Origin of the sequence: Burkholderia sp. SRS-W-2-2016, from assembly GCF_001931485.1 — a bacterium.
In the GTDB taxonomy this organism is placed as follows: Bacteria; Pseudomonadota; Gammaproteobacteria; order Burkholderiales; family Burkholderiaceae; genus Paraburkholderia.
The window spans coordinates 1-46,755 of the sequence record NZ_MSDV01000010.1; the positions used below are offsets into that span (position 1 = coordinate 1).

The following is a 46,755-nucleotide window of genomic DNA, read 5'->3' on the forward strand; positions in this document are numbered from 1 at the left end:
CGCCTGGGGGCTGGCCGCGGTGGTGGTGCTCGCCGCGCCGGCGGTGCTGGTGTTGCTGGTGGCGCTGGTGTTGCTGGTGGCGCCACCGCTGCCGGCACCGCCCGCACCGCCCGCACCGCTCGCTCCGCCGGCGCCAGCAGCGCCAGTCGCAGCGACGCCCCCGCCGCGCAACTGCGCGGCGAGCAAACGCCACGCATCGGCGTCGAATTCCTTCACGTCGACCGCGGCGACCACGCCTTCGGACGGCAGATCGGCCGGGCGGTTCACGCCGATCGCGCCGCGCACGACCGTCGGCGGCTGGCCCGGCTGCACCCGCGGCTGATAGCGCAGCAGATACGCGGCGGCGACCGGCCCTAACGTCAGATCGGCGCGCTCGAGTCCGCTCTCGCCGGCCTCGCTCGACGGCTTCACCGCGAAATGCAGCGGCATCGGCGTGCCGGCCGGCTTGTTGAACGGCGCCGGAAAGTCGAGCGCGAGGCCGCTCAGATCGGAGTTCGCGCTGACCTGCGGCAGGCTCCCCTTCGCGCCGCTGACGTTCAGCTCATAAGGCGCGCTGCCGCTCATATGCGTGAGCACCTGCGCGGCCGGGCCATGCAGACCGAGGCCGCGCGCGGCGTCGACGGCGATGTGGCCGTCGAGCGCGAGCGCATAGGTGCCGTCCTGGCGCAGACCGCCGTTCGCGTGCACGTCGCCGCCCATGAACTGCCCTGACAGCCGCTCGGCCTCGGCCGTGCGCTCGGTGAAGCGCACCCGTCCGGTCAGCTGCGACAGCGGCGGCACGTGGTTCGCGCTCAGCCGGTTGTTCTGGAAGCCGAGCGTGCCTTCCACGCCGATATGCGGCTTCGGCGTGCGCGGAATGGTCAGCCTGAGCGCGAGCGACGCCGGGCCTTCGGCGCGAATCTTCTCGGTCTGGCGGCGCGCCATGATGCCGAGCGAGCTGCCGTTCACGTAGTCGAGCATGTCGGCGAGCGGGCCGCGGCCGTTGCCGCGAATGACGAGATTCGACGCCTTGGTGCCGAGATCGTCGATCCGCCCGTTCACGCTGGTCACCGCGAAGCGCTTGTAGCGGCCGCGCTCGATATCGAAGCGCAGCACGTTCTGTTTCAGTTCGAACACGCCGTCGATGCCGTCGAACGCCGGCCATACGTTCGGCGTGCCGTTGCGCATATTGCGCGGCGGGTAGGGCGTCGGGTCGAACCTGCCGCCGGTGAACGGCGCGACGATCTGGAAGATGCCGGCGCCCGGGTCGCGCGAGTACGGGAACTTGGTCAGGTCGCCGTGCACCTCGATCGTGCCGCCGCGCGAGACGCCCGCCTGCAACCCGTGCCCCAGATAGATGCGCAGTTTTTCGCTGACCGCGGTCGGCAGATAGCGGGCGATGCGGGTGACCTGGGCGCGCTGGAAGTCCGCCTTCAGATCCAGCGAGCCGCGCCCGTGGCCGGGGTTGCTGTAGTTCGCGGTGGCGGTCGCGTCGACGTCCGGGTTCGACACCTTGACGTCGGTCAGCTTCAGCGCGAACGCCGGCCGGGTCGAGTCCGTATCCTTCGGCAGCATGGTCCACTCGGCGCGGGCGTACAGCCGGTCGATCAGCAGCCGCGGGTCGTCGAACACGCCCGGCAGCGTCAGGGCCACCTTCGACGTGTCGAGCAGCGCGCGACCGCCTTTTTCGTCGGCATCGACGTTGCCCCACAGATTTTCGATGCCGGGAATGCCCGCGCGCGGATGGCCGCGCGGCGTGAGGCCCGGCCCCGGCTCCTGCGCGGCGAAGCTGATGCCCTGCAGATCGCCCTTGAAGCGATAACGCTCGATCGGCTCCGCGCCGGTCGGCCGGCGGTCGCTGCCGACCTCGCCGGACTCCGGCTTGCCGCGTTCGACCTCGATGACATAGTTGGAGACCAGTCCGCGCGGATTGATCCGCACCAGCTGGTTCAGGAACCGCCGCGGCAGCGGCAGCGCGCGGCTGAATTCGGCGAGGATGCCCAGGTCGACGCGGTCGCCGGTGACGCCGAGCAGTTGCCCATGCTGCTGCGTCGCGGTCCGGTAGCGGCCGTCCAGCGTCTGGAACTGCAGCGTGCGGGTGAGCGGTGTGCCGTCTTCGAGCGGCGGCTGGCCGAGTTCGGCGCGCAAGTCCGACAGTTGCAGCCGGAAGTCGCCCTGATTTGCTTCGACCCGCCACAGGAAATGGGCGACCGGCAACAGCAGCTTCGGCTGGGTCGGTCGCACCCGCAGCGCGACGTCGTTGCCGTTCAGCCGGCCGTTCGCGCTGGTCATCCGGCCTTCGCTGAAGTCGATCCAGATCGCGTTGTCGATGCTGCCGGCGAAGGTCTCGATCGGGAAGCTGATGTAGCGCGCGAGCGCCGGCAGATCGACCGGGCCGGTCGACACGTACGCCTGGCCCGTCCAGTTGATCGGTTTGCCGATCGCCGACAGCGGCGCGTGGCGGAACTGCGTGCGGAAATCGAGCGGCCCGTGCAGCACCTTGCCGTCGGGCGGCGCCTGCAGCGCCATCCGGTGATCGTGGCCGTCGTTGAGAATCGCGATGCGGATGTCGCGCAACGCGATCTCGGGCACATCGCGGGTCGCGTCGCGCCAGCGCAGCACGCCGCCGCGCACGACGATCGCCTGCTGGCGCAGCAGCCAGGTGGACAACGTGTCGTTGCCGCTGTGACGGGTCGGCACCGGCACGCCGGCCACCGCCAGCACGCCGTCCTCGCCGCGCGACACCAGCACGTCCGGCTGATCGACGATCAGACTCGACAACGCCGGCTGGAACTGCCAGAGCGAGCGCCACGACACGGTCGCGGTCGCGTGCGGGATGGTCAGGGCGGGGTGGCCGTCGTGATCGCGGATCACGAGGTTGGTGATGTCGAGGCCCGGCTGGAAGCCGCTCCAGTGCGGCGCCAGCCGGCCGATCGTGAACTGGGTGCGCAGTTTTTCGGAGACCGCCGCTTCGATGCGCGGGCGGAATGTGTCGACGCGCGGCAGCACGCCGTAGCGCAAGCCGAGGAACATTGCCGTCGCGAGGAAATACAGGACGAGCGCGAGCGTCAGGACCACGCGCAGGATGCGGCGCAGCACGACGTGGTCAGTTCCGCTCACAGGCCGGACCTGCTCGTGTTCGGGCGGGTCGGCGGATTCGTTTCGCTCGGACATGCGGCGGCGGCAGGGCGTATGGTAGTTTTCCGAAATTAACGACGAAATGTAACACACGGCAAAGCGTCGGCGGACCTCCTGCAAACCCTGTCCGCACGCGGCCTCGCGGCCTCCCGCCGGGGTTCCGGCCGGGCTGCCCGGCGCGTTCGCCGGCGTGTTGCCGGACCCGTGCCGGTCGGGATACAGGGCGGCGTGAGAAAAGCTGCGCCAATGAGTAGGCGCATCACGCAACAAAACGACACACTCACGACATCCGCCGCCGCCCGGGACCTCCCCGGACGACACTAACAAGCAACGAGCGAGCCAGATTCTTGATGACTGACGCCATTCTCCTGAGTTCCAGCTATTCCCACTACGCCGCGCGCGCCGCCGCGGCCCGCCCGCAACTGGCGGAGAACGTCAGCGCGCTCGCCGCGGAATCGCTTACCCGCGAACGCATCGATGCGCGTCTGGACGCGCTGTGCGCGGCGGCCGCCGGCGCGTCCGGCGCGCCGTTGAACGAGGACGCGCTCAAGCGCGCGCTGCGCCAGTTGCGCACCGAGGTGTTCTGCGCGGTGATGGAGCGCGATCTCGCCGGCCAGGCGGACATCGCCGAAGTCACCGGCGCGATGACCGATCTGGCGGAAACCACGATCCAGCGCGCGCTCGCGGTGCTGAGCGCCGACCTCGAAGCGCTCTACGGCGAGCCGCGCGGGCCGCAGGGCGAACGGCTGACGCTGGGCGTGGTCGGGATGGGCAAGCTCGGCGGGCGCGAGCTGAACGTGTCGTCGGATATCGATCTGATCTTCGTCTACGAGGACGACGGCGAGACCGCCGGCGGCCAGCGTTCGCCGCTCGCGACTCAGGAGTACTTCACGCGGCTCGGCAAACGGCTGATCGGCGCGCTCGCCGAAGTGACTGCCGACGGCTACGTGTTTCGCGTCGATATGCGCCTGCGGCCGAACGGCGATTCCGGGCCGCTGGTGTGCAGCCTCGGCATGCTCGAAGAGTATTTCTACGTGCAGGGCCGCGAGTGGGAACGCTATGCGTGGATCAAGGGGCGGCTCGTGTCGGAGGGCGAGAGCGCGTCGGCGCAGCGGCTGCAGAAGCAGCTCGACGCGATCGTCACGCCGTTCGTCTACCGGCGCTATCTGGACTTCGGCGTGATCAGCGCGATTCGCGCGCTGCATCTGCAGATTCGCCAGGAGGCGCAGCGCCGCGCGTCGATGCGGCCCGACAAGGCCGACGACATCAAGCTCGGGCGCGGCGGCATCCGCGAAATCGAATTCAGCGCGCAGGTGTTTCAGCTGATCCGCGGCGGCCAGGACGCCGGCTTCCGGGTGCGCCCGACGCTCGCGGTGCTGCGCCACGCGGCCGCGCATGGGCTGCTGGACCCGGAGGTGTGCGAGCGGCTGTCGCACGCGTACCGGTTTTTGCGCGAGCTCGAACATCGTTTGCAGTACCGCAACGACGCGCAGACGCACGCGATGCCGGTCGACCCCGAAGACCGCGCGGCGCTCGCGCGCACGATGGGCTGCGACGGCTACGCGGCGCTGATGACGAAGCTCGACGCGCATCGCGAGTTCGTCGAACAGCAGTTCGACCAGATCTTCGCCGACAAGGTGGGCGGCCGCGACGGCTGCGCGGCGCCCGAGGACGGCGCGGCCGCGTGGGTGTGGAGCAGCGCGCTGGCCGACGACAGCGCCGACGACGCGCTGCGCGCGCGCCTCGTCGAACTGGGCGTGGCCGAGCCGGGCGAATTGCTCGCGCGATTGCAGGCGATCTGGCGCTCGTCGCGCTATACGGGGCTCAATGAGCGCAGCCGGCAACGCTTCGACATCGTCGCGCAGCGCGCGCTCGAAGCCGCGCGCACGCTGGAGCCGGCCGCGCGGCGCGGCAATACTGTCGCGCGCTTTTTCGATCTGCTCGAAGCGGTGAGCCGGCGCGGCGCGTATCTGGCGCTGCTGACCGAGTATCCGCAGGCGTTGCATCAGGTGCTGTCGGTGCTGGGCGGCTCGCGCTGGGCGGCCGGCTATCTGATCCGCCATCCGCAACTGCTCGACGAACTGCTTGACGGCGAGGCGATCAACAGCCCGTTCGACTGGCCCGAGTTCAAGCGCACGCTGCGCCTGCGGCTCGCGGCCGCCGACGGCGTCGAGCAGCAGATGGACCTGCTGCGCCACGCGCACCAGGCCGAGGTGTTCCGCATCCTGTTGATCGATCTGGCCGGCAAGCTGTCGGTCGAACACGTGAGCGACCGGCTCTCGGAGCTGGCCGACGCGGTGCTCGACGTCGCGCTCGAAGCGGTCTGGAAGCAACTCGCGAAGCGCCATCGCGACACCCCGCGGTTCGCGGTGATCGCGTACGGCAAGCTCGGCGGCAAGGAGCTCGGTTACGCGTCCGACCTCGACCTGATCTTCCTGTACGACGACCCGGACGATGCCGCCGCCGACGTCTACGCGACCTACACGCGCCGTCTGATCACGTGGCTGACCACCGCGACCGGCGCCGGCACGCTGTTCGACATCGATCTGCGGCTGCGGCCGAACGGCGAGTCGGGGCTGCTCGTCACCGATCTCGACGCGTTCCGCCGCTACCAGCTGCGCGAGGGCGACGCCGCGAACACCGCGTGGGTCTGGGAGCATCAGGCGCTGACCCGCGCGCGTTACTGCGCGGGCGACGCCGAGATCGGCGCGAAATTCGAGGCGATCCGCGAGCAGGTGCTGACCACGCCGCGCGAAGCGGCGCCGCTCGCGAAGGAGATCGTCGAGATGCGTGAGCGGGTCGAGGCCGGGCATCCGAACCATACGTCCGAGCTGTTCGACCTGAAGCACGATCGCGGCGGGATGGTCGATATCGAATTCACCGTGCAGTACTGGGTGCTGCTGCATGCGGCGCGCGACCCGGAGCTGATCCGCAATACCGGCAATATCGCGTTGCTGCGCGAGGTGTCGCGTTTCGGGCTGATGAGCGAGGCGGAGGCGGAGACGGTCGGCGCCGCGTATCGGCGTTATCGCAAGCTGCAGCACACGCTGCGGCTCGACGGGATGGAGAAGGCGCGGGTCGATCCGGCACTGGTGAGTACCGAGCGCGACGCGGTGTTGGGGTTGTGGAAGCGGGTGTTTGGTTAGTTGCCCAACGCGCCGCGCTGGCTGAGATGGCCGGGATCGATGCACGATCCCGGCCATTTTGCTTTCAGGCGACGCTCGTTGCCGGGTTCGCGGAAACGGTGCGAGCGTCGCGCGGCAGCGCTTACGCCGCCAGCATTTCCTTCGCGTGCTTGCGCGTGGTCGCGGTGATTTCCAGACCGCCGAGCATCCGCGCGACTTCTTCGATGCGGCTCGCCTTGTCGAGCGAGGTCACGTTGCTGATCGTGCCGCCCTTGCCGTTGCTCGCCTTGGCGACCTGGAAGTGATGATCGCCGCGCGCGGCGACCTGCGGCAGGTGCGTCACGCATAGCACCTGACGCGCTTCGCCGAGCTGATGCAGCAATCGCCCGACCACTTCGGCGACGCCGCCGCCGATGCCGGTGTCCACTTCGTCGAAAATCAAAGTCGGGGTCGGGCTCGCGGCGCTCGCGATCACCGCGAGCGCGAGACTGATCCGCGCGAGTTCGCCGCCCGACGCGACCTTCGCGAGCGGCCGCAGCGGCACGCCGGCGTGACCGGCGACGCGGAACTCGATCTGTTCGAGCCCGTGCGCGCCGCCTTCGGGCAGCGGCACCAGCGCGACTTCGAAGCTGCCGCCTTTCATCGACAGTTCCTGCATGCCGGTCGTCACCGCGTCGCCGAGCGCCTTGCCCGCTTTCGCGCGCGCCTTCGAGAGCTTTTTCGCCTCGGCGATGAACGCTTCCTTCGCTTGCGCTTCGGCGGCGCGCAGCGCGTCGAGGTCGGCGGCGGCGTCGAGCGCGGCCAGTTGCTCACGCCGCGCCTGGTGTTCTTCGGGCAGCGTTGCGGGTTGCAGGCGGAATTTGCGGGCGGCCGAATGCAGCGCGTCGACGCGCTTTTCGACCTGCGCGAGCCGCTGCGGATCGAGTTCGAGTTTCTGCGCGTAATGGCTCAGCGAGTACGCGGCTTCCTGCAACTGGATTTCGGCGGGTTCGAGCGCGGCGAGCACGTCGTTCAGCGCCGGGTCGATCTCGGCGAGATCGCGCACCTTCGAGACGATCGAGCCGAGATGCGTGATCATCGCTTCGTCGGATTCGGACAGCGCGGCGAGCGCGCCCTGCACGCCGTCGATCAGATTCGCCGAATGCGACAGCCGATGATGCTCCGCGTTGACCTCTTCCCATTCGCCCGGCTGCGGCGCGAGCTTGTCGAGTTCGGTGAGCTGCCACGCGAGACGCTCGCGTTCGAGTTGCAGTTCGCGGTCGCGGGTCTGCGCGTGCTCGACCGCCTGGACCTTGTCGCGCCACGCACGCCATCCGCGCGTCACCAGGGCGGACAGATCGGACAGACCCGCGTGGGTGTCGAACAGTTCGCGCTGCGCGTCCGGGCGCATCAGCAACTGGTGCGCGTGCTGGCCGTGAATATCCACCAGCATTTCGCCGACCTCGCGCAGTTGCGCGAGCGTCGCCGCGGTGCCGTTGATGAACGCGCGCGAGCGGCCATTGCCGTCCACAACCCGGCGCAGCATCACGGTGCCGCCGTGCTGGTCGTCGGCGGCGGCGCTGAGCGCCTGCGCGTCGAGCCACGCGTCGACCTGCTCGTGCGTTTCGAACTCGGCGGTGATGTCGGCGCGGCTCTCGCCGGTGCGCACTACGCTCGCATCGGCGCGGGCGCCGAGCGCGAGTGCCAGCGCGTCGATCAGGATCGACTTGCCGGCGCCGGTTTCGCCCGAGAAAACGGAAAAGCCGCTGTCGAATTCGAGATCGAGCGCGGCGACGATGACGAAGTCGCGTATCGAGAGGTGGCGAAGCATGGAAGTCGTCGGATGAACTGGGATTCGGGAGGCGGCCGCGGCGCCGCGCCAGGGGGGACGCCGCTTACGGCCGCGGGTCTTCTTCGTGCGACGGGTACTCGTGCCAGTGCAGCTTCTTGCGCAGCGTCGCGTAATAGCTGTAGCCGACCGGATGCAGCATCTGCACCGTGTGACGCGAGCGGCGCACCTCGATCGTGTCGCCGAGTTCCAGCGACGTGAACGACTGCATGTCGAAATTCACGTTCACTTCGCGCCCGGACACGATCTGGATGCTGACCTTGGATTCGTCCGGCAGCACGATCGGCCGGTTGGACAGCGCATGCGGCGCGATCGGCACGAGCACGATGCCCTGCAATTGCGGATGCAGGATCGGCCCCTGCGACGACAGCGCGTACGCGGTCGAGCCGGTCGGCGTCGCGACGATCAGGCCGTCGGAGCGCTGGTTGTACATGAAGCGCCCGTCCACCGATACGCGCAGCTCCGCCATGCCCGAGAAGCCGCTGCGGTTGACCACCACGTCGTTGAAAGCGAGCGCGTGATAGATCGGCGAGCCGCCGCGCATGATGCGCGCTTCGAGCAGCATGCGCTCTTCGCGTTCGAAATTGCCGGACAGCATTTGCGGCACGATCTCGCGCATGTCGGAGATCGGGATGTCCGTGATGAAGCCGAGCCGACCGTGGTTGATGCCGATCAGCGGCGTGCGGTATGGCGCCAGCTGGCGGCCGATACCTAGCATCGTGCCGTCGCCGCCGAGTACGACCGCGACGTCGGCGCGCGCGCCGATCTCGGCGGGACGCAGCGCCGGGTAGTCGGTCACGCCGATCTCAGCGGCGGTGTCCGCTTCGAACACGACTTCGAGGCCGAGCTTCGCGATGCACGCGGCGAGCGCGGTCAGCGGCTCGCCGATGCCTGGCGTATTGGCGCGTCCGACGAGCGCGACGGTCTTGAACTGGCTGGTCACTTGCATGCCGGCATTACACCATAGGTAGGGCCTGAAAAGAACCGCAGACCAACCCGGTAGGGGCCGGTACGCATGGGGCATCTGCGCATGCCGTGATTATCGTTAGAATGGTGAACACCTGATGACATGCGTGCGACTCGACGCGCGGCCTGGCAGAGGGCGGTAGGTGGGCTGGGTCGCCGCCGCGCCGTCCCGCCACGCACCGGCCAGGCGCCGCGCATCGGTCGGGGATGAGCGCCGCCAGCGCTCGCGGCAGCCGCGACCTTGAGCTAAAATTTTTCGTCATGCTAGATCCTCGCGCACAAACCCTCCTCAAAACGCTGATTGAGCGTTACATCGCCGAAGGTCAGCCGGTCGGCTCGCGCACGCTGTCACGTTATTCGGGCCTCGAACTGAGCCCGGCCACGATTCGCAACGTGATGTCCGACCTCGAGGATCTGGGGCTCGTGATCAGTCCGCATACGTCGGCCGGACGTATTCCGACGCCGCGCGGCTACCGGCTGTTCGTCGACACGATGCTGACGGTCGAGTCCGCCGCCGACGAAGAAGCGGTGATGCGCGCCGTCAAGACCACCTTGCAGGCGGGCGAGCCGCAGAAGATCGTCGCCGCCGCGGCGAGCGTGCTGTCCAACCTGTCGCAATTCGCCGGCGTCGTGCTGACGCCGCGCCGCAGCCACGTGTTCAAGCAGATCGAGTTCATGCGCCTGTCCGACAAGCGCATCCTGCTGATCATCGTGACGCCCGAGGGCGACGTGCAGAACCGCATCCTCGCGACGCAGCGCGACTTCTCGCCGTCGCAACTGGTCGAAGCCTCCAATTACATCAATGCGCATTTCGCGGGCCTCTCGTTCGACGAAGTGCGCCGCCGCCTGCGCGAGGAAATCGACGAGCTGCGCGGCGACATGACCTCGCTGATGCACGCGGCGGTCACCGCCAGTACCGACGAATCCGACACCGGCGAGACCGTGCTGATCTCCGGCGAGCGCAACCTGCTCGAAGTCGCCGATCTGTCGTCGGACATGGCGCGCCTGCGCAAGCTGTTCGACGTGTTCGACCAGAAGACCAGCCTGCTGCAATTGCTCGACGTGTCGAGTCACGCGGCCGGCGTGCAGATCTTCATCGGCGGCGAATCGAACCTGGTGCCGATCGAGGAAATGAGCGTGGTCACCGCGCCGTACGAGGTGAACGGCCAGATCGTCGGCACGCTCGGCGTGATCGGGCCGACCCGGATGGCCTACAACCGCGTGATTCCGATCGTCGATATCACCGCGCGGCTGCTGTCCATGACGCTCAGCCAGCAATAGTCCAGTCATCTCCACCCCCGGTCCGCGCTGCCCATGCCGGTCATCATGCGTGAGCGCGCGCGGGCTGCCAATCGGCCGAACGGCCAGGGCCCGGTGGCGGCGTCGGGCACAACTCGCGCCGCTATAATGAATCTCCATTGAATCGACTTGCCGCGTGAAGCGGCGAACCCTGCTGCCTATGCGCTTCGACCTCGAGCGGCCCTCCCAGAACGCTGCGTCGCATCGCGTCGCCGTGTTGCTGATCAACCTCGGCACGCCCGACGCGCCGACGCCGCGCGCGGTGCGCCGCTATCTCGCGCAGTTTCTGTCCGATCCGCGCGTGGTCGAAATTCCGGCGCTGCTGTGGCAACTGATTCTGCGTCTGCTGATCCTGCCGTTTCGCGGCCGCAGTTCGGCGAAGAAGTACGCGGCGGTGTGGATGCCCGAGGGCTCGCCGCTGCGTGTGCATACGGAAAAGCAGGTGGAGGGCTTGCGCCATCTGCTGCAACTGAACGACTACACGGTGCTGGTCGACTACGCGATGCGCTACGGCACGCCCGGCATTCCGGCGATGCTGAACCAGCTGAAGCTCGCGGGCGCCGAGCGTGTGCTGCTGGTGCCGATGTATCCGCAATATTCCGCGTCGACCACCGCGACCGCATTCGACGACGCGTTCGCCGCGCTGCGGCGCATGCGCAACCAGCCGGAAATCCGCACGGTGCGCCAGTACGCGGACCACCCGGCGTATATCGCGGCGCTGGCCGCGCAGGTCCGTCACTACTGGCATCAGCATGGCCAGCCCGACTTCGCGGCCGGCGACAAACTGGTGCTCAGTTTTCACGGCGTGCCCAAGCGCACGCTCGATCTCGGCGATCCCTACCACGAGCAGTGCCAGCAGACCGGCGCGTTGCTGATGCAGGCGCTCGGGCTGACGCCGGTCGAGTGCCGCATCACATTCCAGTCGCGCTTCGGCAAGGCCGAATGGCTGCAGCCGTACACCGCGCCGACGTTGAAAGAACTCGGCGCGGCCGGCGTGCGGCGCGCCGACGTGTTCTGCCCGGGCTTTACCGCCGACTGCCTCGAAACGATCGAGGAAATCGGCATGGAGGTGCGCGACGAGTTTCTGCACGCGGGCGGCAAGGAGTTTCACCGGATTGCCTGCCTGAACGCGTCGCAGGCATGGATCGCCGCGCTGGGCGAGATCGTTGCTCAGCATCTGCAGGGCTGGCCCGCGCAGGCGGTGCCGGTGCCGCATACCGCAGGAGCTTGATACGCAGATGAATTACCGCATATCAACCGAGCCAGGCGCGAAGCTGCGCATCGATAAATGGCTGTGGGCCGCGCGCTTCTTCAAGACCCGTTCGCTTGCCGCGGACGCGGTCGAGAAGGGGCGGGTTCGGATCGGCGGCGCGGCCGTGAAGCCCGCGAAGGACGTGCGGGTCGGCGATCTGGTCGAGATCGAGATCGAGCGCTACGTGTGGCAGGTGCAAGTGCTCGGCGTGTGCGACGTGCGCGGGCCCGCGAGCGTCGCGCAAACGCTTTATGTAGAGAGCGAAGAGAGCAGGCTGAAGCGGCAGGCCGAGCAGGAGCGCCGCAAGACCTATCACGAGCCGGCCGCCGGATTGCACGGGCGGCCGACCAAGCGCGACCGGCGCACTATCGACAGATTTTCAGGTGGGGATTGAAAAACTGTTCCATCGTGGCGCGAGCGCTACCGTATTCGGTAGTGCGGTCGTTGACCGCGCCGGACATGCAGATGGTCGTGGTGCCGCCGACGAGTACCAGGGCGACCACCCCGATTGCAAAGGTCAGTTTCACGGTACTCCCCTTGGGACGATTGATGGCTGAAACGGGCTGAATCGGTACAACTGACAGCTATCGGAAAGGTGTACGTCAGATTAGGGTTAACGTGGCTTTTCCGCTGCATGAATGGAGCATAGGCCACTTACCGCCGGCACTCAATGTCTATCTGATCGCACTACGTTAATCAGTGTTACGGCGCGTTTCGCCTGCACGCCGGTGGTGCGAAAAGAACCCCCTGAGCCGCTTGAAACGGTTCTTCCCGGCCCCATCTGCGGGCCTGATATGCGGTTGTGCGGTGACCCGGCGCGTCGCGATTTTGTAACGCACGAATCGCGCGCGTGTCATCGATCTACGCCACCGTTGGCTTTCACCCTTTAACGACTTTCAGCGACATGGAAAACACGCAAGAGAACCCGACGAGCCAGAATCCCACGCCCGCCGACGAAGCCGCGCGCCAGGCCGCCGAGGCCGCTGCTGCCCAGCAGGACGCGTCCGCCGGCAACGCGGAACCGGTCGAAGCCAGCGCCGAACAGGCGCTCGCCGAAGCTCAGGCGAAGATCGCCGAGTTGCAGGAAAGCTTCCTGCGTGCAAAGGCCGAAACTGAAAACGTGCGCCGTCGCGCGCAGGAAGACGTCGCCAAGGCGCACAAGTTCGCAATCGAAAGCTTTGCCGAGCATCTGCTGCCGGTGGTCGACAGCCTCGAAGCGGCGGTCGCCCATTCGTCCGACGACCTTCAGAAGGTCCGCGAAGGCGTCGAGCTCACGCTGCGCCAGCTGAGCGGCGCGCTCGAAAAGGGCCGCGTCGTCGCACTGAACCCGGTCGGCGAAAAGTTCGACCCGCATCGCCACCAGGCGATTTCGATGGTGCCGGCCGAGCAGGAGCCGAACACGGTCGTCGCCGTGCTGCAAAAGGGCTTCGTGATCGCGGACCGCGTGCTGCGTCCGGCGCTCGTGACCGTCGCGGCGCCGAAGTAAGCGCCGCGGGATCTTCGCCAGCTTTCGTTTTCATTGCGGTATCGCGCGTGGTCGCGCCCAGTCGGTGCGCCGCGCGCGCCTTCGTTGCGCGGCAAAAAATCCAGCTGATTCAGTCACTTCCGGTGATGTGAAGCGCAGGGCCGCGCAGCCCAATGGAACGAACGCCAACGGCTGGTCCCACGATTGAAAAAAATTAAAGACCGCATCGCAAAAGAGGTCTTGAAAACGATGTGGCCGCACTTATTTTGAGTGCAGGTATGAATTGAGAGCGGATCGCCCCGCCGCCAGATGGGCCAACCGGGCGCTTTCCGCAGCGATCAAAGTCAGGAGATTCGTAAAAATGGGCAAAATCATCGGTATCGACCTCGGCACGACCAACTCGTGCGTGGCGATCATGGAAGGCAATTCGGTCAAGGTGATCGAGAACTCGGAAGGCGCGCGCACCACGCCGTCGATCATCGCTTACATGGAAGACAACGAGATTCTCGTTGGCGCCCCGGCCAAGCGTCAGTCGGTCACGAACCCGCGTAACACGCTGTTCGCGGTCAAGCGCCTGATCGGCCGCCGCTTCGAAGAGAAGGAAGTGCAGAAGGACATCGGCCTGATGCCCTACAAGATCATGAAGGCCGACAACGGCGACGCATGGATCGACGTGCGCGACCAGAAGCTCGCGCCGCCGCAGATCTCCGCGGAAGTGCTGCGCAAGATGAAGAAGACCGCTGAGGACTACCTCGGCGAGCCCGTCACGGAAGCCGTGATCACGGTGCCGGCTTACTTCAACGACAGCCAGCGTCAGGCTACCAAGGACGCGGGCCGCATCGCCGGTCTGGAAGTCAAGCGGATCATCAACGAACCGACCGCGGCAGCGCTCGCGTTCGGTCTGGACAAGGCCGAAAAGGGCGACCGCAAGATCGCCGTGTATGACCTCGGCGGCGGTACGTTCGACGTGTCGATCATCGAAATCGCGGACGTCGACGGCGAAATGCAGTTCGAAGTGCTGTCCACCAACGGCGATACGTTCCTCGGCGGCGAAGACTTCGACCAGCGCATCATCGATTACATCATCGGCGAGTTCAAGAAAGAGCAGGGCGTCGATCTGTCGAAGGACGTGCTCGCGCTGCAGCGCCTGAAGGAATCGGCTGAAAAGGCGAAGATCGAACTGTCGTCGAGCCAGCAGACCGAAATCAACCTGCCGTACATCACGGCGGACGCATCGGGTCCGAAGCACCTGAACCTGAAGATCACGCGCGCCAAGCTGGAAGCGCTGGTCGAAGACCTGATCGAACGCACGATCGAGCCGTGCCGCGTCGCGATCAAGGATGCGGGCGTGAAGGTCGGCGAAGTCGACGACGTGATCCTGGTCGGCGGTATGACCCGGATGCCGAAGGTGCAGGAAAAGGTCAAGGAATTCTTCGGCAAGGATCCGCGCCGTGACGTGAACCCGGACGAAGCCGTGGCCGTCGGTGCCGCGATTCAAGGTCAGGTTCTGTCGGGCGACCGCAAGGACGTGCTGCTGCTCGACGTGACCCCGCTGTCGCTCGGCATCGAAACGCTCGGCGGCGTGATGACGAAGATGATCAACAAGAACACCACGATCCCGACCAAGCACGCACAGGTCTACTCGACGGCTGACGACAATCAGAGCGCCGTGACGATCAAGGTGTTCCAGGGCGAACGCGAAATGGCAGCGGGCAACAAGCTGCTCGGCGAGTTCAACCTCGAAGGCATTCCGCCGGCACCGCGCGGCGTGCCGCAGATCGAAGTGAGCTTCGACATCGACGCGAACGGCATTCTGCACGTCGGCGCGAAGGACAAGGCGACCGGCAAGGAAAACCGCATCACGATCAAGGCGAACTCGGGTCTGTCCGAAGCCGAAATCGAGAAGATGGTGAAGGACGCCGAAGCGAACGCGGAAGAAGATCACAAGCTGCGTGAGCTGGCCGACGCCCGCAACCAGGGTGACGCGCTCGTGCACAGCACCAGGAAGGCGCTGACCGAGTACGGCGACAAGCTCGAAGCCGGCGAGAAGGACAAGATCGAAGCCGCGCTGAAGGAGCTCGAAGACACGCTGAAGAACGCGTCGAGCGACAAGGCCGCGATCGAAGCGAAGATCGAAGTCGTGGCAACCGCCTCGCAGAAGATGGGCGAGAAGATGTACGCCGACATGCAGGCTGCGCAAGGTGCCGAAGCGGCAGCGGGCGCGGCGGCGGGTGCCGGTGCATCGGCGGGCGCGAGCCAGCAGGCCGACGACGTGGTCGACGCTGACTTCAAGGAAGTGAAGAAGGACTAAAGCCAGGTCGTCATTCGACCGTAAAGCCGCGCACAGCGATGTGCGCGGCCCGGCTGCACAAAATGGCGCCCCCGGGCGCCTGCGTGCAAGAGCGGTTATCGCGCCTGGCGAGCCTTTTGGGGCTCTCCGGGCACATTTGTTTTATGGAGGGCGTTGTTTTGCACCGCGTCGAAACGAGACGCGAGGCGAAAACAGCGGCCGGACGAGTCGCAAGACTCCACAGCATTCAAGAGGAGCTACCGCGTCGTATTGCGCGGCGGCGTTGAACCGATATGGCGAAACGGGATTACTACGAGGTTCTGGGCGTCGCAAAGAACGCGAGCGACGACGAAATCAAGAAGGCTTATCGCAAGCTCGCGATGAAGCACCACCCCGACCGCAATCCGGGCAACAAGGATGCGGAAGAGCATTTCAAGGAGGTGAAGGAAGCCTACGAAATGCTGTCGGATTCGCAAAAGCGCGCCGCCTACGATCAGTACGGTCACGCGGGCGTCGATCCGAACATGGGTGGGGCCGGCGCGCAAGGCTTCGGCGGTTTCGCCGATGCGTTCGGCGATATCTTCGGCGACATCTTCGGCCAGGCGGCCGGCGGCGGTGCGCGCGGAGGCGGCCGGGCCGGCCCGCAGGTGTACCGCGGCGCCGATCTGCGCTACAGCATGGAGATCACGCTGGAGCAGGCCGCGCACGGCTACGACACGCAGATTCGCGTGCCGAGCTGGAGCTCGTGCGAAGTCTGTCATGGCTCGGGCGCCAAGCCCGGTACCAAGCCGGAAACCTGCCCGACCTGTAGCGGCTCGGGTTCGGTGCGCATGTCGCAAGGCTTCTTCAGCATCCAGCAAACCTGCCCGAAGTGCCACGGCACCGGTAGTTACATTCCCGAGCCGTGCAACCACTGCCACGGCGCGGGCAAGGTGAAGGAAACCAAGACGCTCGAAGTGAAGATTCCGGCCGGTATCGACGACGGCATGCGGATCCGCTCGGCCGGCAACGGCGAGCCGGGCATCAACGGCGGTCCGTCGGGCGATCTGTACGTCGAGATTCACATCAAGCAGCACTCGGTGTTCGAGCGCGACGGTGACGATCTGCATTGTCAGATGCCGATTCCGTTCACCACCGCGGCGCTCGGCGGCGAGATCGAAGTGCCGACGCTCGCGGGCCGCGCGAGCTTCACGGTGCCCGAGGGCACCCAGTCGGGCAAGACGTTCCGTCTGCGCGGCAAGGGGATCAAGGGGCTGCGTTCGAGCATCGCCGGCGATCTGTACGTGCACGTGCAGGTCGAGACGCCGGTCAAGCTCACCGACACGCAGCGCGATCTGCTCAAGCAGTTCGAAAAGGCGCTGGTGGAAGGCGGGGCACGGCATAGCCCGCAAAGCAAGAGCTGGTTCGATCGCGTGAAGAGCTTCTTCGACTGATCTGGCAGGCGGTTAGCATGACGGTGGACAGGCGCGGCGCGGTGTTCGCGCTGCTCGACGATAGCGGTGCAACGGCGGCGCGCCGGTCGAGCCGCCTGTACACCGGTTTTGTGCGCGAGCGGGTCTGTACCGACGCCGCGCAGCTCGAAGCCGTGTGCGACAGCGTCGCCGCGGATACCCGCAACGGTTTGCACGCGGTCGTGCTCGCCGACTATGAATTTGGCCATGCGCTCGTCGGTCTCGACGTCGATATGCATCGGTCTTCCGGAACGCAGCGTGGCGATGCCCCGCTGCGTTTTTTATTGTTCGAGCGTTGCGAAAAGCTCGCGCGCGACGAGGTCGATGCATGGCTGAGCGCGCGCGATAACGGCGCGGCCGAGCCATCGGTCGCGGGCACTGCGAACGTGCGCGCGAGCGTCGACCGTGCGCAGTTCGATGCGGCGATCGACGCGATCCACGCGGCGCTGCGCGTGGGCGATTCCTATCAGGTCAACTACACGTACCGGCTCGGCTTCGACGTGTTCGGCGAGCCGCTCGCATTCTATCGACGTCTGCGCGCGCGCCAGCCGGTACCGTTCGGCGCGCTGATCGCGTTGCCGGACGACGGCTGGGTGCTGTCGTGCTCGCCGGAGCTGTTCGTCGAGAAGCATGGCGAGACCTTGCGCGCGCGGCCGATGAAGGGCACCGCGTCGCGCTCGTCGGATCCGGTCGCGGACCAGCGCAACGCGGACTTCCTCGCCAACGATCCGAAGAACCGCGCCGAAAACGTGATGATCGTCGATCTGCTGCGCAACGATCTGTCGCGCGTCGCGCGGATCGGCTCGGTCAAGGTGCCGGCGCTGTTTTCTGTCGAACCGTATGCGTCGGTCTGGCAGATGACGTCGACGGTCGAGGCGGCCTTGCTCGAGCGCACGTCGTTCGCAACGGTCCTGCGCGCGCTGTTTCCGTGCGGCTCGATTACCGGTGCGCCGAAGCATCGGACGATGCAACTGATCGACGAGCTCGAAAGCACGCCGCGCGGTCTTTATACGGGCGCGATCGGCTGGCTCGACGCGCCCGGAACGGATGATTGCGGCGACTTCTGCATGTCGGTCGCGATTCGCACGTTGACGCTGAACCCATCCTCTCAACCCGGTGGTGCGGTCGGCCTGCGCGGCAGCATGGGCGTCGGCGCGGGCATCGTGCTCGACAGCGTGGCCGCCGACGAATTCGCGGAGTGTCGATTGAAAGCGAGCTTTTTGACCGGCGCCGAGCCGGGCTTCGACCTGTTCGAAACGATGTATGCGACGCGGGAAGACGGCGTGCGGCATCTGGAGCGGCATCTGCGCAGGTTGTCGTCGAGCGCCGCGACGCTGGGTTTCGGGTTCGACGAAGCGGGCATCCGCGAGCAGCTTGCGGCGCAGTGCGACCAGCTACCGGCGCAAACGCCGCATCGCGTGCGGCTCGCGCTGAGCAAGAGCGGCGCGACGCAGATCACCGCGGCGGTGCTCACGCCGTTAGCCGATTCGACGAGCGTTGGCGTTCTGCTTGGCTCCGAACAGCAGTTCGCGCCGACGCAGGCCGCCGATCCGCTGCTGCACCACAAGACCACCCGTCGCGCGGAATATGACCGCGGCTGGCGCGAAGCCGAAGCGAAGGGCGCGTTCGATACGCTGTTCTTCAACGAACGCGGCGAGCTGACCGAAGGCGGCCGCTCGAACGTGTTCGTGAAGCTGGCGGGGCAGTGGTGGACGCCGCCGCTGGCGTCGGGCGTGTTGCCTGGCGTGATGCGCGGCGTGTTGCTGGAAGAGGGCGTGTCCGGTGTGAGCGCGGCCGAGAAAGTACTGACGCGGGACGACGTGCTGAACGCCGAAGCGCTGCTGATCTGCAATGCGTTGCGCGGCATGGTGCCCGCGCGGATTGTTCGGTAACGCGGCGGAGAGCTAACCCGCTAGTGCGGGGCGTTGGTCGCTACGAAGCCGAGCGCTACCGCCATTCGCCACGGCCACCGCCACCGCCACCGCCACCGGCACCACACTTAGCGGCGAGCAAATAAAAAAGCGGCGTCCCAAAGCCCGCTCCCGCAGGCTCCGGAACGCCGCCTTCAGCAACGCAGAATCAGAACGTGTGCTCAGCCCCCGGGAACGACCCGTCCTTCACAGCGCGCACATACGCCTCGACGGCCGCCTGAATATTCGGCTGCCCCTGCATGAAATCCTTCACGAAACGCGGCCGCTTGCCAGGGAAAATCCCCAGCATGTCGTGCAGCACCAGCACCTGACCCGAGCAGTCGAGGCCCGCACCGATGCCGATCGTCGGAATCCGCAACTGCTTCGTGACCTCGCTCGCGAGCTGGCTCGGAATCGCTTCCATCACGATCAGCTGCGCGCCGGCCGCTTCCATCGCGAGCGAATCGCGCAGCAGCTGGCTCGCGCCAGCTTCGGTCTTGCCCTGCACCTTGAAGCCGCCGAACGCATGCACCGACTGCGGCGTAAGCCCGACGTGCGCGCACACCGGAATCGCGCGCTCGACCAGAAAGCGCACCGTGTCCGCGAGCCACTCGCCGCCTTCGAGCTTGATCATCTGCGCGCCCGCGCGCATCAGTTCGACCGAGCTGCGATACGCGTCTTCCGGCGTGCCGTAGGTGCCGAACGGCAGATCCGCGACGATCAGCGCCGACGGCCGCGCGCGCGCGACGCTCGCGGTGTGATACGCGATATCCGCGAGCGACACCGGCAGCGTCGTGCTCTGTCCTTGCAGCACGTTGCCGAGCGAATCGCCGATCAGCAGCGCATCGACGCCCGCGCGATCGAGCAGCGCGGCGAAGCTCGCGTCATAACAGGTGAGCATCGCGATCTTTTCGCCGGTGTCGCGCATCGCCTGCAGTTTCGGCACGGTGATCGCGCTCCGGCTCGCTTCCTGCAAATAGGTCATGGTCAATCCAATGGAAAAAAGAAATGGCCGCGCCGCTTACAGCGACGTGCCTTTGACAAAGAATTCCTTGCGTCCGCGCATCGTCTCGATGCGTTCGGCGAGCAGCGCAAGGTCCGCGTCGGAGTCGAGCGGATTCAGATGTTCGGCGTTGACCGTCAGCACGGGCGTGCGGTCGTAGTGGTAGAAGAAGTCGTTGTACGCGTCGCACAGCGCGCGCAGATACGCGTCGGAAATCTGCAGCTCCATCGGCACCGCGCGTTTCTGGATGCGCGCGAACAGCACCTCGGGACTGGCCTGCAGATAGACCACGAAGTCCGGCGCCGGCGCACTGACGGTAAAGCTCGCGGCGAGCGCGCGATACAGCTGCCACTCGTCTTCCGGCAAGGTCAGCCGCGCGAAGATGTCGTTTCGCTGGGTCAGGAAGTCGGCGATCAGCGGCGTGCCGCCGGTCTGCGCGGCGAGCACTTCCTGCGCCTGCTGCGCGCGTTGCAGCGCGAAGTGCAACTGCACCGGCAGCGCGTAGCGCGCGGTGTCGCGATAGAAGCGTTCGAGAAACGGATTGTCCTGCGGCCGTTCGAACAGTTCCTGCATCGACCAGCGTTGCGCGAGGCGCCGTGCGAGCGAAGTCTTGCCGACGCCGATCGGTCCTTCGATCGCGATATAGCCGAACGGCGGACGCAGTTGCGGCGCGGTGACCGTGAGTGGCGGCGAACTCATTCGCAGCGGCCCTTGTCGGCGCCGCCGCCGGTCAGCGCATTCAACACCGGGCACTGGCACGGCGACTTCATTTTCTCGATCCGTTGATCGCTGACGCTGTCGAGCAGCGCGGCCGCGCGGCCGTGTTGCGGAATCACGATCGCCGCGTCGATCTCGACGAGCGGCACCAGCGCGAACGCGCGCTCGATCAGACGCGGATGCGGGACGATCAGATCGGCTTCGTCGATCGACTGATCGCCGTACAGCAGGATGTCGAGGTCGAGCGTGCGCGGCGCATTGCGGAACGGCCGCTCGCGGCCGAACTGATGCTCGATCTTGTGGCATAGCGCCAGCAGATGCCGCACGGGGAGCGTCGTTTCGAGCTTCACGACGCAGTTGAAATAGTCGTCACCGCCCGCGTCGATCGGGGCAGTGCGATACAGGCTCGATTTGGCGAGCACGGTGATGGTGTGCTGTTGGGCGAGGCACACCACTGCGTCTTTCAGGGTCTGGCGCGCGTCCCCGAGATTCGCGCCGAGGCCAAGATAAGCAACCGTCATGGCATAACTTCCTGCAACTATCGTTCGACGGCTTCCGCGAACGCCGCGTCAGTCTTCGTGCGAGCCTTGGCTCGCGTCGTTGTCCGTGCGTTCGTCGGGCGTGCCGCCCTCCACTCCGTCACCTGATTTGCGGTTTCTGGCGCCACCGCGCCGCCGTCGTTTTCTGGGGCTCCGGTCCTTCCCGCCTTGCGTGAGCAAAGTCTCGCGCGCGGCAGCGTCTCCTTCGATGAACTCCGTCCACCACGTACCGACCGACTCGTCGAGTTCGCCCGATTCGCAGCGCAACAGGAGGAAATCATACCCCGCTCTAAATCTTTGGTGTTCCAGCAGCTTCAGCGCGCTGCGGCCCGAGCGCTTTTCGAGGCGCAGTTGCAGGCCCCAGATCTCGCGCATATCGGCCGAGAAGCGCTTGTGGATCGCGAGTTTCTCGGTCTGCATGTCGAGCACTTCGTCCATCGCGCGATGCAGCGCGGGCACCGGAAACTCGCCTTCGGCCTCGAATTTCTGCCAGCGCTGCTGCACGTCGTGCCACAGCAGGGTAGCGAACAGGAAGCCCGGCGACACCGGCTTGTTGCCGAGCACGCGCGCGTCGGTGCGCGACAGCGCGAGCGAGATGAAGCGCTCGCCGGTCGGCTGCTCGAGCACCACGTCGAGCAGCGGCAGCAGCCCGTGATGCAGGCCTTCCTGGCGCAGCCGCTTCAGGCACGCGAGCGCGTGACCCGACAGCATCAGCTTCAGCATCTCGTCGAACAGACGCGCGGCGGGCACGTTGTTGATCAGGTCGGCCATCTTCTCGATCGGCGCGCGGGTGCTGGTCTCGATCTCGAAGCCGAGCTTGGCGGCGAAACGCACCACGCGCAGCATCCGCACCGGGTCCTCGCGATAACGCGTGGCCGGGTCGCCGATCATGCGCAGCAGTTGCGCGCGCATGTCGGCCATGCCGTTGTGATAGTCCAGCACGGTTTGCGTGGCCGGATCGTAGTACATCGCGTTGATCGTGAAGTCGCGGCGGGTGGCGTCTTCGTGCTGCTCGCCCCAGACGTTGTCGCGCAGCACGCGGCCGCTCGCGTCGACCGCGTGGGTGCGGCGATCGAGCTCGTCGCGCTTCAGACGCTTCGGCGGCGGCGAGTCAGCGGCCGGCGGATCGACCAGCGCGCGGAACGTCGAGGTCTCGATGATTTCCTGGCCGAACTGCACGTGCACGATCTGAAAGCGCCGGCCGATGATGCGCGCGCGGCGGAACAGCTTCTGCACCTGTTCGGGAGTGGCGTCGGTCGCGACGTCGAAGTCTTTCGGCTTCACGCCGAGCAGCAGATCGCGCACCGCGCCGCCGACGATGAACGCACGGAAGCCCGCCTGCTGCAGCCCCTCGGTCACGCGGATCGCGTTGCGCGAGATCAGCGACGGGTCGATGCCGTGCACGTCGTGCGGAATGATCACCGGCACGTCAGGCTCGCGCGGCGCTTTCGCGCCCGCGGCGGCGCCGGCCGGTTTGCGGCGCGACCGGGTGGCGGTGGCGGACTTGCTGCGCGCGGTCGCGTTGCTGGCCGCGTCGGAGTCGTCGGTGGCGGCGGAGAGGTCGCCGTCGGCGCTCGCCGCGTCCTGGCCGAATAGCTTGCGAATGAGTTTCTTGATCACGAGGGTTGAAAGAGTTCGAGGATGCGCCAGCCTTTGGCCTGCGCATGGGCACGCAACGTGTCGTCCGGATTGGTCGCGATGGGGGCGGTGACTTTTTCGAGCAGCGGGATGTCGTTGTGCGAATCGCTGTAGAAATAGCTGTGTTCGAAATCGCTCCAGCTCTTGCCGAGCGACGCGAGCCACATTTCGGTGCGCACGATCTTGCCTTCCTTGTAGCTCGGCGTGCCGGTCGGCCGGCCGGTGTACGCGCCGAGCGGATCGCCGCCGACCGTTTCCACCTCGCACGCGATCAGCGTATCGACGCCGAACGCCTGGGCGATCGGTCGCGTGATGAATTCGTTGGTCGCGGTGACGACGCAGCACAGGTCGCCCGCTTCGCGATGCTGCTTCACGAGTTCGAGCGCGACCGGGAAGATCGCCGGCGTGATCACTTCGTGCATGTACTCGGCGTGGATGTCCGCGAGTTGCGCGCGCGTGTACTTCGCGAGCGGCGTGAGCATGGCGACCAGGTAGGCGTGAATGTCGAGCTTGCCGGCTTTGTAGTCGGCGTAGAAGCGGTCGTTTTCACGAGCGAAATTTTCGGCGTCGACCATGCCTTTTTTCACCATGAAGCGGCCCCATTCGTGGTCGCTGTCGGTGGGAATGAGCGTGTGATCGAGATCGAAGAGTGCGAGGTTAGCCATGGGGGCGTATTTTACTTGAAGCGGGATCGGCGGCGTGTGAACCCGACGCGCTGGTGGATTCGGCGGGCGTGCCGGTGCCTGGAGCCGAGCTTGCCGCAGCGGGGGCGGGCGACGCGAGCATCGTGCGCAGCAGCGGCAGCGTGACCGCGCGTTTCTGTTCGAGCGAGAAGCGGTCGAGCGCGTCGAGCAGCGCCATCAGGCTCGGCATGTCGCGGCGGAAATGCGTGAGCAGGTAGGCCGGCACGTCGTCGGCGAGCATGATGCCGCGCTCGCGCGCCGCGCGTTTCAGTACCGCGGCCTTCGCGTCGTCGGGCAGCGGCGCGAGGTGGAACACGAGGCCCCAGCCGAGCCGCGTGCGCAGGTCCTCGCGCACCGTCATGCCGATCGGCGCCGCGTTGCCGGCGGCGACCAGCGCACTGGTGGGATGCGCGCGCACTTCGTTGAACAGGTTGAACATCGCGATCTGCTGCGCGGCGGACAGGCCGTCGCAATCGTCGATCGCGTAGAGCGCGACGCGCGGATCGAAACTGAACGCGGCGAGGCTGCTCTGCGGACTCGCGAAGCGCGCATGGCCCGGCGGCGCTTCGTGCACCAGCGCCTGCAGCAGGTGGGTGCGGCCGCTGCCGGCTTCGCCCCAGACGTAGAAGGTGCGATCGGCGACCGGCCCGGCGGAGAGCGCGTTGTCGAGCTCACGCAGGCGCGTGACCAGCTCGGCGTTCGCGCCGGCGTAGAAATTGTCGAATGTCGATGGCGGCGGGGTGCCGAGATCGAGCGTCAGTTGACGAAGCACAGTAGGTTAATGCCGTAAATGAGGCCATCGGTGAGGCTGGCGAGCCGCCGGATCGTGGCGGGCCGCTGCCCCGAAGGCCTGAAACGTCGATAGGCGATCAGTTGTTATAAAGCGTGCTCGCCGGGTTGCGAGGCCGTGCGCCGCGGCTCGCGGCGCGGTGTTTTGCGTGGGCCGGCGACGCCGGAATCATCGTGTGGTGTTGCAAAGTCGTTTCTCGGAGGTCGTAGGAACGCGCGAATTCCAGCCAGGCGGTCAGCATCGGGTAAAATCGCATTTTACCGACCTTCTCGCTCTTCCCCATGAATCAACCGAAATCCGCCCCTGACGCCCAAGGTTTGTCGTATCGCGACGCCGGCGTGGACATCGATGCGGGCGACGCCCTCGTCGACGCCATCAAGCCCTTTGCCAAGAAAACCCTGCGCGACGGCGTGCTGGGCGGCATCGGCGGATTCGGCGCGCTGTTCGAAGTGCCGAAGAAATACAAGGAGCCGGTGCTGGTGTCCGGCACCGACGGCGTCGGCACCAAGCTGCGCCTCGCGTTCCAGCTGAACAAACATGACACGGTCGGCCAGGATCTGGTCGCGATGAGCGTCAACGACATCCTCGTGCAAGGCGCCGAGCCGCTGTTCTTCCTCGACTACTTCGCGTGCGGCAAGCTCGACGTGGGCACCGCGGCGACCGTGGTCAAGGGCATCGCGCAAGGTTGCGAACTGTCGGGCTGCGCGCTGATCGGCGGCGAAACCGCGGAAATGCCGGGCATGTACCCGGACGGCGAATACGACCTCGCGGGCTTCGCGGTCGGCGCGGTCGAAAAGAGCAAGATCATCGACGGCAGCAAGATCGCCCCGGGCGACGTGGTGCTCGGTCTCGCGTCGAGCGGCATCCATTCGAACGGTTTTTCGCTGGTGCGCAAGATCATCGAGCGCGCGCAGCCGGATCTGAACGCGGACTTCGACGGCCGTTCGCTGGCCGACGCGCTGATGGCGCCGACCCGCATCTACGTGAAGCCGCTGCTCGCGCTGATGCAGCAGATCGAAGTGAAGGGCATGGCTCACATCACCGGCGGCGGTCTGGTCGAGAACATTCCGCGCGTGCTGCGTGAAGGTCTGACCGCTGAACTCGAGCAGAGCGCTTGGCCGCTGCCGCCGCTGTTCTCGTGGCTGCAGAAGCACGGCGGCGTCGCCGATGCGGAAATGCACCGCGTGTTCAACTGCGGTATCGGGATGGCGGTGGTCGTGTCGGCGGCCGACGCCGAAGCGGCGATCGGTCTGCTGTCGGCAGCCGGCGAGCAGGTCTGGAAGATCGGCTCGATCCGCGCGAGCGCGGCCGGTGAAGCACAGACGGTCGTGGTCTAAAGAATGACGAAGGTCCGCGTGGCGTGCCGCAATGGGGCGCCGCGCGGGCTGGGTCGCAGGTTGTAGAACAGGTTTTGGGTTTGCTTCGAAGGGCCGGTTCCGGGTTCTTCAGATTGCCGCTTCGGCGGTTTCGGTCGGTTCAGCAGTTTCGCTTTTCATTCCCCGCTCTCCGCTTCAACTCCCGTTCCGATCCGCTGCGCGTTATATCAGCGTTTCGATCAGTTCGACCACCCGCGCCGTCGCGTGCGGATCGCAGCAATCCACCACCAGTCGCTCCGGCATGCTGCGCAGCCAGGTCAGTTGCCGCTTGCAGAGCTGACGCGTCGCGAACACGCCCTTGTCGCGCATGGTTCGGTAATCGACCGCGCCGTCCAGGTATTCCCACACCTGCCGGTAACCGACACAGCGCATCGACGCCATCTCCGGCTGCAAGTCGCCGCGCTCGCGCAGCTTGACGACTTCATCGATGAAGCCGTGCGCAAGCATCGCATCGAAGCGCTGCTCGATCCGCGCGTGCAGCACGCCGCGCTCGGACGGCTCCAGTGCGACCGGTACGAAACGCCACGCCGCCGCGGCTTCGTCGACGCGCGCGGGCGCGGCGAGCAGCGTCGACATCGGCTGGCCGGTCAGCATGAAGATTTCGAGCGCGCGCTGGATGCGCTGCGAGTCGTTCGGCGCGAGCCGCGTGGCGGTGACGGGATCGACTGCCGCGAGCCGCGCGTGCAGCGCGGGCCAGCCGTCGCGGGCGGCGTCGGCATCGAGCGCGGCCCGTACCGCGGGATCGGCGCCGGGCAGATCGTTCAAGCCCTGGGTGAGCGCCTTGTAGTACAGCATCGTGCCGCCGACCAGCAGCGGCAGCCGGCCGCGCGCGACGATCTCGCCGGTCAGCCGCAACGTGTCCTCGCGAAACTGCGCGGCCGAATACGAATCGGCCGGATCGATGATGTCGATCAGATGATGCGGCGCGACCGCGCGCTCTTCGGCGCTCGGCTTCGCGGTGCCGATGTCCATCTCGCGATAGACCAGCGCCGAATCGACGCTGATGATTTCGACCGGCCGGCGCGCGGCCAGCGCCAGCGCGGCGGCGGTCTTGCCCGACGCGGTCGGGCCGAGCAGGCAGGGGATCGGGGTGGGGCGTGACGTCATGGATAAATCGGCGTGCGTTGCAACAGGGTCAGTCAACGCACTGCGTTACTGGCCACGCATGAACAGCCGATCGAGATCGGCGAGCGTCAGCTGATACCACGTCGGCCGCCCGTGGTTGCATTGGTCGGCGCGTTCGGTCGCTTCCATCTGGCGCAGCAGCGCGTTCATTTCGTCGAGCGTCAGACGCCGGTTCGCGCGCACCGCGTGGTGGCACGCGAGCGTGCCGAGCAGTTCGTGCTGACGCTCGGTCAGCACGCGCGAGCCGCCGAACGCGTGCAGGTCGGATAGCACCGCGCGCGCCAGCGCCTGCAGATCGGCGTCCTTCAGCAGCGCGGGGACCGCGCGGATCGCGAGCGTGGTCGGCGACAGCACTGCGAGGTCGAAGCCGAGCGCGTCGAGCGTCGCGCGCTCTTCCTCGACCGTACCGATCTCGACCGGGTCGGCCTGCATCGTCTGCGGGATCAGCAGCGGCTGCACCGCGATCGCGCGATCGGCCAGCGCATTCTTGAACTGTTCGTACAGGATGCGCTCGTGCGCGGCGTGCATGTCGACGATCACGAGCCCTTGCCGGTTCTGCGCGAGCACGTAGATGCCGTGGACCTGGCCGAGCGCGAAGCCGAGCGGCTGGTCGTCGGAGGCGTCGAACGACGGGGCGGCGCCCGCGGCGAACGGCGCTGAACCACGCGATGCCGCATCGTACGGCGCGCTCGTTTCGCCGGCGGAGTCGCGCGCTTCGAACAGCGACGCGCCTTCCACCGGACCCGTGAGCGGATCCTTGCGGCCGAACAGCGCGTCGTAGCCGGCGAGCGGTTGCGCGACCGGCAGCGTGCCTTGCGTCATGCGCGCCTGGCGCATCCAGGTGTTGCCGGCCTGCGAACCGCTTGTTGAACCGCTTTGGGAGCCGCCGAAGCCGCCCGAACCACCGAAGCCGCCGCGGCTGCCCGCCGAGCCGAAGCTGCCGCCCGACGACGCGAAGCCGGAGCTTCCGCCACCGCCCGAGCCACCGAGGCCTACACCACCGAACCCCGAACCGAACCCACGCGCACCGCCCGCATTACCCGCAGCGTCTGCACCGGCACCACCCAACGGCGTTGCCCCGAACGAAGCCGGGCCGCCGGCCGACGGCGTCAGATGCGCGGCATGGCCACCCGCCGTGGTCTCCGGAGACGCGCCCGCGTGCCGCGCGAGCGCGCGTTGCACCGCATGGAACACGAACTGGTGAATCGAACGCGAATCGCGGAAACGCACCTCGATCTTCGACGGATGCACGTTCACGTCGACGCCTTCCGGCGGCAAATCGAGAAACAGCACGTACGACGGAAAGCGCTCGCCGTGCAGCACGTCTTCGTAAGCGGCGCGCACCGCGTGCGTGAGCAGCTTGTCGCGCACGAAACGGCCATTGACGAAGAAATATTGTTGATCCGCGCGGCCGCGGCTCGCGGTCGGCAGCCCGGCGCAGCCGTACACGGCGAGCGGGCCGGCCGCTTCGTCGAGCGGCAGATGGGCGGTCGCGAACGTGTCGCCGAGAATCTTCGCGACCCGCACCGGCGGTTCGCTCGCGTTCCAGTGCTCGACCGCCTTGCCGTTGTGCAGCACCGAAATCGCGACGTCCGGGCGCGCCAGCGCGGCGCGGCGGATCTGCTCCAGGCAGTGGCCGAGTTCCGTCTGCTCGCTCTTCAGGAATTTGCGGCGCGCGGGCGTGTTGAAGTACAGCTCGCGCACTTCGATCGTCGTGCCCTGGGTGCCGGCCGCGGGGCTCAGCATGCCCGTGTGCGCGTCGATGCGCACCGCGTGCGGCGCATCGGCGGTGCGGCTCGTGATGCTCATCTCCGCAACCGATGCAATCGACGCCAGCGCCTCGCCGCGGAACCCGAGCGTACCGACCGCTTCGAGCTCCGCGAGCGAGCGGATCTTGCTGGTCGCGTGGCGCGTGAGGGCGAGCACGAGTTCGTTTTCGGGGATCCCGCAGCCGTCGTCGGTGATCGAGATGCGTTTGACGCCGCCCTCGTCGAGCAGGATGCGCAGCGTTTGCGCGCCCGCGTCGAGCGCGTTTTCGACCAGTTCCTTGACCACCGAGGCCGGCCGCTCGACCACTTCGCCGGCGGCGATCTGGCTGATCAACTGGTCGGGAAGGGGCTGGATCGCGCGCAATGGGCGCGGTGCGGGGGCTGCCACAGGCGCGGCCGCGGGAGCCGCGTTCGATGCGTCTGGGAGCGCGGCCGCGGCGGCGGGGCCGGCGGGCGTTTCGGAGAATTCGGACATGGCGAAATTATAGCGACTCGTCCAATTGTGCCCATCCGCACGCTTGGCGCGGCAGAATTTAGATTGCCTTAAGGCACTTTCTGTATGATGTCGCGGTCAATTTGCGGCGGTCTTGCCGTTGCTTGCCGTTGCTGACCCACTGGCTGCGCGGCGGCCATTTTTCCACGCACATACAGGTTTAAGAGGACGTTCCTTGGATACGCTGCTCCATTTCGCCAACCTTGTCCTGCACATCGACAAGTTCCTCGGTGACTTCATTCAGGTGTATGGCGCCTGGGTCTACGCGGTGCTGTTCCTGATCGTGTTCGCCGAAACCGGGCTCGTCGTTCTGCCGTTTCTGCCGGGCGATTCGCTGCTGTTCATCGGCGGCGCGTTCTGTGCGACCGGCCAGATGCATCTCGGCCTGCTGATCCTGTTGCTGTTGATCGCGGCGATCGCGGGTAATACGGCCAACTACATGATCGGTCGCGCGATCGGGCCACGCGTGTTCAATTCGCACATTCCGGTACTCGAACGTTTTCTCGATCGCGCCGCGTTGCAGAAGACCCATAACTTCTACGAAAAGCACGGCGGCAAAACCATCGTGCTCGCGCGTTTCATTCCGGTCGTGCGGACCTTCGCGCCGTTCGTCGCGGGCGCGTCGGCGATGACGTGGAGCCGCTTCCAGATGTTCAACGTGCTCGGCGCGCTGTTGTGGGTGCTGCTGCTGGTGCTGCTCGGTTACTTCTTCGGCAACATTCCGTTCATCCGCCAGTACCTGAATGTGATCGTGCTGGTCGGGATCGGCGCGGCGATCGTGCCGGTGGTGCTCGGCGCGCTGTGGAAGATGCTGCGCAAGAACGGCGCGAACGCGGGAAGCCGCTGAGGCCGATCGTGGTGGTCGTGCTGTAGAGCTGTAGAACTGTGGTGCCGTGGTGTCACGGCCAGCCCGGACAATGAAAAGGCGTCGCGAATCTCGCGACGCCTTTTCATTTGTAGCTGCCGGTTTATCCAGTGAGTCGCGAGACTCGCGGTCATCGCCCGGACGCGGCAGTCGTGCAGCCGAACCGTCAATCGCGGGTGATCGCGCGCGGCGCGAGCGGCGTTTCCGGCGGTGGGTAGCCGGCGTCCTTGAAGGTCTGCATGATTGCGCGGTTGGTGTCGAAGTAGACCTGCCAGTAGTTCTCGTTCGACGAGTACGGCCGCACGCATAGCAGCGGTCCTTCCGGTGTAAAGCTGAGTACTTCGATATCGGGCGTCGGGTTTTCGGCCACGTTCGGAATCTTCGCGATCGCGGCTTTCAAACGCGCGATTGCATCGGCCGGATCGACGCCGTTCGCGATCTTCGCGGTCAGCTCGACCCGCCGGAACGGCAGCACGCTGTAGTTCGAGATCGTGTCGGAGAAGATCTTGTTGTTGCCGACGATGGTCGTCACGTTGTCCGGCGTGACGATCGTGGTGCCGAACAGACCCAGTTCCGTGACCGTGCCGGTGACGCCCGCGGCGGTCACGAAGTCGCCGACCTTGAACGGGCGCAGCACCTGCATGAACACGCCGGCCGCGAAGTGAGCGAGCAGGCCGCCCCACGCGGTACCGATCGCGAGGCCGAGACCGGCGAGCAGCGCGGCGAACGAAGTGGTCTGGACACCGAAGACCTGCAGGATCGCGAGAACCAGCAGCAGGTTCAGCAACGCGCCGAGAATCGATGCAAGGTAGTGGGCGAGTGTTGGATCGACCCGGCCGTTGCGCGCGAGCACCTTGCGCAGCAGGCTCGAAATCAGCCCGATGACCCAGCGGCCGATGATCCACAGGGCGATTGCGCCGATGATCTTGATGCCGAGGTCGACGCCCCGGGTCATGATGAATGCACGTACGGCTTCGATATCCACGATGTTTCCTTCGTTATTGGTGATCATCAACGGATTGAACGACGGTGGTGCAATGACCGGCAACGCGTGGTCTTCGGGAGTTATAGCCGACGGCGCGCGGCTGCGCAAGGACCGTTCCTGGCCGCTGTGGCGGCCGCATCAACGAGGTGGACAGTGGCGGGGAAAGTGTGGCTGCGCGTGGACGTAGAGGGGCGGCCGTGCTTCAGAACACGGTGACCTGCGGATGACAATGATCGAGGACGTGCGCATGCCGTCTCGCGGTCCGCGCCGCATCGAAAAAAGCGTAGGACTCCAACCGGATCGAATGACCCGGTCTAGAACCGATACGAAATGCCGATCTGCAACGTCGGATACCACCGGTAAGACGACACCTTTTCGCGCACCTGCTGCAAACCGGTGTCGATGATCACCTGACTCATCTGCGGACCGACGGCCTGGGCAAGCGCCGGCGACAACGTGTATGAAGCGCGCGGAATGCCGTAGGCGACACCGAGGTCGACCACCAGACCCCAACCCCTGGCGCGCGGATGCAGGCCGTAGCCGATGCCCAGATACGGCATCACGGTCGGGTATTTGGCGCTCGCGGTCGCGTATTCGCCCGGAAAAGCCGGCGACGCCTTACCGTTGAACATGTACATGCCATTGGTCGGCACGGAATTGCCGGTGATCTCGTTGTCGGTCACGCGAAAGCCGGCCGTTACGCGAAAGCCGCTGCCGGACCACGGAAACAGATCGCCATAGAGGCCGCCTTGACGCAGCCACAGATCGTCTTCATAGCGATTGCCGCCGACGTCGAAGTTGCGCGACAGCTTGATCGCATTGAAGTCGGCATGCACGCCGAGCCACGGTGTGATGTTGTACGCGGCGCCGACGCCGATGCCTAGCGTGCCGCCCTGCAGATAAACTTCCTGCGCATGCGCGGTTTCGATCACGCACGCCACCCCCACTACCCAGATTACCTTTGCAGATTTCATGGGTACCCCTTTTACGGCGGGCACCCAGCCTGTTTCCGGTTCGGGTTGCACTCGCCTCGTAATCGTCTCGTTCTCTCTTGTGCTTCCACCGCGCTCTATTGGCGCTATGAGTCGATGATGCGAGCGGACGCTGCAAGCAGTCTGTGAGGTGGCGAACGAAAGGGGGGAGGAAGCGGTGACGCTCGTTACGGTGGAAGTGAGGGGATTCCTGAGCGGATCAGGTGGCGGCGCATGGCGCGTGCGCTGTCGAGCGTTCCAGAACGGCGCGCTCCTGTCGATAGTACGGGATGCTGATTAACAGACTGCGTTTGAATCGGTCGTGATGGCAGCGGCGCTGAGGCGCGTCAGCGCATCTCAAGGGGCGATCGTGTAGCGCAGGATCCGGTCGCGCCACGATTCGAGCAGCCGCGTCATCGCGGCGGCGGCTGCATCGGCTTCGCGGCTCACGATATGCCGGCGCACCGCATCGTGCAATTCGAGGTCTTCGCTCGGCTGGGCCGCCTGGCGCTGCATCATTTCCGATGACACGCGCAGCGCGGCCTTGATCGCATTGCCGATCGTGATGAACATGCCGTTTTGCGAGGCGGTGATGATCGCGAGATGAAACTCCAGATTCGCGTCGGCGGCCGCGCGGATGTCCGTGGCGCCATGCGGGGCCGCCGGGTCGCAGGCGGCCGCGAGTTCGAGGTAGCGTCGCTCGATGATCTGAAACGTCTCTTCCTTGCCGTGGCGCGCGGCCAGGAAACTCGCGCGCGGCTCGAAGCAGATGCGCATTTCGAAAATGTCTTCGACGATCTTCGAGTCGAACTGCGCGTTGAGCCGCCACGCGAGCACGTCGCGGTCGAGCAGGTTCCAGTCGGAGAAGGGCAGGACACGGGTACCGATTTTCGGCGACACCGCAATCAGCCGTTTGCCGGCCAGTTGCTTGATCGCCTCGCGCAGCGTGGTTCGACTCACGCCGTACGCGCTGCACAGTTCGCTTTCGACCGGCAGCGCGTCCCCGGGCGCGAACTCGCCCGAGACCACGCGCATGCCGATTATCTTGGCGATCTGCGTCGTAATATTGCCAACGATCGGTTCGCGCTCGAACATCACTTCCCCTTCGTAGACATCGTGCACAAGCGTGTCCGTGCCGTGTTATCTGGCGCTCGTCACGATCACGTTCCACGAGCCCGGCTTGAGCTTCGCGCGCACGCGTTCCCCGTCGACCGACACGGCCTGGTTCACTGCCGGCGCCACCGTAGCCGGCGCATCCACCGTGTTCACCGCCTTCATGTTGGGATGATACAACTCGATCGCGTGATCGAGCGTGCGTTCGCGGCCGAGTCCGCGCAACTCGATGTCGAGGTCCATTTCGTCGGTCAGGTGACGGTTCAGCGCGAACACGGTCGTCGTGCCGGTCGCGCGATCGTCGACCACCGCCGCGCACAGATACGGAATTTCCGGGAACGTTTCCGCCTCGTAGCTGGCCGACTGGATCACCGGTTTGAGCACGCGGCCGTGGCCGAATTTCGACGCATGCGCGAACGGGTGGAAGATCGTCTGGCGCCACGCGCGGCCGCCCGGCTCGGTCATGATCGGACCGATTACGTTGACGAGTTGCGCGAGACAGGCGGTCTTCACGCGGTCGGAGTTGTTCATCATCGTGATCAATGCGCCGCCCACGACGATCGCGTCTTCATGGTTGTAGACCTCTTCGATCAGACGCGGCGCCTCGGGCCAACCCGGCTTGCGCAGATCGTTGATGGTGCGCGCCTTGTACCAGACGTTCCATTCGTCGAACGACAGCATGATGCGTTTGGACGAGTGCTTGCGCGCCGCCACGCTGTCCGCGACCGCGACGATCTCCTTGATGAACAGGTCCATCACTTCGATGTTGCCAAAGAACTCCGCGGTCGAATCGCGGCGATTTTCGAAGTACGTATGCAGTGAAATGAAATCGACCTGGTCGAAGCAGTGATCGAGCACGCGGTCTTCCCACTCGCCGTAGGTCGGCATTTCGTGGGTGGACGAACCGCACGCGGCGAGCTGGATCGTCGGGTCGACCGAGCGCATCAGCTTGGCCGTCTCGAGTGCAGCGCGGCCGTATTCCTCGGCGGTCTTGCGACAGATCTGCCACGGGCCGTCCATCTCGTTGCCGAGACACCAGAACTTGATGTCGTGTGGTTTTTCATAGCCGTGCTCGCGGCGCAGATCGGACAGCGCGGTGCCGGCCGGATGATTGCAGTATTCGACGAAGCGGCGCGCCTCGTCGGGACCGCGCGTGCCCAGGTTCACGCCGTACATCGGTTCGATCTCGAGTTCGCGGCACCAGTCGATGAACTCGTTGGTGCCGAACTGATTGGTTTCGGTCGAGTACCACGCGAGGTCGAGCCGGCGCGGCCGCTGCTCGCGCGGGCCGACGCCGTCTTCCCAGTTGTAGCCCGACAGGAAGTTGCCGCCGGGGTAACGCACGATCGTCGGGCCGAGTTCGCGCGTGAGGTCCATCACGTCCTTGCGGTAGCCGCGCTCGTCGGCTTGCGGATGACCGGGCTCGAAAATGCCGGTGTACACGCAGCGGCCCATGTGCTCGACGAACACGCCGAACAGGCGGCGGTCGAGTTCGGAAATGACGAAGTCGCGATCGACGATGAGGCGGGAAGCGATCATGGTGTTCCTTTATTCATCCTGTAGCTGTACGAAGTGATGCGCCTGTATGAAGAAGGCTCGCGCGCTTGCGTGAACCTTCGCTGGCATTAGCGCGCGAGCAATGCGTTGGTGCGCTGTTCCGCCTCCTTCTGCACGTCGGCGACCTGTTTGCCGGTCGACAGCATGTTGCTGATCTCTTCACCGACGATCTGCTGGATCGCGAACTGGCGCGGCACCGTATTGGGCAGCGCGTAGCCGGTGCTGGAAATCTCCTTGATGGCCGGGCGATGCGGCAACGCGTTGAACGTGTCGCTCGTGATGATCGACTGGCGCGCGGGCAGGTGACCGGTGCGAGCCCAGTCGCCGTCGTGATCGGACAGGAACTTGAGGAACACGAGCGCCGCGTGGCGGGTTTTCTCGTCCTTCGCGCCGCCCTTGAGCATGACCCACGAGTGACCGTCGGCCCACACCGCTTTCTTCTGATACAGGTTCGGGAACGGCACGACGTCGTAGCCGTTGGCGAGCGCGGTGCCCGGCTTCTTCGACAGATTCGTGAAGTCCTCGATCACCCACGTGCCGCACATCAGCACGCCCGCCTTGCCGTTTTCGAATGCCTGGTTGGCCGCGCCGTAGTCGAGCCCCGGCGTGATGTCGCCCGCTTTCGTCAGCTTGTCGTAGAGCGTGAGCGCGTTGGCGGCGGCCGGCGTGTGCATGTCGATCTTCGTCGGACCACCGGGGAACAGCGTGCCGTTCTGTTGGTAGACCCAGGTATAGAACGAGCGCGTTTGCGCGGCCGATTCATTCGCGATCGGCACCGCGAAGTACGGCAGCCCGGTCCTGTCCTTGAACTGTTTGGCCTGCGCGAGCAGCTCGTCCGGCGTTTTCGGCAGGACCGGCTGACCGCTCGCATCGACGAGGCCCGCCTTCTTGAGCAGATTCACGTTGATGTGCCACAGCCACGAATGCGTGTCGAACGGCAGCGCGTAGGTCTTGTCGCCGAAAGTGACCGCACGGTGTGCCTGGCCCGTGAAGTCTTTCGTGTCGACGCCTACCGACTTGAAACCGTCGTCGAGCGGTTCGACCAGGTTGCGCTTCACGTAGTCGCCCAGTACCGCCTCATGCATGACCGAGATCGTCGGTACATCACGGCTCAGAATGCGCGCGTCGAGCTGCGTGTAGTAGGGCGCCCATTCGATGATCTGCGGCTTCACGACGATGTCTTCCTTGTTCGTCGCGTTGAACTGGTTCACCAGTGTCGTGATGATGCCGCACTCGCCGGACGCCTTGCTCACGTCGTTCACTTTGCCGTATTCGGCGTCGCAGGCGCCGAAGAAACGCGACAACGTGATTTCCGTTCTGGCCTGTGCGGGTGTCGCGAGGGTTGTCGCGAGGCCGAACGCAGCAAGCGCGAGTGCGCCACGTACCAACGATCTACTCATGTCTGTCTCCTGGGAAAGCCCACGGTACGCGCTGCATGCGTGTGCAGGGGCGAATGTTATTGGTACTGCGAATCAAATCCGATCGGTCGATACACCGTCTGGCATGCACGCGTTCGACTCGACTGGTGTTCTAGGGCGTTCCAGCCGCCGCGCGGTTAGCGAGCCGCGGTGCCGGAGACGGCCGCCACGATGTACTTCTGGAAGAACAGGTACAACACGAAGATGGGCAGGCCGGCGAAGATCGCCTGCGCCATCAGATAACCAATGCCTTCGGACTGCGCGAAGTTGCCCTGGGTGGACGCGAGCCCGATCGTCAGCGTGTACATCTCGGGCTTCGATGCGGACACGAGCGGCCACAGATAGTCGTTCCATGCGCTGAGGAACGTGAAGATCGCGAGCGTCGCCTGCGCCGGCAGCGACAGCGGCAGCACGACGCGCCAGAACACCTTGAAGCGCGACGCGTTGTCGAGCAACGCGGCTTCCTCGATCTCGATCGGCACCGCCTTGAAGTACTGCGTCATCAGATAGACGCCGAACGGCGACGCGAGACGCGGCAGGATCAGCGCGCCGTAGGTGTTGTGCCAGTCGAGCGTCGCGAAGATGTGGTGCAGCGGAATCACCAGCGCCTGCTCCGGGACCGCGAGTCCGCACAGGCAGAGCACATACAGATAGCGGCGGCCCGGAAACTCGGTGCGCGCGAAACCGTAACCGGCGAGCGACGCGATCACGAGCGTGAGCAGCGTCTGGCCGATCGACACGATCAGACTGTTGACGAGCCATCCGCCGACCGCCGACGTATTGAGGATGTTCGTATAGTTCTGCAGCGTGAACGGCGGCGAGAACAGCACGTCGGTGTGCTGTTCGAGAAATGCATTCGGCTTGAACGACAGGCACAGCACCCACAGCAGCGGCGTGATCCACAGCAGTGCGAGCACGATCACCGCGCCGAGCATCAGGCGGTCGCCCAGGCGCCCGCTCAGCGAGCCGCGCGGACGGGTTTCGAAAGCGAGCGTGCTCATGCCTTCTCCTTCTTGCGCAGCAGCCAGGCCTGCGCGACCACACCGATCAGCATCAGCGCGAACAGCACCTGCGCCGCCGCTGCGGAATAGCCGAACGACCATTGCTTGAAGCCGGTTTCGTAGATGAATTGCACCAGCGGGCGGGTCGAATTGTTGGGGCCGCCGTCGGTGAGCAACTGCGCCTGACCGAACAGCTGGAATTGCAGCACCGCTTCGATGACGGCCACTAGCGCGACAGTGCGCCAGATCGACGGCAGTGTGATTTTCGTGAAGGTGCGCCAGCGGCTTGCGTTGTCGAGTGCAGCGGCTTCGTAAAGCTCCTGCGGAATCTGCTGGAGCGCGGCGAGGAACAGCATCATCGGCAGGCCCATGATCCACCAGACCGTGACGACCGCGATGGCCGGCAGCGCGGTGGCTTCGTGCATCAGCGGCACGAATTCGGGCAGGTGCAGTGCGTGGCTGATGTCGGCGAGCAGGCCGTTGCCCGGCATCATCACGAGCTTCCAGACCAGCGTGACGATTGTGACCGATAACACCGACGAGCCAAAAAAGAGCGCGCGCAGCGCCGCGCCGAAGCGGCCCGGACGATTCAGCACCAGCGCGAGCGCGAGACCGAGCAGCACGAACACGGGCACCGTCAGGATGACGAAGTAAAAGGTGTTGCGCAGCGCGCCGCGGAAGATCGGATCGAGCGTCAGATCGAGATAGTTGCGGATGCCGATGAAGTCGCTGGTGCCGGCGAGCAGATCGACGCGTTGCAGGCTGAGCCACCAGCCGAAGCACAGCGGCACGACCAGCAGCAGCACGTAGACGATCACGAACGGCAGCACGAACAATGCGTTCGACCACGGCGCGCGAAGATTGCGCCGCCGGCCCTCGCGGGTTTTCGGCAGCGGCAGCGCGAACGAGCGGTTAGAGGCCATGCCAGGCCTTGCCGGTTTCGTCGAACAGATGCAGATGCGCGGCGTCGAGACTCATGCGGATCGTGTCGCCGGTCTGGATCTCGAGTTCATGCGCGCGGGGCAATTCGGCCACCAGCAATTGACCGTTGGGCATGCTCACATGCGCGAGCGAACGGTCGCCGAGCCGTTCGATCACTTCCGCGCGGCCGACCAGCGGCCCATGCGGATCGAGCAGCACGTGTTCCGCGCGCACGCCGAGCGTGAGCTTGCCTGCGGGCAGGCTCGCGCTATCGATGGCGGTGGGCGTTTGCACGCCGTCGAACGGCAGCGCGACGATCAGCCGGCCGCCGTTGTCGCCCGCGCGTTCGACGTCGATGAAGTTCATCGACGGTGTGCCGATGAAGCCCGCGACGAAGCGCGTCGCGGGTCGTTTGTAGATGTCGAGCGGCGCGCCGATCTGCTCGATGCGACCGCGGTTCATCACGACGATGCGGGTGGCAAGCGTCATCGCTTCCACCTGGTCGTGGGTGACGAACACCATCGTGGAGTGCAGGCGCTGATGGATGCGTGCGAGTTCGAGCCGCGTGCGGGTGCGCAGCGCGGCGTCGAGATTGGACAGCGGTTCGTCGAACAGGAATGCTTCGGGCTCCTTGACGACTGCGCGGCCGATCGCGACGCGCTGGCGCTGGCCGCCGGAAAGCTGGGCCGGGCGACGCTGCAGCAGCGGGCCGAGTTCGAGCATGCGGGCGGCCTCGTTGATGCGCTGGTCGACTTCGCCCGCCGCGACGCCGGTGTTGCGCAGGCCGAACGCCATGTTGTCGTAGACGGTCATGTGCGGATACAGCGCGTAGTGCTGAAACACCATCGCGACGCCGCGCTTGCCGGGCGGCTGTTCGTTCACGCGTCGCTCGCCAATGCTGATCTGGCCGTCGCTGACGGTTTCGAGTCCGGCGATCATGCGCAGTAATGTGGATTTGCCGCAGCCGGAAGGGCCGAGAAAGACGAGGAACTCACCTGAATGAATGTCGAGGTCGAGGCCGGTGATTACCTCGGTTTCGCCATACCGCTTTGTTACGCCGCTCAATCGGATGCCCGTCACGGTGCCTCCAGTGGAGTAGTCTCGTACCGCCGCATTTAGTGCGTTGATATTATGAAAAGAACACCCCTGTGACCCTTCGTGTAAACACTGACAATTCGATTCCCAGATACTGAGTTTTCCTTATTGATTCGGGTGGTGATGCGAAGTGGATCACGCGCTTCTCGTAACGCGGTGTAAGGCTCGATTCGCTAGAGGGTGAAGAATTACGGGGGACGTGTTGAGAGAATTCGCGTGCGGACGCTGCGAGGAGGGAGAGCCGAAGAGCCTTCCAAACGTGTTGGACCTGAGATCGGGACGCTCTGTCGTGATGTTAAGTATCCTAACTAATCGACGAAGACCGAATGATGCTCGTCACGGTGTAGGAGATGATCGATTGGTGTTACGACGGGGGAGTGCTTGAGCTGGGTGAGCGGCGAGACGATGCGATTGACCGTGCCGCATGGGACATGAAAGTGATGCCGAAAAAACAAAGGGCCTGCATGAGCAGGCCCTTTGTTCTACAGCAAATCTTTGGTAGGCCGTACGGGATTCGAACCTGTGACCAACGGATTAAAAGTCCGCTGCTCTACCAGCTGAGCTAACGACCCAAAAGAGAAGCGAAATTATATCGGCCGACTTATGGCCTGTCAACCCTAGATGGCCAACAAGTTATGGAGAAGTCACGCGGGCGCCTCGGCACAACAAAATCCGCGGCCCCAAAATGAAAAGCCCGGGCATTGCTACCCGGGCTTTCCAGCGAGAGGCGCGCGTGGCTATCACATCGGACACTGCGCGTTACTGCCAACCACCACCATCGACTACTTGATCTGCGACAGCTTGCTCTGCGCGGTCTGTGCGACATCGGAGCCGCCATACTGCGCGAGGATCTGCTCGAGCGTCTTCTTGGCCGCGGCCTTCTGACCTTGCTCGAGCTGGTTGTTCGCGATCGCCAGCAGTGCTTCCGGCGCCCGCGGATGCTGCGGGTATTTGGCCACCACACCTTGCCACGTCGCCGTCGAACCCTTGTAGTCGCGCAATGCATACAGCGCGTTGCCGAGCCAGTACTGCGCGGTCGGCTGGTAGGGGCTCGTCGGATACTTGGAGATGAAGCTGCGGAACGACGCTGCCGCGCTCTTGAAGTCGCCGCTGCGGAACTGCTGTGAAGCCGCGTTGAACGCCTCGGTTTCACCCGGCTGCACCTCGCCCTGGACGCCGTCCACCGTCTGTTGCTGCGGCTCGAATTTCTTCAGGCGCGTGTCGAGATCGGTGTAGTAGTCCTTCTGCTGCTTTTGCAGCGTCGCGAGCTGGTTCGCCATGTCCTCGTTCTGTCCGCGCAGCGTCGCGACCTGCTGGTTCAGCTGGTCGAGACGGTTGGACTGATCGAGGATCGTGCGCTGCGCGGCCGACAGCTGGCTCGACAGGCTATCGGTCTTCGAACGCAGATCGAGAATGGCCTGGCGGGCCTGATCGTCGTCGAAGATGCCCGCATGGGCGGGCACGGCCGCGAGGGCCGTGCCTGCGACGCAGGCCGCTGCGGCAAGCCGCAGCCAGGAGAAACGATGCGTCATTCGGCTCATCACACGTTGACTTACTGTTGGTACGCGAGGTCGGCGCGGCGGTTCTGTGCCCACGACGCTTCGTCATGACCGGTTGCCTGCGGCTTTTCCTTGCCCAGGCTCACGGCTTCCATTTGCGAGTCGCCCACGCCCATCAGCGACAGCGAACGACGCACCGCTTCAGCACGCTTCTGGCCGAGTGCGAGGTTGTATTCGCTGGTGCCGCGCTCGTCGGTGTTGCCCTGGATCAGCACGTGACGCTGCGGGTGGCTCTTCAGGTACTGCGCGTGTTGCTGCAGCAGCGGCTGGTAGTCGTCCTTCACCGAGTAGCTGTCGAAGTCGAAGTAGATGCTGCGCTTCGCGAGCGGGCTGTTCGGATCGTTCAGCGGGTCGACGTTGACCGTCGCGACGTCGTTCGGGTTCGGTTGTGCCGAGCCTGCGCCCTTGTTGGCGTTCTCGTCGAGCTTGACGCCCGAGTGGCAGGCAGCCAGCGCACCGACCATCGCGACGGCGAATGCGAAACGAAGTTTGGACATCATTTGATTACTCTCCTTGTGTTATTGCATCAACGTTATTGCATAAACGGGCCCCAGGACGGTTCGCGGACGCTACCACCCTGAACGGACAGGACCTGCCGAGTGCGACCATCGGTCGATACTGCGGCCAACACGCCACGGCCGTTCACCTGAGTGGCGTAAAGAATGTACTGACCGTTCGCCGCGAAGCTCGGCGATTCGTCATGTGTCGTGTCCGTCAGGCCCGTGGCGGATCCGCCTTGCAGGTCCTGGAGATACAGCTTGAAGCCACCGCCGACGCGCGAGATATAGGCAAGCTGCTTGCCGTCCGGACTCACACGCGGGCTGGTGTTGTAGCTGCCCGTAAACGTGACGCGTTGCGCGGCGCCGGCGCTTTCGCCCTGCGCCGGCATTTTATAGATCTGCGGTGCGCCGCCGCGGTCGCTGGTGAAGTAGATCGACTGGCCGTCCGGCGAGTAGGCCGGTTCGGTGTCGATCGCGCTGCCTTGCGTGAGACGGCGCAGACCGCTGCCGTCCGCGTTGACCGCGAAAATCTGCGTATTGCCGGTGCGCGACAGTGCGACGGCGAGCGTGCGGCCGTCCGGCGACCACGCCGGTGCGCTGTTGTTACCCTTCTGGTCCGAGACGACGGTACGGCGGCCGGTGGGCAGGTCGTGGATGTAGACGATCGGCTTCTTCTTTTCGAACGAAACGTACGCGACCTTGGTGCCGTCCGGCGACCAGGCCGGCGAGATGATCGGCTCGGGGCTCGACAGCGCGATATGCGCGTTCTGGCCGTCCGAATCCGACACCTGCAACTGATAGCGGCCGCCGCTGCGGATCACGTACGACAGACGCGTCGCGAACACGCCGCGGGTGCCCATCAGCTTCGCGTAGATGTAGTCGGCGACCTTGTGCGCGCTCATGCGCAGACCGCTTTCCGGGCTCACCAGCACGAGGCCGCCGAGATTTTCGCCCTTGACCGTGTCGTACAGCTTGAAGCGCACTTCGTACTGGCCGTTCGGCAAACGGTTCACGCTGCCGGCGACGAACGCGTTGGCACCCTTGGCCTTCCACGCGCCGAGGTCGACCGAATCGGTTTCGGAAACCGGCGTCGAGCCAGCGTCGATATTGGTGAATTTGCCGCTGCGTTGCAGGTCCTGGCGCACGATCGCGCTGACCTGTTGCGGCGAGTTCGCTTCATTGGCGAAGGTCGCCGTTGCGATCGGAAACTGGGTGGATCCGACGCCCGTCACGAGGACGTTGAGTTGTGCGTTGGCGGCGCCGCCGACGGCGATCAGGCACGTTGCCACGAGTGTTCGCAGGCCTAGCTTGGTCATCAAACTCATGCTGTATGGATTCCTCAAAACGGTTTTACTCAATACTTCGCGACGACAGACAGACCGGCAAACGGCTAATTCGTTCCCACGCACCGCCGTGCCGCAAAGGGCGGGGCGGTGGCCGTCAACCGGCTGTCAGCCGACACCTCAACCAGCCGGACGCAGCGTGATGTAGAAGCTTTCCGGCGCCTTGCCATTCACGTCGAGCGGCATCGGATCCGAACGCTGCACCGCGCGCAACGCGGCTGCATCCCAGGCGGCATTGCCGCTGCTGCGCGACACGCTGGCGCTCAGCAACGTCCCGGTCGGCGAGCAGCGCACGGCGATCACGGTTTCCAGTCCTTCCGTTTCACCGCCCCACGAGATGTTCGGCCGCACCGCCCGGCGCACCTTGTCCGCGTAACCCGGCGAAGCCGCCGTGCCACCCGAACCGCTGCCCGTGCCGCTCTTGCCCAGACCGTTGCCGGTCGAACCCGGCGGGCCCGCCATCCCCTGCATCTGCGCGAGACGCGCGCGACGTTCCGAGTCCAGCTGCTTCTTCGCCTGCGCGGCCGCTTCGGCTTGCGCCTTGGCCTTCGCGGCTTTCTCCGCGTCGGCCTTCTTCTGCGCTTCCGCCTGAGCCTGCTTCTGTTGCTGCTCCTGCTGGGCCTTCAGTTGCTGTTGCTTCTGCTGCTCGGCGAGTTGCTGCTGCTTCTGCTGTTCGGCGAGCTGCTGTTGCTTCAGCTTCGCGGCCTGCTGCTGATCCTGCTGTTGCTGCTTGAGCTTGGCGGCCTTCTGCGCGGCGAGCTGGGCTGCCTGATCGGCCGCCTGCTGTTCACGCTTTGCTTGCGCTTCCTGCTGCTCTTTCAGTTTCTGCTGACGCTGCTGCTCAACCAGTTGCGCTTCACGCGCCGCCTGTTGCTGTTGCTGACGTTTCTTTTCCTGCAACGCGATGTCCGCCTGGTCGTCGCGCACCGGCGGGGCAGGGGCGACCGGCACCGGGGGCGGCGGCGGAGTGACGGGGCGCGGCGTCGCCACGTTCGGCACTTCGGTCCACAGTTCCGCTTCCGCGCCCTCGGGCGTGCTGTTCTGCCACTGGATGCCGTGGTACAGGAAGAACCCGAGCAGGGCGTGCATCGCCAGCGCGAACAGAAACGCTCGCCCGGTGCCGCGCTCACGCGGCGGCTGAAGCGGGTATTCGGAGTTCTTGCGGATCATTGCGATTTGACGAGCAGGCCAACGCGCTTGACGCCCTGAGCCTTCAGCTCGGACATCACGTTCATCACGATTTCGTACTTCACCGTTTTATCGGCGGCGATCACGACCGGCTGATCCGGGTGCGATTCCGCCCGGTCGGCGATGAAGCTCTTCAGATCGGCCTTCGTCATGTCTTCCTGCTGCTGCGCGCCGGCGTCGTCCTTGTACTTGACGCTCATGTTGCCGTCCGCGCGGATGTTGACCATCACGGGCGGCATCTGCTGTTGCGGCGCGGCACCGCCGACGGTCGGCAGATTGACGATCGACGGCGCGACGAGCGGCGCGGTCACCATGAAAATCACGAGCAGCACGAGCATCACGTCGATGTACGGCACGACGTTGATGTCGGCCATTGCGCGACGCGAGCGCGAACCGCGCATGCTGGAGCGGGAGCCTGCCATCGTGGCCTCCTTACTGTGCCTGACGCTGCAGGATGTTCGAGAATTCCTCGATGAAGGTCTCGAAGCGGATTGCCAGCCGGTCGATGTCGTGCGCGTAGCGGTTGTACGCAACGACCGCCGGAATCGCGGCGAACAGACCGATCGCGGTCGCGGTCAGCGCTTCGGCGATGCCCGGCGCGACGTTCGCGAGGGTGGCCTGCTGCACGTTGGCGAGGCCGCGGAACGCATTCATGATCCCCCACACCGTACCGAACAGACCGATATACGGGCTGACCGAACCGACCGACGCGAGGAACGCGAGGTTCGCTTCGAGCACGTCCATTTCGCGCTGGAATGCCGCGCGCATTGCACGCCGCGCGCCGTCGAGAATCGCGCCCGGATCGTTCAGGCGTTTTTCCTTGCCCTTCAGGAATTCGCGCATGCCGGATTCGAAAATCCGCTCGAGCGCGCCGATCGTGTGGCGGTTGTTCGCGGCGCTCTGATAAAGCGCCTGCAGATCGCCGCCCGACCAGAAATCACGCTCGAAGCGTTCAGTTTGCGCGCGCGCCCGGCGAATCGCAAACCACTTGCGGAAGATGAAAGTCCACGACAGCAGGGACAGCATCAGCAGCAGAGCCATGACCGCCTGGGCGAGCAGGCTTGCGTTGAGTACTAGTGAAACGATCGACAGATCTTGTGTAGTGTTCATAAAGATTCTTGTTAACGTCCCGGAAAGGGGGCGTCCGGCTACAGGGCCGCATCAGGCTTGCCGTGGGCAAAACGGCAGCTTCGGCGACGCGCGAGGCCGAACCATGCTTTGTGTTGCGTGATCGGTACGAGTTCACCGGCCCCGTAACAACGAGCCAGGGTAATGGTGCGTTGACATGCTGCTGCCGTTCAGTCCACCCCGTGACTGACGCCCGGCCCGCGCCGCAGAGCGGCGAGAACCGGCGCGGGAATCGCGGCCGGCCGCAACGCGGCGCGGTCCACGCAGCCGATCCGGATTGACCCGGTAGCAAGCAACGTGCCTTCGCGCCACGCTTCCTGCACGAAGTCTACCGAAGCGCGGCCAAGCCGCTCGATCCGGCTGACAATTTTCACGATGTCGTCGAGACGGGCCGGAGCCCGGTAGTCGACCGCGGTGCTGCGCACGATGAAAATCGCGCCGGTTTCTTCCGCGAGCCGGTGCTGGTCGACGCCGCACGCGCGCAGCCATTCGGTACGCGCCCGTTCGAAAAATTTCAGGTAATTGGCGTAAAACACGATGCCGCCGGCATCGGTGTCTTCGTAATACACGCGGATCGGCCACGTGTACCCGATTTCCGTTCCGGGCTGACTGGTCGACATATTCATGCGGCGCATTCTACCGGAACGTATACCCTGGGGTCTGTTTCAAAATGTGCGCCCCGTTTGGCGGGCCTGAGCGGGCATCTGGCGAGGCAAAAGCGCTGCCTGGCGGGCGGTCGCGGCGTCCGGGGGCAACCTGGAGCGCGCCCCCGCCGGGCCGGTCGCTCTGGGCGGCGGGTTCATGACCGACCGTCATGAAGCGCCGCCCGCGCCGCCAGTTCAGCCGCGATGCACGGTCAAGCCGCCGAACGACTGCGCGACCGGCATCAGCTCGATCGTGTTGATGTTCACGTGGGCCGGCCGCGTCGCGATCCAGTAGATCGAATCGGCGATGTCCTCGGCCGTCAGCGGCTGAACGTTCTCGTAGACCTTGGCGGCCTTGTCGTCGTCGCCGCGATAGCGCACGTTCGAGAATTCGGTGCCGCCGCACAGGCCCGGCTCGATATCGGTCACGCGCAGCGCGGTGCCCGTGAGGTCGGCGCGCAGGTTCAGGCTGAACTGGCGCACGAATGCCTTGGTCGCGCCGTACACGTTGCCGCCCGCGTACGGCCAGCGGCCCGCCACCGAACCCAGATTGAAAATATGCCCGCGATTGCGCTCGATCATGCCGGGCAGCAGCGCATGGGTGACCTGCACGAGCCCCGTGCAGTTGGTCTCGATCATCGTGTTCCACTCGTCGAGGCTGGCTTTTTGCGCCGGTTCGGTGCCGAGCGCGAGGCCGGCATTGTTGACGAGCACGTCGAGCGCCGCGAATTCGGCCGGCAGCGAGGCCGGCACGGCTTCGACGGCAGCGCGGTCGCGCACGTCGAGTTCATACGGCAGCAGCTTGTCGCCGAGCTCGTCGGCGAGTGCTTGCAGGCGGTCTTTGCGGCGCGCGGTGGCGACGACGCGATGGCCGCCCTTGACGAAGGCGCGGGCGATGGCGGCGCCGAAGCCTGCCGACGCCCCAGTGACGAACACGATCATTACAGTTCCCTGGTCGGTGAAAGAGAAAGGCCCCAAGCCTACTTCCAATGCGGCGCTGCGGCAAGGATAGGGGAGCTGGACTCGCGGCCACGGCAAGCGCCTGCAACGGGCGCGCGCGATGGCCCGGGAGCTTTCGTCAGACGTATGCGACAGGGGTGAGGCAGCTGCGCTGAAGGCCCTGCCAGCAGGCGCCGGAGCGCCCCGTCGCAGGTTGCCTATTCGGGCCTCTTCCAATACACTAACGCGCTCGACCCTGCGTGACTGGCGATAGAACCGAGTCGTCCGACTCAACCGATTCAGCATCAACCAATCGGGTTCAAGGTGGAACAACCCACCGTGAAGCGCAGGGTGCCGTTTTGCCGTTCGCCTGGGCAGCCGTGAACCGCGCGCACTAATCTGCGCTGACGGTGGCTGGCTTGCCTCGCGTGTGCGGCGACTCTCCATTCGCCACATCAGGGCAGGCCTCGCCGCCTGCAGCGCTGCGTACCCCCTACGCACGATTCGGCGCACGATCCGGTCAACCTGAACACACTCAACGGAACCCGTATGTTTGACAGAGCCCAAAGCACCATCGCCAACGTCGATCCTGAACTCTGGAAGGTCATCGAGCAGGAAAACCGCCGTCAGGAAGAGCACATCGAACTGATCGCGTCGGAAAACTACACGAGCCCGGCGGTGATGGCCGCGCA

The 46,755-nt window shown here is 65.5% G+C and carries 38 protein-coding genes, 1 tRNA gene, 1 pseudogene and 1 riboswitch; of the genes and pseudogenes, 11 read left to right on the forward strand and 29 right to left on the reverse strand.

Translation table 11 applies throughout. The features are described 5' to 3' along the window. On the reverse strand, window positions 1–3,153 hold a 3,153-nt coding region (locus tag BTH42_RS02775; RefSeq protein WP_075295612.1), incomplete at its 3' end, for a YhdP family protein. Between the two features lie 314 nt (window positions 3,154–3,467). On the opposite strand from BTH42_RS02775, the gene glnE reads away from it, so the two are divergent. After that, window positions 3,468–6,263 carry a bifunctional [glutamate--ammonia ligase]-adenylyl-L-tyrosine phosphorylase/[glutamate--ammonia-ligase] adenylyltransferase gene (glnE, locus tag BTH42_RS02780; protein WP_075295544.1) on the forward strand — a complete coding sequence of 932 codons (2,796 nt, stop codon included), beginning with the start codon at window positions 3,468–3,470 and terminating at the stop codon, window positions 6,261–6,263. A 121-nt stretch (window positions 6,264–6,384) separates the two neighbouring features. Here the strand turns inward: glnE and recN are convergent, their stop codons facing one another. Continuing rightward, window positions 6,385–8,052 carry a DNA repair protein RecN gene (gene recN / locus BTH42_RS02785; protein ID WP_075295546.1) on the reverse strand — a complete coding sequence of 556 codons (1,668 nt, stop codon included), beginning with the start codon at window positions 8,050–8,052 and terminating at the stop codon, window positions 6,385–6,387. Between the two features lie 64 nt (window positions 8,053–8,116). Further along, window positions 8,117–9,019 carry an NAD kinase gene (locus tag BTH42_RS02790; protein ID WP_075295548.1) on the reverse strand — a complete coding sequence of 301 codons (903 nt, stop codon included), beginning with the start codon at window positions 9,017–9,019 and terminating at the stop codon, window positions 8,117–8,119. Between the two features lie 278 nt (window positions 9,020–9,297). Between BTH42_RS02790 and hrcA the strand changes: the two genes are divergently transcribed. From hrcA to BTH42_RS02805, 3 genes are all read left to right on the forward strand, one after another. Beyond that, complete coding sequence (gene hrcA, locus BTH42_RS02795) at window positions 9,298–10,317, forward strand: heat-inducible transcriptional repressor HrcA (RefSeq protein ID WP_075295614.1); 1,020 nt, start codon at window positions 9,298–9,300, stop codon at window positions 10,315–10,317. A 178-nt stretch (window positions 10,318–10,495) separates the two neighbouring features. Next, the gene (gene hemH, locus BTH42_RS02800) at window positions 10,496–11,566 is read left to right on the forward strand and encodes a ferrochelatase (RefSeq protein WP_075295550.1); all 1,071 of its coding nucleotides are present in this window, start codon (window positions 10,496–10,498) and stop codon (window positions 11,564–11,566) included. A 7-nt stretch (window positions 11,567–11,573) separates the two neighbouring features. Then, window positions 11,574–11,981, forward strand: a complete 408-nt coding sequence (locus BTH42_RS02805) for an RNA-binding S4 domain-containing protein (RefSeq protein WP_075295552.1) — start codon at window positions 11,574–11,576, stop codon at window positions 11,979–11,981. Here the strand turns inward: BTH42_RS02805 and BTH42_RS35330 are convergent. Beyond that, window positions 11,953–12,114, reverse strand: a complete 162-nt coding sequence (locus BTH42_RS35330; RefSeq protein WP_178392106.1) for a hypothetical protein — start codon at window positions 12,112–12,114, stop codon at window positions 11,953–11,955. The two genes, BTH42_RS02805 and BTH42_RS35330, sit on opposite strands and share 29 nt — an antisense overlap. Window positions 12,115–12,491: 377 nt before the next feature. On the opposite strand from BTH42_RS35330, the gene grpE reads away from it, so the two are divergent. From grpE to pabB, 4 genes are all read left to right on the forward strand, one after another. Next, on the forward strand, window positions 12,492–13,073 hold the full coding sequence (grpE, locus tag BTH42_RS02810; protein WP_075295554.1) for a nucleotide exchange factor GrpE: 582 nt from the start codon (window positions 12,492–12,494) through the stop codon (window positions 13,071–13,073). Window positions 13,074–13,413: 340 nt separating this feature from the next. Then, complete coding sequence (gene dnaK, locus BTH42_RS02815; RefSeq protein WP_075295556.1) at window positions 13,414–15,363, forward strand: molecular chaperone DnaK; 1,950 nt, start codon at window positions 13,414–13,416, stop codon at window positions 15,361–15,363. Between the two features lie 272 nt (window positions 15,364–15,635). After that, window positions 15,636–16,775 (forward strand): molecular chaperone DnaJ, encoded by a 1,140-nt coding sequence (gene dnaJ, locus BTH42_RS02820; protein WP_075295558.1) that lies wholly within the window; start codon window positions 15,636–15,638, stop codon window positions 16,773–16,775. 17 nt (window positions 16,776–16,792) lie between these two features. Beyond that, window positions 16,793–18,685 carry an aminodeoxychorismate synthase component I gene (pabB, locus tag BTH42_RS02825; protein WP_075295560.1) on the forward strand — a complete coding sequence of 631 codons (1,893 nt, stop codon included), beginning with the start codon at window positions 16,793–16,795 and terminating at the stop codon, window positions 18,683–18,685. 187 nt (window positions 18,686–18,872) lie between these two features. Here the strand turns inward: pabB and panB are convergent, their stop codons facing one another. Genes panB through hda form a run of 6 tightly spaced genes read right to left on the reverse strand, consistent with a single transcriptional unit; the run spans window position 18,873 to window position 24,055 of the window. Continuing rightward, complete coding sequence (panB, locus tag BTH42_RS02830; RefSeq protein ID WP_075295561.1) at window positions 18,873–19,688, reverse strand: 3-methyl-2-oxobutanoate hydroxymethyltransferase; 816 nt, start codon at window positions 19,686–19,688, stop codon at window positions 18,873–18,875. Window positions 19,689–19,724: 36 nt separating this feature from the next. Further along, window positions 19,725–20,405: a deoxynucleoside kinase gene (locus BTH42_RS02835; RefSeq protein ID WP_075295563.1), complete on the reverse strand. Its 681-nt coding sequence runs from the start codon at window positions 20,403–20,405 to the stop codon at window positions 19,725–19,727. Continuing rightward, entirely contained in the window at window positions 20,402–20,944 is a 543-nt protein-coding gene (gene folK / locus BTH42_RS02840) for a 2-amino-4-hydroxy-6-hydroxymethyldihydropteridine diphosphokinase (protein ID WP_075295565.1), read from the reverse strand. The genes BTH42_RS02835 and folK overlap by 4 nt, the downstream gene beginning before the upstream one ends. Window positions 20,945–20,992: 48 nt before the next feature. After that, window positions 20,993–22,582, reverse strand: coding sequence for a polynucleotide adenylyltransferase PcnB (pcnB, locus tag BTH42_RS02845; protein WP_075295568.1), 1,590 nt, complete (start codon window positions 22,580–22,582; stop codon window positions 20,993–20,995). Further along, a complete protein-coding gene (locus BTH42_RS02850; RefSeq protein ID WP_075295570.1) occupies window positions 22,579–23,265 on the reverse strand; it encodes an HAD family phosphatase in 687 nt (228 codons plus the stop codon). The genes pcnB and BTH42_RS02850 overlap by 4 nt, the downstream gene beginning before the upstream one ends. Continuing rightward, the gene (hda, locus tag BTH42_RS02855; protein ID WP_075295572.1) at window positions 23,258–24,055 is read right to left on the reverse strand and encodes a DnaA regulatory inactivator Hda; all 798 of its coding nucleotides are present in this window, start codon (window positions 24,053–24,055) and stop codon (window positions 23,258–23,260) included. The genes BTH42_RS02850 and hda overlap by 8 nt, the downstream gene beginning before the upstream one ends. A 299-nt stretch (window positions 24,056–24,354) precedes the next feature. On the opposite strand from hda, the gene purM reads away from it, so the two are divergent. Then, window positions 24,355–25,410, forward strand: a complete 1,056-nt coding sequence (gene purM / locus BTH42_RS02865; protein WP_075295576.1) for a phosphoribosylformylglycinamidine cyclo-ligase — start codon at window positions 24,355–24,357, stop codon at window positions 25,408–25,410. Between the two features lie 201 nt (window positions 25,411–25,611). Here purM and miaA read toward each other — a convergent pair whose 3' ends face one another. Continuing rightward, the gene (gene miaA, locus BTH42_RS02870) at window positions 25,612–26,556 is read right to left on the reverse strand and encodes a tRNA (adenosine(37)-N6)-dimethylallyltransferase MiaA (protein WP_075295578.1); all 945 of its coding nucleotides are present in this window, start codon (window positions 26,554–26,556) and stop codon (window positions 25,612–25,614) included. A 45-nt stretch (window positions 26,557–26,601) separates the two neighbouring features. Further along, a complete protein-coding gene (gene mutL, locus BTH42_RS02875; protein WP_075295580.1) occupies window positions 26,602–28,818 on the reverse strand; it encodes a DNA mismatch repair endonuclease MutL in 2,217 nt (738 codons plus the stop codon). 193 nt (window positions 28,819–29,011) lie between these two features. On the opposite strand from mutL, the gene BTH42_RS02880 reads away from it, so the two are divergent. Then, window positions 29,012–29,683, forward strand: coding sequence for a VTT domain-containing protein (locus BTH42_RS02880; RefSeq protein ID WP_075295582.1), 672 nt, complete (start codon window positions 29,012–29,014; stop codon window positions 29,681–29,683). Window positions 29,684–29,867: 184 nt separating this feature from the next. On the opposite strand, the gene BTH42_RS02885 is transcribed toward BTH42_RS02880, so the two are convergent. From BTH42_RS02885 to ydfG, 17 genes are all read right to left on the reverse strand, one after another. Continuing rightward, window positions 29,868–30,686: a mechanosensitive ion channel family protein gene (locus BTH42_RS02885; RefSeq protein WP_075295616.1), complete on the reverse strand. Its 819-nt coding sequence runs from the start codon at window positions 30,684–30,686 to the stop codon at window positions 29,868–29,870. Between the two features lie 314 nt (window positions 30,687–31,000). Then, a complete protein-coding gene (locus BTH42_RS02890; protein ID WP_075295584.1) occupies window positions 31,001–31,660 on the reverse strand; it encodes a hypothetical protein in 660 nt (219 codons plus the stop codon). A gap of 354 nt (window positions 31,661–32,014) precedes the next feature. Continuing rightward, on the reverse strand, window positions 32,015–32,779 hold the full coding sequence (locus BTH42_RS02895) for a FadR/GntR family transcriptional regulator (protein WP_256701732.1): 765 nt from the start codon (window positions 32,777–32,779) through the stop codon (window positions 32,015–32,017). An 18-nt stretch (window positions 32,780–32,797) separates the two neighbouring features. Next, window positions 32,798–34,309 carry an alpha-N-arabinofuranosidase gene (locus BTH42_RS02900; RefSeq protein ID WP_075295586.1) on the reverse strand — a complete coding sequence of 504 codons (1,512 nt, stop codon included), beginning with the start codon at window positions 34,307–34,309 and terminating at the stop codon, window positions 32,798–32,800. A gap of 86 nt (window positions 34,310–34,395) precedes the next feature. After that, on the reverse strand, window positions 34,396–35,727 hold the full coding sequence (locus tag BTH42_RS02905) for an extracellular solute-binding protein (RefSeq protein WP_075295588.1): 1,332 nt from the start codon (window positions 35,725–35,727) through the stop codon (window positions 34,396–34,398). 155 nt (window positions 35,728–35,882) lie between these two features. Continuing rightward, window positions 35,883–36,746, reverse strand: coding sequence for a carbohydrate ABC transporter permease (locus tag BTH42_RS02910; RefSeq protein ID WP_075295590.1), 864 nt, complete (start codon window positions 36,744–36,746; stop codon window positions 35,883–35,885). Further along, on the reverse strand, window positions 36,743–37,669 hold the full coding sequence (locus tag BTH42_RS02915; protein ID WP_075295592.1) for a carbohydrate ABC transporter permease: 927 nt from the start codon (window positions 37,667–37,669) through the stop codon (window positions 36,743–36,745). Before BTH42_RS02915 ends, BTH42_RS02910 begins: the two co-directional genes overlap by 4 nt. After that, entirely contained in the window at window positions 37,659–38,747 is a 1,089-nt protein-coding gene (locus tag BTH42_RS02920; RefSeq protein ID WP_075295594.1) for an ABC transporter ATP-binding protein, read from the reverse strand. Before BTH42_RS02920 ends, BTH42_RS02915 begins: the two co-directional genes overlap by 11 nt. A 511-nt stretch (window positions 38,748–39,258) precedes the next feature. Beyond that, a tRNA-Lys gene (locus BTH42_RS02925) sits at window positions 39,259–39,334 on the reverse strand. Between the two features lie 210 nt (window positions 39,335–39,544). Next, window positions 39,545–40,294, reverse strand: a complete 750-nt coding sequence (gene ybgF, locus BTH42_RS02930; RefSeq protein ID WP_075295596.1) for a tol-pal system protein YbgF — start codon at window positions 40,292–40,294, stop codon at window positions 39,545–39,547. Between the two features lie 20 nt (window positions 40,295–40,314). After that, complete coding sequence (gene pal, locus BTH42_RS02935) at window positions 40,315–40,821, reverse strand: peptidoglycan-associated lipoprotein Pal (RefSeq protein WP_075295598.1); 507 nt, start codon at window positions 40,819–40,821, stop codon at window positions 40,315–40,317. 32 nt (window positions 40,822–40,853) lie between these two features. Further along, a complete protein-coding gene (gene tolB / locus BTH42_RS02940) occupies window positions 40,854–42,146 on the reverse strand; it encodes a Tol-Pal system beta propeller repeat protein TolB (protein WP_075295600.1) in 1,293 nt (430 codons plus the stop codon). 138 nt (window positions 42,147–42,284) lie between these two features. After that, window positions 42,285–43,334, reverse strand: a complete 1,050-nt coding sequence (gene tolA / locus BTH42_RS02945; RefSeq protein ID WP_075295602.1) for a cell envelope integrity protein TolA — start codon at window positions 43,332–43,334, stop codon at window positions 42,285–42,287. Further along, on the reverse strand, window positions 43,331–43,774 hold the full coding sequence (gene tolR, locus BTH42_RS02950; protein WP_075295604.1) for a protein TolR: 444 nt from the start codon (window positions 43,772–43,774) through the stop codon (window positions 43,331–43,333). The genes tolA and tolR overlap by 4 nt, the downstream gene beginning before the upstream one ends. A gap of 10 nt (window positions 43,775–43,784) precedes the next feature. Next, entirely contained in the window at window positions 43,785–44,462 is a 678-nt protein-coding gene (gene tolQ, locus BTH42_RS02955) for a protein TolQ (protein ID WP_075295606.1), read from the reverse strand. A gap of 188 nt (window positions 44,463–44,650) precedes the next feature. After that, window positions 44,651–45,115: a tol-pal system-associated acyl-CoA thioesterase gene (gene ybgC, locus BTH42_RS02960; RefSeq protein ID WP_075295608.1), complete on the reverse strand. Its 465-nt coding sequence runs from the start codon at window positions 45,113–45,115 to the stop codon at window positions 44,651–44,653. A 204-nt stretch (window positions 45,116–45,319) separates the two neighbouring features. Beyond that, window positions 45,320–46,066, reverse strand: coding sequence for a bifunctional NADP-dependent 3-hydroxy acid dehydrogenase/3-hydroxypropionate dehydrogenase YdfG (ydfG, locus tag BTH42_RS02965; protein WP_075295610.1), 747 nt, complete (start codon window positions 46,064–46,066; stop codon window positions 45,320–45,322). 247 nt (window positions 46,067–46,313) lie between these two features. Next, window positions 46,314–46,446, forward strand: a riboswitch (ZMP/ZTP riboswitch). A 166-nt stretch (window positions 46,447–46,612) separates the two neighbouring features. On the opposite strand from ydfG, the pseudogene glyA reads away from it, so the two are divergent. Continuing rightward, window positions 46,613–46,755: pseudogene (gene glyA, locus BTH42_RS02970) on the forward strand (serine hydroxymethyltransferase); the annotation flags it as partial.

Bases quoted from the DNA above. Each gene is read 5' to 3' on its own strand.
- hemH (WP_075295550.1), top strand. From the start codon at position 10,496: ATGCGCTTCGACCTCGAGCGGCCCTCCCAGAACGCTGCGTCGCATCGC.
- dnaK (WP_075295556.1), top strand. From the start codon at position 13,414: ATGGGCAAAATCATCGGTATCGACCTCGGCACGACCAACTCGTGCGTG.
- tolA (WP_075295602.1), bottom strand. From the start codon at position 43,334: ATGATCCGCAAGAACTCCGAATACCCGCTTCAGCCGCCGCGTGAGCGC.
- ybgC (WP_075295608.1), bottom strand. From the start codon at position 45,115: ATGCGCCGCATGAATATGTCGACCAGTCAGCCCGGAACGGAAATCGGG.
- pabB (WP_075295560.1), top strand. From the start codon at position 16,793: ATGACGGTGGACAGGCGCGGCGCGGTGTTCGCGCTGCTCGACGATAGC.
- tolQ (WP_075295606.1), bottom strand. From the start codon at position 44,462: ATGAACACTACACAAGATCTGTCGATCGTTTCACTAGTACTCAACGCA.
- pal (WP_075295598.1), bottom strand. From the start codon at position 40,821: ATGATGTCCAAACTTCGTTTCGCATTCGCCGTCGCGATGGTCGGTGCG.
- tolR (WP_075295604.1), bottom strand. From the start codon at position 43,774: ATGGCAGGCTCCCGCTCCAGCATGCGCGGTTCGCGCTCGCGTCGCGCA.
- BTH42_RS02805 (WP_075295552.1), top strand. From the start codon at position 11,574: ATGAATTACCGCATATCAACCGAGCCAGGCGCGAAGCTGCGCATCGAT.
- purM (WP_075295576.1), top strand. From the start codon at position 24,355: ATGAATCAACCGAAATCCGCCCCTGACGCCCAAGGTTTGTCGTATCGC.
- ydfG (WP_075295610.1), bottom strand. From the start codon at position 46,066: ATGATCGTGTTCGTCACTGGGGCGTCGGCAGGCTTCGGCGCCGCCATC.
- panB (WP_075295561.1), bottom strand. From the start codon at position 19,688: ATGACCTATTTGCAGGAAGCGAGCCGGAGCGCGATCACCGTGCCGAAA.
- BTH42_RS02835 (WP_075295563.1), bottom strand. From the start codon at position 20,405: ATGAGTTCGCCGCCACTCACGGTCACCGCGCCGCAACTGCGTCCGCCG.
- recN (WP_075295546.1), bottom strand. From the start codon at position 8,052: ATGCTTCGCCACCTCTCGATACGCGACTTCGTCATCGTCGCCGCGCTC.
- mutL (WP_075295580.1), bottom strand. From the start codon at position 28,818: ATGTCCGAATTCTCCGAAACGCCCGCCGGCCCCGCCGCCGCGGCCGCG.
- BTH42_RS02790 (WP_075295548.1), bottom strand. From the start codon at position 9,019: ATGCAAGTGACCAGCCAGTTCAAGACCGTCGCGCTCGTCGGACGCGCC.
- BTH42_RS02910 (WP_075295590.1), bottom strand. From the start codon at position 36,746: ATGAGCACGCTCGCTTTCGAAACCCGTCCGCGCGGCTCGCTGAGCGGG.
- BTH42_RS02915 (WP_075295592.1), bottom strand. From the start codon at position 37,669: ATGGCCTCTAACCGCTCGTTCGCGCTGCCGCTGCCGAAAACCCGCGAG.
- hrcA (WP_075295614.1), top strand. From the start codon at position 9,298: ATGCTAGATCCTCGCGCACAAACCCTCCTCAAAACGCTGATTGAGCGT.
- glnE (WP_075295544.1), top strand. From the start codon at position 3,468: ATGACTGACGCCATTCTCCTGAGTTCCAGCTATTCCCACTACGCCGCG.
- folK (WP_075295565.1), bottom strand. From the start codon at position 20,944: ATGACGGTTGCTTATCTTGGCCTCGGCGCGAATCTCGGGGACGCGCGC.
- tolB (WP_075295600.1), bottom strand. From the start codon at position 42,146: ATGAGTTTGATGACCAAGCTAGGCCTGCGAACACTCGTGGCAACGTGC.
- dnaJ (WP_075295558.1), top strand. From the start codon at position 15,636: ATGGCGAAACGGGATTACTACGAGGTTCTGGGCGTCGCAAAGAACGCG.
- BTH42_RS02900 (WP_075295586.1), bottom strand. From the start codon at position 34,309: ATGATCGCTTCCCGCCTCATCGTCGATCGCGACTTCGTCATTTCCGAA.
- miaA (WP_075295578.1), bottom strand. From the start codon at position 26,556: ATGACGTCACGCCCCACCCCGATCCCCTGCCTGCTCGGCCCGACCGCG.
- BTH42_RS02890 (WP_075295584.1), bottom strand. From the start codon at position 31,660: ATGAAATCTGCAAAGGTAATCTGGGTAGTGGGGGTGGCGTGCGTGATC.
- ybgF (WP_075295596.1), bottom strand. From the start codon at position 40,294: ATGACGCATCGTTTCTCCTGGCTGCGGCTTGCCGCAGCGGCCTGCGTC.
- grpE (WP_075295554.1), top strand. From the start codon at position 12,492: ATGGAAAACACGCAAGAGAACCCGACGAGCCAGAATCCCACGCCCGCC.
- BTH42_RS02905 (WP_075295588.1), bottom strand. From the start codon at position 35,727: ATGAGTAGATCGTTGGTACGTGGCGCACTCGCGCTTGCTGCGTTCGGC.
- BTH42_RS02850 (WP_075295570.1), bottom strand. From the start codon at position 23,265: ATGGCTAACCTCGCACTCTTCGATCTCGATCACACGCTCATTCCCACC.